Annotated in this window: 47 protein-coding genes (1 of these 47 only partly in view); 28 read left to right on the forward strand and 19 right to left on the reverse strand. The window is 62.5% G+C overall.

Going from position 1 to position 57,072, the window contains the following annotated elements; all coding sequences use genetic code 11:
* Nucleotides 1–29: 29 nt before the first annotated feature.
* A complete protein-coding gene (locus ACFIQF_RS21870; RefSeq protein WP_393945768.1) occupies nucleotides 30–6,029 on the forward strand; it encodes a hypothetical protein in 6,000 nt (1,999 codons plus the stop codon).
* Between the two features lie 267 nt (nucleotides 6,030–6,296).
* Nucleotides 6,297–7,112: a hypothetical protein gene (locus ACFIQF_RS21875; RefSeq protein WP_393945769.1), complete on the forward strand. Its 816-nt coding sequence runs from the start codon at nucleotides 6,297–6,299 to the stop codon at nucleotides 7,110–7,112.
* A 107-nt stretch (nucleotides 7,113–7,219) separates the two neighbouring features.
* Here the strand turns inward: ACFIQF_RS21875 and trpB are convergent, their stop codons facing one another.
* On the reverse strand, nucleotides 7,220–8,425 hold the full coding sequence (trpB, locus tag ACFIQF_RS21880) for a tryptophan synthase subunit beta (RefSeq protein WP_393945770.1): 1,206 nt from the start codon (nucleotides 8,423–8,425) through the stop codon (nucleotides 7,220–7,222).
* Nucleotides 8,426–8,521: 96 nt separating this feature from the next.
* On the opposite strand from trpB, the gene ACFIQF_RS21885 reads away from it, so the two are divergent.
* The 3 genes from ACFIQF_RS21885 (at nucleotide 8,522) to ACFIQF_RS21895 (ending at nucleotide 12,081) form a co-directional block, all read left to right on the forward strand.
* Nucleotides 8,522–10,006 (forward strand): DUF2868 domain-containing protein, encoded by a 1,485-nt coding sequence (locus tag ACFIQF_RS21885; protein ID WP_393945771.1) that lies wholly within the window; start codon nucleotides 8,522–8,524, stop codon nucleotides 10,004–10,006.
* Nucleotides 10,007–10,022: 16 nt separating this feature from the next.
* Entirely contained in the window at nucleotides 10,023–11,618 is a 1,596-nt protein-coding gene (locus ACFIQF_RS21890; RefSeq protein ID WP_393945772.1) for a DUF3482 domain-containing protein, read from the forward strand.
* A 121-nt stretch (nucleotides 11,619–11,739) separates the two neighbouring features.
* A complete protein-coding gene (locus ACFIQF_RS21895) occupies nucleotides 11,740–12,081 on the forward strand; it encodes a sunset domain-containing protein (protein WP_393945773.1) in 342 nt (113 codons plus the stop codon).
* A gap of 110 nt (nucleotides 12,082–12,191) precedes the next feature.
* On the opposite strand, the gene ACFIQF_RS21900 is transcribed toward ACFIQF_RS21895, so the two are convergent.
* The 3 genes from ACFIQF_RS21900 to ACFIQF_RS21910 are packed head-to-tail and all read right to left on the reverse strand — an operon-like array spanning nucleotide 12,192 to nucleotide 15,848.
* Nucleotides 12,192–12,809, reverse strand: a complete 618-nt coding sequence (locus ACFIQF_RS21900; protein ID WP_393945774.1) for a glutathione S-transferase family protein — start codon at nucleotides 12,807–12,809, stop codon at nucleotides 12,192–12,194.
* Between the two features lie 26 nt (nucleotides 12,810–12,835).
* A complete protein-coding gene (locus tag ACFIQF_RS21905; protein WP_393945775.1) occupies nucleotides 12,836–14,308 on the reverse strand; it encodes a gamma-glutamyltransferase family protein in 1,473 nt (490 codons plus the stop codon).
* A 4-nt stretch (nucleotides 14,309–14,312) separates the two neighbouring features.
* Nucleotides 14,313–15,848, reverse strand: coding sequence for a hypothetical protein (locus tag ACFIQF_RS21910; protein ID WP_393945776.1), 1,536 nt, complete (start codon nucleotides 15,846–15,848; stop codon nucleotides 14,313–14,315).
* Between the two features lie 391 nt (nucleotides 15,849–16,239).
* Between ACFIQF_RS21910 and ACFIQF_RS21915 the strand changes: the two genes are divergently transcribed.
* Together ACFIQF_RS21915 and ACFIQF_RS21920 are read left to right on the forward strand one after the other, a co-directional pair.
* Entirely contained in the window at nucleotides 16,240–16,467 is a 228-nt protein-coding gene (locus ACFIQF_RS21915) for a hypothetical protein (RefSeq protein ID WP_393945777.1), read from the forward strand.
* A gap of 303 nt (nucleotides 16,468–16,770) precedes the next feature.
* Entirely contained in the window at nucleotides 16,771–17,424 is a 654-nt protein-coding gene (locus ACFIQF_RS21920) for a GntR family transcriptional regulator (protein ID WP_393945778.1), read from the forward strand.
* Nucleotides 17,425–17,570: 146 nt separating this feature from the next.
* On the opposite strand, the gene ACFIQF_RS21925 is transcribed toward ACFIQF_RS21920, so the two are convergent.
* The 5 genes from ACFIQF_RS21925 to ACFIQF_RS21945 form a co-directional block, all read right to left on the reverse strand.
* Nucleotides 17,571–18,503 (reverse strand): ornithine cyclodeaminase family protein, encoded by a 933-nt coding sequence (locus tag ACFIQF_RS21925; protein WP_393945779.1) that lies wholly within the window; start codon nucleotides 18,501–18,503, stop codon nucleotides 17,571–17,573.
* Nucleotides 18,504–18,773: 270 nt separating this feature from the next.
* A complete protein-coding gene (locus ACFIQF_RS21930; protein WP_393945780.1) occupies nucleotides 18,774–19,523 on the reverse strand; it encodes a sulfite exporter TauE/SafE family protein in 750 nt (249 codons plus the stop codon).
* Nucleotides 19,520–19,810, reverse strand: a complete 291-nt coding sequence (locus ACFIQF_RS21935) for a 2Fe-2S iron-sulfur cluster-binding protein (RefSeq protein WP_393945781.1) — start codon at nucleotides 19,808–19,810, stop codon at nucleotides 19,520–19,522. The genes ACFIQF_RS21930 and ACFIQF_RS21935 overlap by 4 nt, the downstream gene beginning before the upstream one ends.
* A gap of 18 nt (nucleotides 19,811–19,828) precedes the next feature.
* Complete coding sequence (locus ACFIQF_RS21940) at nucleotides 19,829–20,149, reverse strand: ferredoxin (RefSeq protein WP_393945782.1); 321 nt, start codon at nucleotides 20,147–20,149, stop codon at nucleotides 19,829–19,831.
* A 32-nt stretch (nucleotides 20,150–20,181) separates the two neighbouring features.
* Nucleotides 20,182–20,523 carry a 2Fe-2S iron-sulfur cluster-binding protein gene (locus ACFIQF_RS21945; RefSeq protein WP_393945784.1) on the reverse strand — a complete coding sequence of 114 codons (342 nt, stop codon included), beginning with the start codon at nucleotides 20,521–20,523 and terminating at the stop codon, nucleotides 20,182–20,184.
* A 324-nt stretch (nucleotides 20,524–20,847) separates the two neighbouring features.
* Between ACFIQF_RS21945 and ACFIQF_RS21950 the strand changes: the two genes are divergently transcribed.
* The 6 genes from ACFIQF_RS21950 to ACFIQF_RS21975 all read left to right on the forward strand — a co-directional run bounded on the left by ACFIQF_RS21950 (nucleotide 20,848) and on the right by ACFIQF_RS21975 (nucleotide 26,854).
* Nucleotides 20,848–21,585, forward strand: coding sequence for an iron-containing redox enzyme family protein (locus ACFIQF_RS21950; RefSeq protein WP_393945785.1), 738 nt, complete (start codon nucleotides 20,848–20,850; stop codon nucleotides 21,583–21,585).
* Between the two features lie 101 nt (nucleotides 21,586–21,686).
* Complete coding sequence (locus ACFIQF_RS21955) at nucleotides 21,687–23,144, forward strand: aldehyde dehydrogenase family protein (RefSeq protein WP_393945786.1); 1,458 nt, start codon at nucleotides 21,687–21,689, stop codon at nucleotides 23,142–23,144.
* A 26-nt stretch (nucleotides 23,145–23,170) separates the two neighbouring features.
* Nucleotides 23,171–23,647, forward strand: coding sequence for a GlcG/HbpS family heme-binding protein (locus tag ACFIQF_RS21960; protein ID WP_393945787.1), 477 nt, complete (start codon nucleotides 23,171–23,173; stop codon nucleotides 23,645–23,647).
* Nucleotides 23,648–23,714: 67 nt separating this feature from the next.
* Nucleotides 23,715–24,746: a 2Fe-2S iron-sulfur cluster-binding protein gene (locus ACFIQF_RS21965; protein ID WP_393945788.1), complete on the forward strand. Its 1,032-nt coding sequence runs from the start codon at nucleotides 23,715–23,717 to the stop codon at nucleotides 24,744–24,746.
* A gap of 5 nt (nucleotides 24,747–24,751) precedes the next feature.
* Nucleotides 24,752–25,531, forward strand: coding sequence for an SDR family oxidoreductase (locus ACFIQF_RS21970; RefSeq protein WP_393945789.1), 780 nt, complete (start codon nucleotides 24,752–24,754; stop codon nucleotides 25,529–25,531).
* 210 nt (nucleotides 25,532–25,741) lie between these two features.
* On the forward strand, nucleotides 25,742–26,854 hold the full coding sequence (locus ACFIQF_RS21975) for a ProQ/FINO family protein (RefSeq protein ID WP_393945790.1): 1,113 nt from the start codon (nucleotides 25,742–25,744) through the stop codon (nucleotides 26,852–26,854).
* Nucleotides 26,855–27,154: 300 nt separating this feature from the next.
* Here the strand turns inward: ACFIQF_RS21975 and ACFIQF_RS21980 are convergent, their stop codons facing one another.
* The 3 genes from ACFIQF_RS21980 to lplT form a co-directional block, all read right to left on the reverse strand.
* A complete protein-coding gene (locus tag ACFIQF_RS21980) occupies nucleotides 27,155–27,652 on the reverse strand; it encodes a glutathione peroxidase (protein ID WP_393945791.1) in 498 nt (165 codons plus the stop codon).
* Between the two features lie 9 nt (nucleotides 27,653–27,661).
* Nucleotides 27,662–28,543 carry a DMT family transporter gene (locus ACFIQF_RS21985; RefSeq protein ID WP_393945792.1) on the reverse strand — a complete coding sequence of 294 codons (882 nt, stop codon included), beginning with the start codon at nucleotides 28,541–28,543 and terminating at the stop codon, nucleotides 27,662–27,664.
* Between the two features lie 76 nt (nucleotides 28,544–28,619).
* Entirely contained in the window at nucleotides 28,620–29,924 is a 1,305-nt protein-coding gene (gene lplT / locus ACFIQF_RS21990; RefSeq protein ID WP_393945793.1) for a lysophospholipid transporter LplT, read from the reverse strand.
* Nucleotides 29,925–30,062: 138 nt separating this feature from the next.
* On the opposite strand from lplT, the gene alr reads away from it, so the two are divergent.
* Nucleotides 30,063–31,166 (forward strand): alanine racemase, encoded by a 1,104-nt coding sequence (gene alr / locus ACFIQF_RS21995; RefSeq protein ID WP_393945794.1) that lies wholly within the window; start codon nucleotides 30,063–30,065, stop codon nucleotides 31,164–31,166.
* A gap of 339 nt (nucleotides 31,167–31,505) precedes the next feature.
* Complete coding sequence (locus tag ACFIQF_RS22000; RefSeq protein WP_393945795.1) at nucleotides 31,506–32,465, forward strand: bifunctional helix-turn-helix transcriptional regulator/GNAT family N-acetyltransferase; 960 nt, start codon at nucleotides 31,506–31,508, stop codon at nucleotides 32,463–32,465.
* Between the two features lie 199 nt (nucleotides 32,466–32,664).
* On the opposite strand, the gene ACFIQF_RS22005 is transcribed toward ACFIQF_RS22000, so the two are convergent.
* Nucleotides 32,665–33,507, reverse strand: a complete 843-nt coding sequence (locus ACFIQF_RS22005) for an ROK family protein (RefSeq protein ID WP_393945796.1) — start codon at nucleotides 33,505–33,507, stop codon at nucleotides 32,665–32,667.
* Between the two features lie 348 nt (nucleotides 33,508–33,855).
* Between ACFIQF_RS22005 and ACFIQF_RS22010 the strand changes: the two genes are divergently transcribed.
* From ACFIQF_RS22010 to ACFIQF_RS22020, 3 genes are all read left to right on the forward strand, one after another.
* Nucleotides 33,856–35,433, forward strand: a complete 1,578-nt coding sequence (locus ACFIQF_RS22010) for a hypothetical protein (protein ID WP_393945797.1) — start codon at nucleotides 33,856–33,858, stop codon at nucleotides 35,431–35,433.
* Between the two features lie 139 nt (nucleotides 35,434–35,572).
* Nucleotides 35,573–35,980: a hypothetical protein gene (locus ACFIQF_RS22015; RefSeq protein ID WP_393945798.1), complete on the forward strand. Its 408-nt coding sequence runs from the start codon at nucleotides 35,573–35,575 to the stop codon at nucleotides 35,978–35,980.
* A 115-nt stretch (nucleotides 35,981–36,095) separates the two neighbouring features.
* On the forward strand, nucleotides 36,096–36,641 hold the full coding sequence (locus ACFIQF_RS22020) for a hypothetical protein (protein ID WP_393945799.1): 546 nt from the start codon (nucleotides 36,096–36,098) through the stop codon (nucleotides 36,639–36,641).
* A gap of 550 nt (nucleotides 36,642–37,191) precedes the next feature.
* Here the strand turns inward: ACFIQF_RS22020 and ACFIQF_RS22025 are convergent.
* The gene (locus ACFIQF_RS22025) at nucleotides 37,192–37,578 is read right to left on the reverse strand and encodes a hypothetical protein (protein ID WP_393945800.1); all 387 of its coding nucleotides are present in this window, start codon (nucleotides 37,576–37,578) and stop codon (nucleotides 37,192–37,194) included.
* A gap of 391 nt (nucleotides 37,579–37,969) precedes the next feature.
* Between ACFIQF_RS22025 and ACFIQF_RS22030 the strand changes: the two genes are divergently transcribed.
* From ACFIQF_RS22030 to ACFIQF_RS22045, 4 genes are read left to right on the forward strand one after another with little or no spacing between them, the layout of a single operon-like run.
* Nucleotides 37,970–38,566, forward strand: a complete 597-nt coding sequence (locus ACFIQF_RS22030; RefSeq protein WP_393945802.1) for a TetR/AcrR family transcriptional regulator — start codon at nucleotides 37,970–37,972, stop codon at nucleotides 38,564–38,566.
* Nucleotides 38,567–38,568: 2 nt separating this feature from the next.
* Nucleotides 38,569–40,257 carry an efflux MFS transporter permease gene (locus ACFIQF_RS22035; RefSeq protein WP_393945803.1) on the forward strand — a complete coding sequence of 563 codons (1,689 nt, stop codon included), beginning with the start codon at nucleotides 38,569–38,571 and terminating at the stop codon, nucleotides 40,255–40,257.
* Nucleotides 40,258–40,284: 27 nt separating this feature from the next.
* A complete protein-coding gene (locus ACFIQF_RS22040) occupies nucleotides 40,285–41,559 on the forward strand; it encodes an HlyD family secretion protein (RefSeq protein WP_393945804.1) in 1,275 nt (424 codons plus the stop codon).
* Nucleotides 41,556–43,016 carry an efflux transporter outer membrane subunit gene (locus ACFIQF_RS22045; protein WP_393945805.1) on the forward strand — a complete coding sequence of 487 codons (1,461 nt, stop codon included), beginning with the start codon at nucleotides 41,556–41,558 and terminating at the stop codon, nucleotides 43,014–43,016. The genes ACFIQF_RS22040 and ACFIQF_RS22045 overlap by 4 nt, the downstream gene beginning before the upstream one ends.
* On the opposite strand, the gene ACFIQF_RS22050 is transcribed toward ACFIQF_RS22045, so the two are convergent.
* Nucleotides 43,003–44,646 carry a VWA domain-containing protein gene (locus ACFIQF_RS22050; protein ID WP_393945806.1) on the reverse strand — a complete coding sequence of 548 codons (1,644 nt, stop codon included), beginning with the start codon at nucleotides 44,644–44,646 and terminating at the stop codon, nucleotides 43,003–43,005. The genes ACFIQF_RS22045 and ACFIQF_RS22050 overlap by 14 nt on opposite strands.
* Before the next feature lie 6 nt (nucleotides 44,647–44,652).
* The gene (locus ACFIQF_RS22055) at nucleotides 44,653–46,002 is read right to left on the reverse strand and encodes an AAA family ATPase (RefSeq protein ID WP_393945807.1); all 1,350 of its coding nucleotides are present in this window, start codon (nucleotides 46,000–46,002) and stop codon (nucleotides 44,653–44,655) included.
* 320 nt (nucleotides 46,003–46,322) lie between these two features.
* On the opposite strand from ACFIQF_RS22055, the gene ACFIQF_RS22060 reads away from it, so the two are divergent.
* The 4 genes from ACFIQF_RS22060 (at nucleotide 46,323) to ACFIQF_RS22075 (ending at nucleotide 53,666) form a co-directional block, all read left to right on the forward strand.
* A complete protein-coding gene (locus tag ACFIQF_RS22060) occupies nucleotides 46,323–50,387 on the forward strand; it encodes a Pls/PosA family non-ribosomal peptide synthetase (RefSeq protein WP_393945808.1) in 4,065 nt (1,354 codons plus the stop codon).
* On the forward strand, nucleotides 50,375–50,983 hold the full coding sequence (locus ACFIQF_RS22065; protein WP_393945809.1) for a hypothetical protein: 609 nt from the start codon (nucleotides 50,375–50,377) through the stop codon (nucleotides 50,981–50,983). Before ACFIQF_RS22060 ends, ACFIQF_RS22065 begins: the two co-directional genes overlap by 13 nt.
* 93 nt (nucleotides 50,984–51,076) lie before the next feature.
* Entirely contained in the window at nucleotides 51,077–51,952 is an 876-nt protein-coding gene (locus tag ACFIQF_RS22070) for a hypothetical protein (protein ID WP_393945810.1), read from the forward strand.
* A gap of 97 nt (nucleotides 51,953–52,049) precedes the next feature.
* Nucleotides 52,050–53,666, forward strand: coding sequence for an ABC transporter substrate-binding protein (locus ACFIQF_RS22075; RefSeq protein ID WP_393945811.1), 1,617 nt, complete (start codon nucleotides 52,050–52,052; stop codon nucleotides 53,664–53,666).
* Between the two features lie 26 nt (nucleotides 53,667–53,692).
* Here ACFIQF_RS22075 and ACFIQF_RS22080 read toward each other — a convergent pair whose 3' ends face one another.
* Together ACFIQF_RS22080 and ACFIQF_RS22085 are read right to left on the reverse strand one after the other, a co-directional pair.
* A complete protein-coding gene (locus tag ACFIQF_RS22080) occupies nucleotides 53,693–54,670 on the reverse strand; it encodes an ADP-ribosylglycohydrolase family protein (RefSeq protein ID WP_393945812.1) in 978 nt (325 codons plus the stop codon).
* 115 nt (nucleotides 54,671–54,785) lie between these two features.
* The gene (locus ACFIQF_RS22085) at nucleotides 54,786–55,157 is read right to left on the reverse strand and encodes a DsrE family protein (RefSeq protein ID WP_393945813.1); all 372 of its coding nucleotides are present in this window, start codon (nucleotides 55,155–55,157) and stop codon (nucleotides 54,786–54,788) included.
* A 292-nt stretch (nucleotides 55,158–55,449) separates the two neighbouring features.
* Here ACFIQF_RS22085 and ACFIQF_RS22090 point away from each other — a divergent pair, with 292 nt between their 5' ends.
* Nucleotides 55,450–56,292, forward strand: a complete 843-nt coding sequence (locus ACFIQF_RS22090) for a substrate-binding domain-containing protein (RefSeq protein ID WP_393945814.1) — start codon at nucleotides 55,450–55,452, stop codon at nucleotides 56,290–56,292.
* 242 nt (nucleotides 56,293–56,534) lie between these two features.
* Nucleotides 56,535–57,035 carry a globin family protein gene (locus tag ACFIQF_RS22095; protein WP_393945815.1) on the forward strand — a complete coding sequence of 167 codons (501 nt, stop codon included), beginning with the start codon at nucleotides 56,535–56,537 and terminating at the stop codon, nucleotides 57,033–57,035.
* Between the two features lie 25 nt (nucleotides 57,036–57,060).
* Here the strand turns inward: ACFIQF_RS22095 and ACFIQF_RS22100 are convergent, their stop codons facing one another.
* A protein-coding gene (locus ACFIQF_RS22100) for a glutathione S-transferase family protein (RefSeq protein WP_393945817.1) crosses the window boundary here: on the reverse strand, nucleotides 57,061–57,072 show its end. 615 nt of this gene lie beyond the right edge of the window; only the last 12 of its 627 coding nucleotides appear in the window; its start codon lies off the right edge, out of view; the stop codon is at nucleotides 57,061–57,063.

Genomic DNA, 57,072 nt, shown 5'->3' on the forward strand with positions numbered 1-57,072 from the left:
AGCGCCGCTTGCCCCAGCTCGAATCACTCATGCGCCGAGGCTACCTCGACTTTGGCAGCACTTTATGCAACAACGCCGATGTGGTGCCCAATGGGTTGTTGGCCAGCCCTTTTACTTGGCAGTGCCAAATAAAAACACCTAAACAAGCTGCTTGTACAGGCTTCTCTGCTTCCACCGACGGCACCTCGGTTACCTTACCGACCATCCCGGCCAACGGCAAGGTCATGCTGGTGCTCGCCACCCAAGCCCAGCCCAGCGGGTTGCCGCCCATCATTACCAATACCGTCAAGCTGAATCCGCCAGCGGCCAGCGCCGGCCTGTGCAAAGACGGCGATGGGGTAGACCACTGCAGCTCCAGTGCCAGCCTGCCCACCACGGGTGCGTACCTGGGCATCAGCAAAACAGCAGTCTCGCCCGGCCCCTTCTTGGCTGGCGATACGGTCACCTACAAGCTGACGGTGAGCAACGACGGTGCAAGTGCCAACAACAACGTGGTGCTGAGCGACCCGCTGCCCAGCCCACTGTCGGGCGGCCAATGGAGCTGTGCTGTACTGAGCGGAACAGCCACTTGCCCGACTGCCGCCAATAACCAGATCGATGCCAGCGGCAATTTTGTCGGCTTGCCCAGCGGCTTCACTATCGCAGGCAGCTCCAAGCTGGTGTTCACCGTGACAGGCGTCGTCGGCACCGTACCTACCAATGCGCCGCAGACCACGGTGACCAATACAGCATCTATCACTGGCAGCAGCACCGCCGGCACCATGTGCTGGAACGGCAGCACTGTGTCTGCCTTGCCTTGCAATGCATCGGCGGATGTGACTCTGCTGCCCCAAATGGCGGTGACTCTGAGCAAAACGGTGTTGCCAGCAGAAACTGCCAAGGTCTACCAGAACGACAGCTTGGCTTATACGGTCAGCATTACAAACAGCGGCCCTCGCGCTACCTCGGGCAAGCTCAGCGACGCATGGCCGACAACAGGCTTGGGCGCCGCAAGCAATCAGCTTTGCACCTTGAGCAACACGGCGGGCACTACCAACGTGACGCCATGCCTGCCCACTACCTCTATCACCTTGCAACCAGGCGATAAGCTCACCTACACCGCCAACGGCGTTGTAACGGGCGCAGCTGGCACCACCATCACCAACACGGCGACCTGGACGCCTGATGACCTGACGCATACCAGTTGCACCAACAAGACGGCAACAGTAACTGGCGCTTGCTCCGACTCTGTCACCAATACAGTGTCTGACACGATGGCGGTGACGCTCACCAAAACAGCTACGCCAATGGGCGGCACCACGGCCGCGCCAGGCTCGGTGTATGCCGGAGGCACGATTGCTTACGTTGTCACTGTTACCAACACCACGGGCAAACCAGCGACCTCGGGCCAACTGAGCGATGTCTGGCCCACCGGTCTGGGTGCTGCCAGCAGCGTCTCTTGCGTGCAAAGCAATGGAGGAACGGCGGTAGCAACGCAGCCCATGAGCTGCTTTGATCCGGTAACGCTGCAGCCCGGAGATGTGCTCACCTACAAGGCCACGGGCCTGGTGGCTACGACAGCGGCCATTGGCACTGTCTACACCAACAAGGCGACCTGGACGCCGGCGGACACAGCCCACACCACCTGCAACGGCGCCAACGCGGCGTGCTCGGCCGATGTGAGCCACAAGGTCTCGGACACCATGGCGGTGACGCTCACCAAGACAGCTACGCCAATGGGCGGCGCAACAGCGCCTGGCGGCACGGTCTATACCGGCAGCACGATTGACTATGTGGTCACCGTGACCAACGTCACCGGCAAGCCAGCGACTTCGGGCAAGCTCAGCGATCCCTGGCCAGCAGGTTTGGGCGCGGCCAGCAATGTCTCGTGCGAACTCAAGGACGCTGGCGGCACGGCGATCACGCCAGCGCCGGCCAACTGCCTCGACCCTGCCGCGTCGATCACCTTGCAGCCGGGCTATGTGCTCACCTACAAGGCCAGCGGTGTAGTGACCGCCGCCATGGGTACCAGCATCACCAACACGGCCACCTGGACGCCAGATGATCTGGTGCACACCGCTTGCAACGGCACGTTCAACGCCGCTTGCTCGGTGCCCGTGGTTCACACCGTCTCGGACACGATGGCGGTGACGCTCACCAAAACAGCTACGCCAGCGGGCGGCACCACGGCCGCGCCAGGCTCGGTGTACGCCGGAGGCACGATTGCTTACGTTGTCACTGTTACCAACACCACCGGCAAGCCTGCCACCTCGGGCCAACTGAGCGATGTCTGGCCCACCGGCCTGGGCGCTGCCAGCAGCATCTCTTGCGTGCAAAGCAATGGTGGAACGCCGGTAGCAACGCAGCCCGCGAGCTGCTTTGATCCGGTAACGCTGCAGCCCGGAGATGTGCTCACCTACAAGGCCACGGGCCTGGTGGCTACGACAGCGGCTGTTGGCACCATCTACACCAACACGGCGACTTGGACGCCGACGGATACTGTCCACACCACCTGCAATGGCGCCAACGCGGCGTGCTCGGCCGATGTGAGCCACAAGGTCTCGGACACCATGGCGGTGACGCTTACCAAGACAGCTACGCCCGTCAATGGCAGCACGGTCTATGCAGGCAGCACCATCGACTACGTGGTCACGGTCACCAACGTCACCGGCAAGCCAGCCACCTCGGGCAAGCTGAGCGACGTATGGCCGACTGCAGCGCTGGGCGCGCCCACGGGTGCTACCTGCGAACTCAAGGATGCGGGCGGCACGGCGATTACGCCAGCACCGGCTGACTGCCTGGACCCAACTGCGTCCATCAGCCTGCTGCCCGGCTACGTGCTCACCTACAAGGCACGTGGCACGGTGGTGAACCCTGCACCAGCGGGCGCCATCACCAACACGGCGACTTGGACGCCTGATGATCTGGTGCACACCGCTTGCAATGGCACGCTCAATGCCGCCTGCTCGGCAAGCGTGAACCACAACGGTTCGGCACCGATGGAAATGACGCTGACCAAAACCGCTGTGGTGGATACCGGCACGGTCTATACGGGCAGCGTCATCACCTACACCGTCAAGGTCAGCAATGCCACGGGCAAACCAGTGACCTCGGGCAAACTCGCTGACACTTGGCCGACGGCCGAAGTCGGCGCGCCCACTGCTGTCACCTGCGTGCAGACCAACGCCAGCAACGCCCCGGTGGCACCGCAGCCCGCAAGCTGCTTTGACCCGGTAACGCTGCAGCCAGGCGATGTACTCACCTACACCGCCAAAGGTACGGTCACGGCAGCAGCAGGCACCCCCATCACCAACACGGCGGCCTGGACGCCTGAGGATGCAGTCCACACCACCTGCACCAGCATCGGCGCCAACTGCACGGCAGCGGTAACGCACACCGTCTCGGACACCATGGCAGTGACGCTGACCAAGACCGCAACGCCAGCGGGCGGCACGGTCTACGCCGGCAACACCATCGACTACGTGGTCACGGTCACCAACGTCACCGGCAAGCCAGCCACCTCGGGCAAGCTGAGCGACGTATGGCCGACTGCAGCGCTGGGCGCGCCCACGGGTGCTACCTGCGAACTCAAGGATGCGGGCGGCACGGCGATTACGCCAGCACCGGCTGACTGCCTGGACCCAACTGCGTCCATCAGCCTGCTGCCCGGCTACGTGCTCACCTACAAGGCACGTGGCACGGTGGTGAACCCTGCACCAGCGGGCGCCATCACCAACACGGCGACTTGGACGCCTGATGATCTGGTGCACACCGCTTGCAATGGCACGCTCAATGCCGCCTGCTCGGCAAGCGTGAACCACAACGGTTCGGCACCGATGGAAATGACGCTGACCAAAACCGCTGTGGTGGATACCGGCACGGTCTATACGGGCAGCGTCATCACCTACACCGTCAAGGTCAGCAATGCCACGGGCAAACCAGTGACCTCGGGCAAACTCGCTGACACTTGGCCGACGGCCGAAGTCGGCGCGCCCACTGCTGTCACCTGCGTGCAGACCAACGCCAGCAACGCCCCGGTGGCACCGCAGCCCGCAAGCTGCTTTGACCCGGTAACGCTGCAGCCAGGCGATGTACTCACCTACACCGCCAAAGGTACGGTCACGGCAGCAGCAGGCACCCCCATCACCAACACGGCGGCCTGGACGCCTGAGGATGCAGTCCACACCACCTGCACCAGCATCGGCGCCAACTGCACGGCAGCGGTAACGCACACCGTCTCGGACACCATGGCAGTGACGCTGACCAAGACCGCAACGCCAGCGGGCGGCACGGTCTACGCCGGCAACACCATCGACTACGTGGTCACGGTCACCAACGTCACCGGCAAGCCAGCCACCTCGGGCAAGCTGAGCGACGTGTGGCCGACTGCAGCGCTGGGCGCGCCTTCGGGTGCTACTTGCGAGTTGAAGGATGGCAATGGCGTGGCGGTCACTCCCGCTCCCACCGACTGTCTGGACCCAACTACGTCGATCAGCTTGCTGCCCGGCCATGTGCTCACCTACAAGGCACGTGGCACGGTAGTGAGCCCGGCACCAGCGGGCGCCATCACCAACACCGCTACCTGGACGCCTGATGACACGGCGCATACCACCTGCACGAGCAATAACGTCACGGTGACGGGTGCTTGCTCGGCCACGGTCAGCCACAATGGCTCGGCACCAATGACGGTGACGATTGCCAAAACGGCAACGCCAGCCGATGGCAGCACGGTCTTGCCTGGTAGCACGATCGACTATGTGGTGACGGTGACCAATACCAGCGCGCAGGCAGCAACCTCGGGCAAGCTCAGCGACGTGTGGCCCACTGCTGCGCTGGGTGCGCCTATGGCCGCTACTTGCGAGTTGAAGGATGGCAATGGCGCGGCAGTCACGCCAGCGCCGGCCAACTGCCTCGATCAGACTGCATCCATCAGCCTGCTGCCCGGCCATGTTCTCACTTATAAGGCTCGTGGCACGGTGGTGAGCCCGGCACCGGCAACCATTGCCAATACGGCAACCTGGGTGCCCGATGACACGGCGCACACCACCTGCACCAGCACGGGCGCCAACTGCTCGGCCACTGTGAACCACAAGGGACTGACACCGATGACGGTGACGCTGACCAAATCGGCTACGCCCGCCGATGGCAGCGCGGTCTTGCCTGGCAGCACGATCGACTATGTGGTGACGGTGACCAACACCAGCGCTCAGGCGGCGACCTCGGGCAAGCTCAGCGATGCGTGGCCCACTGCTGCGCTGGGTGCACCTATGGGTGCTATTTGCGAGTTGAAGGATGGCAACGGTGCGGCAGTAACGCCTGCACCTGGCAACTGTCTGGACGCAGCGATCAGCCTGCAGCCTGGCTACGTGCTCACCTATAAGGCACGTGGCACGGTGGTGAGCCCGGCACCGGCAGCCATTGCCAACACGGCGACCTGGGTGCCCGATGATGCAACGCACACCACCTGCACCAGCACGGGCGCCAACTGCTCGGCCACCGTGAGCCACAAGGGCTCGGCCAAGCCACCAGTGCTGGCTGTCAGCAACCGCGCCGATCCGGACACCGTAGCCCCAGGCGGCACCACCACCTTCACGGTGGTGGCAACCAACAACTCGGGCTCGGCCATTACGGATGGCGTGCTGACCACCGACGGTCCGGCCAACATCACCTTGGGCACCTGGGCTTGCACGGCGGCCAGCGGCGGCGCGGTCTGCCCACGCTCGGCAGTCGTTGCCAAGGCCGGTGGTCCGCTCAACCTGACGGGTGTGAACCTGCCCGTAGGCGGCTCGCTCACCTACACGGCCACGGGCACGACGGCCAGCACGCTCAAGGACGGTGATTCGGTCACGCTGCTGGCCACGCTGACCTCGGCCACCGCAGGTGTCAACTGCACGGCGGCTACGCCTTGCACGGCACCGGCCACGGTCTATATCAAGGTAGGTGCAGTAGTGGCCGCAGTCACACCCGTGCCAGTGGATGCGCGCTGGATGCTGTTGGCCCTGAGCGTGCTGCTGGGCCTGGCCGCCATCCGCCAGCAGCGCAAGCGCTAAAGCTGCAAAGCCCAACGCCATAGCAAAGGGAGCCCTCGCGGCTCCCTTTGTATTTGCTGCGCCCGCGCCGCAGCATTGATGGGTTCTATGCCCTGTTTTGGAGCAGGCCTCCGCGCGTCAGAGAGCCAGGGAAATTGGTAACTATTTATGTTTAATACATTAAATATTTCAATCTGATTTTGTTTTTGCTTTGCAGGGAAAAAGCCTGTGGCTAAGCTGGCCAGTTCTAGCCCTGGAACCTGGCTTTTCACAGAAAGGAGTTGCTCGATGCCCAAGCATGACCATCCCCATTCGAACTGGCGCCGCCTGGCCTTGCTCGGCGCGGTTGGCAGTTTGCTAGCTGGCCAGGCCCTGGCAGCACCTGACGCCAGCCTGCCCACGCTCAGCTGCGGCGCCGCGCCCTATATTTTCAATACAGGTTCCAATGCGGCAGGCACTGCCAAGTTGGCCTACGGCAGCACCGACACCCGTTGGCAGCTGGCCTATGTGGCAGACACCACGCTCAGTGGCGCGGCCTTGCCTGCTGCGTTGAGCTGGCAGCCAGCCGTAGCCACATCGCCAGGCCCGCCCAATCCGCCCAACTGGCCTGCAGACTATGCCGATGCGGCCTGGATCAGCGCCGATGCCAATACCGATCCTTCTGGAGGCAATGCCAACGGGCATCTGGGCTCGCTGTTCTACCAAACGCGCTTCAATCTGCCCGCCGACGTACAGGCCGACCAGTTTGTCGCCAAGCTGCTGGTGAATGCGGACGATGCGATCCGCCAGGTCTACGTGAACGGCCAGCCGCTGAACCCGGCGCCCTACGATTTGATTGCCCCCTTCACCCAACCGGGGGTGCCGCTGTCGCTGACCCAACACTGGAAAGCCGGCGATGTGAACACCATCGTCATCCAGACCGTCAACACCATCACCTACCACGGCCTGTTGGCGCAGGCATCGGCCAGCGGCCCATGCACGGTCGTCCCGCCCGGACCTGGCGGCAAGGCTGCCAGCATTCCGGTGGACGCTGGCTGGATGCTGCTGGGCCTGACTTTGCTGCTGGCTTTGATGGCCGCTTGGTACCAGCGCAAACAAGGCTGATGCCGGGCACGCTGGCGGCGGGAACCTGCCAACCAGCAGATAGCAAAAAGGGAGCCCTCGCGGCTCCCTTGGTTTTGTTTGCGTTGGTAGCGGTAGCGGGGTGTAGCTTACAAACCCAGCTTCTTGGCCACATAGTCCGCGTCTTTGTCGCCGCGACCTGAGAGGTTGACGAGGATGTTCACCTCCTTGCCCAGCGTGGGCGCGGTGCGCATGGCCCAGGCCACCGCGTGCGAGCTTTCCAGCGCGGGGATGATGCCTTCCACGCGCGACAGCGTCATGAAGGCCTTGAGCGTTTCTGCGTCGTCCACCGCCTGGTAATCGACGCGGCCAATGTCTTTGAGGTAGCTGTGCTGCGGACCGACGCCGGGGTAATCGAGGCCCGAGGCAATGCTGTGCACGGCGGCGGGCGTGCCGTCGGCGTTCTCCAGCACATAGCACTTCATGCCGTGGATCTCGCCGGGCTTGCCGACGCTCAGCGTGGCCGCGTGCTTGCCTGGTTTGTCGATGCCTTCACCAGCGGGCTCTACGCCTACGAGCTTGACGCTGGCATCGCCCAGAAAAGCGGTGAAGATGCCCATGGCGTTGGAGCCGCCGCCCACGCAGGCGGCCACGTAATCGGGCAGCTTGCCGTGTTTTTGCTGGAACTGCTCACGCGCCTCGCGGCCGACGATGGACTGGAAATCGCGCACCATCTTGGGGAAGGGGTGCGGGCCGACAACCGAACCAATCGCGTAGAGGAAGTTGCTGGGGTCCTTCAAATACTCTTCAAAAGCGCTGTCCACCGCGTCTTTGAGCGTGGCCTGGCCGCGCGTCACCGGCACCAGCTTGCAGCCCAGAATGCGCATCTTGGTGACGTTGGGGTGCTCTTTTTCGATATCGACCTGGCCCATGTGGATCTCACAAGGAATGCCCACCAACGCGCAGGCCGTGGCCAGCGCCACGCCGTGCTGGCCGGCACCGGTTTCGGCGATCACCTTGGTTTTGCCCATGAACTTGGCCAGCAGCGCTTCGCCCAGGCAGTGGTTGATTTTGTGCGCGCCGGTGTGGTTGAGGTCTTCGCGCTTCAAGTGAATTTGCGCGCCGCCGAGTTGGGCCGACAGGCGCTTGGCGTGGAACACCGGGCTGGGCCGGCCTACGTAGTCTTGGAAGAGCTGCTGCAGCTCGTCCTGAAAATCCTGGCGCTGCACGATCTGGTCGTAGGCGGCCGAGATGTCGTCCATGGCTTTTTTCAGATGCGGGGGTACCAGCTGGCCGCCGTAAGGGCCAAAAAAGCCATCGGCGTCGGGCATGGCGGCGAATGGTGTTGTTGTCATTGCAAAGGTCTCCATCAGTCAAAGTTGCAGCCTGCGTTGATACCACACGCGCCTGTCCCACAGCTTGCAGGTTTTCCCGGTGCCACAATACGCGCCATGAAAGCCAGTGCCGCACGCGACATTCTTTTTGCCCACGCCATCGATACCGCCGCCCCCAACGAGGCGCTGCCCGACGCCGCCCGGCGCGAGGCCATCACGCAAGACGTGCTGCACAGCCTGGGCAAACCGGCTACCAGCGGCAAGGCCGGCCAGGCGGCGTTCGTGCAGTTCTTGCAGGCGCGGGCGGTGCGCATCATCCAGGCCAGCCAGTTGCCGGCCGATGTACGCCAGTTGTGGCAGCACGCGCCCGGCCTGGCGCGCTGGCTGCCGCTGGTCATCATGCTGGCAGCGCTGGTGGCGGGCTTTGTGAGCCACCGCATTACCGATCCGCACCGGGTCGATCTGCTGTCGCTGTCGCTGATCGGCATCGTGGTGTGGAACCTGTTGGTCTACGCCTGGTTGCTGCTGCATGGCGCGTGGCGTTTGGCCAAGCCGCAGCACCGCGCCATGGTGCCCTTGCAGCCGACGCAAGGCGAAGCCAATACGGCTGCTGCAGCTGCAGAGGGCTCGCCCGGTTTTCTGCAGCGTTTGCGCGGCAAAGCCATGCCGGCCTTGCGTGGCAGCGGCCTGCGCAAAATGGCGCTTACTTTTGAGCGCAACTGGTGGCAGGCCAGCCAGCCTGTGCGCCATGCGCAGTGGTTGCTGTGGCTGCATCTGGGCGCCGCGCTCATGGCGCTGGGCGCGTTGGCCTCGCTGTGGCTGACCGGGCTCACCAAGGAATACCAACTGGGTTGGGAGAGCACATTCCTCTCTGCGCCCCAGGTGCAGCAGTGGCTCAACAGCTTGTTTGCGCCGGTGCAGTGGCTGGGCCTGGTGCCGCGTTGGGAGCTGGGCGAGATTCAGTCGCTGCAAGGCTGGGTGACGCAAGCGCATTTGCGTGCAGCGCCTGCCGGTGGCGCATCGGCTGCTGAGCGCTGGGTGCTGGCTTATACGCTGTTGTTGGCTGTGCTGGTGATTGCGCCGCGCTTGCTGTTGGCGCTGTGGCAAGCCGTACGTTGGCGTTGGCAAGCGAGCCATGTGCAATTGCCGCTGAATCAGGCTTACTTTGCCCAGCTGCAACGCGATTTTGGTGGCCTTGCCACGCATCTGGTGGTGCAGCCTTACAGCATGGACATGACGCCTGAGCGCAAGGCTGCGATAGAGCAGTACAGCACCGCGCAATACGGCGCAGGCGCCAGCATTGAATGGCGCGCCACGCTGGCTTATGGTGCGGCGCTGCCAGAGTTTGAAGTAGCAGCGCCTGCGCAACCGGTAGCGCTGATTAACCTGGCCGCCACGCCCGAGGCCGAGATCCACGGCGAGCTGCTGGCCCAGCTGCGCCGCCGCTATGGTGCGCAAGCCCAGCTCTGGTTGTGGACCAGCGATTTTGCCCAGCGCAACGCCGGCGCGCCCCGCCGCACGCAAGAGCGCACTGCGCTGTGGCAAGAGTTTGCCCAGCAGTACGGCTTTAGCGTCCACCTGGTAGGCGCCGCCAGCGCCTGAAGGAACAGCCAACCCTATGACTGCAGAAACCTCTAAGCCCGTTGTCACCGCAGCCGATGCCGTCACCACCGTAGCAGCAGACGGCCCCAACGACCAGAGCATTCAATGGTGCTTGCTCTCGCACACCAACATCGGCAAAACCAGCCTGGCGCGCACCTTGCTGGCTGACGATATTGGCGAGATTCAGGATGCGGCCCACGTCACCGCGCAATCGCAGCGCTACCTGCTGCAGCGCACCGAGCAGGGCGACGAGCTGTGGCTGTGGGACACGCCGGGGTTTGGCGATTCGCTGCGGCTCTACAACCGGCTCAAGCAGCAGGGCAACCCGCTGGGCTGGTTTTTGTCGAACGTATGGGACCGCTGGCGTGACAAACCTTTCTACATGAGCCAGCGCGCCTTGCTGGCCGCGCGCGACCATGCCGATGTCATGCTCTACCTGGTGAACGCGGCCGAAGACCCGGCCGACGCCGGTTACTGGGCCAGCGAAATGCGCATTCTGCAGTGGATGGACAAGCCCGTGCTGGTGCTGCTCAACCAGATTGGCAGTGACACCAGCGCCGAGCAGACCGCTGCCGATCTGCAGCGTTGGCGCAAAGCCACCACAGAGTTTGCTGGCACCGTGCGCTCGGTACAGGTGCTCGATGCTTTTACCCGCAGCTGGTGGCACGAGAAGCAGGTTTTGCAATCCATAGCGCCGCTGTTGCCCACGGCCAAATTGCCCGCTTACCAGCGTCTGCTGCAAGCGCGCAGCACGCAACAACAGCAGCGCGAAAGTGCCAGCCTGCAAGCCCTGGCCGAGCAATTGCTGCAGGCCGCTACCGCGCAGGAAACCGTGGAAGCGGAAGACGGCAAGCTCTTGCAGCGCGCCTGGAGCAAGCTCAGCAGCAGCGTCAGCCAGGCGGTGCGCGGTGCGGGCAGCGCAGGCGAAGAGAAGATCAGTCCACAGCAAGCCGCCGCCATGCAGCGTTTGACCCAAGCCTTGCAACAGGCCGACGTAGCCAGCACGCAGCGCTTGCTGCAGCTGCACCAGCTCGACGGCCAGGCCGCCAGCCAGATCCAGCAGCAGCTCAAAGACCAGCTGAAAATCAGCACGCCGCTCGACACCAAAGCCGCCACCTTGTGGGGCGCCGTAACAGCTGGTGCAGCTACCGGTTTGGGTGCCGACATGGTGGCCGGCGGCATGACCTTGGGCGCCGGTGCACTGGTGGGCGCCTTGGTAGGCGCAGTCACCTTTGCCGGCGCTGCCTGGGGCGCCAACCAGGTGTTCGACCAAAAGGCGCAGCAGTTTCGCCTGTCGCCCGATTACCTGAGTGCACTGGCCAGCCAGCAGTTGCTCAAATACCTGGTGATCTCGCACTTTGGCCGGGGCCGAGGCCGCTACACCAGCCCCAGCGCGCCCGCCTTGTGGAACAGCGCGGTGCAAAGCGCCATCCAGGCCCGCACCGCCGATTGGCAAGCACTGTGGGCCACCTTGGCTGCAGCACCGTCCCCCTTGAGCGAAGCCAGCCACGACGCGCATCTGCAAAGCTTGCAATTGCTGCTCGCCGAATGCCTGCAAGCGGCCTTGCGCCAGCTCTACCCCGATTTAGCGCAAACAAGTGCCAACTGCTAGCCACCGTCTGTCGGCGTGCGCATCAATCTTCATTGAAATTTAAGCGCGCCCGGTGCAGCATGGCGATGCCTTGCGGCCCTGCAACCAGCGGCCCGGCACCTACCGACAACAGGAGCGAGTTATGAGCAAAAAATGGAAAGCTTGGCTGATCTCCGCCGCTTTGTGCGGCAGCACCGTGGCCTTTGCCCAAACCCCGGCAACCGCCACCTCCCCAGCCAGCAAAGCCGCCCCCGCTGCCGCTGCCAAGGCTGCGCCCGCTGCGGCACCAGCAGCCGCGCCGGCCAAAGCCGCTGCAGCTGGCGGTGGCGCTGGCAAAGTCTGGGCCAACGCCGATTCCAAGGTCTACCACTGCCAGGGCGACCGCTACTACGGCACCACCAAAAGCGGCGAGTACCTGACGGTAGCCGACGCCAAAGCCAAGGGCTTCAGCCCCGCCAAGAACAGCAAAAACTGCGCGAAATAAAGCACAGCGGGTGACGGGCCGTAACGGCTTTCGTCACTAAGCTCTGCCAGTTTTGTAATACGCCCTGGGCTTAGGCTTCAGGGCGTTTTTTATGGGTGGGAGCGCTCCAGTTACCCCTGGTTGCGCAGCGCCAAAGCGCGCTGCGCCGCCGGGCGCTCCATGCAGCGCTGGTGCCAGGCCAGTGCATGAGGCGCGGCGCCGTTGGCGATGGCGGGCAGGCGTTGCAGCACGGCGGCCACGTTCAGGTCGGCCACGCTGAACTGCTCGCCCAGCAGGCAAGGGCGTTGGGCCAGCAGTTGGTCGAGCAGCTGCACCTTGGCTTGCGCTTTGGCGAGGCCTGCGGCAGCCAGTGAGGGTTGGCGTTGCGCCTCGGGCAGAAACTGCGTGTGCTGGAACCATTGGCGTGCGGGTGGTTCGGCCTCGGTGGCGGCCCACAGCGTCCACTGCAAAGCTTGCGCTTGGCCAGCCACGTCGTTGGGCCAGAGCGTGCCTTGGCCGTAGCGCTGGGCCAGGTACAAGGTGATGGCCAGCGATTCGTAGAGCACCAGGCCGTTGTCGTCGATGATCGGCACCTGGCCGTTGGGGTTCATCGACACATATGGCTCTTTTTTGAGCTCGGGCGCCTGGTAGTGCAGCTGGATGTGCTCGTAAGGCAGGCCCAGTTCTTCGGCCGCCCACAGCGGGCGGATGGCTCGCGAGGCAGCAATGCCGTAGATTTTCAAAGTCATAGCAAACAATCTTTTTAAATAGCGCTTTAGCGGATGTTGACGGCCAAGGCCATGCCGTCCTTGCGCGGGTCGGAGGCGCCGCAGAGCCGGCCATCGGGCAAGCGCAGAATGCATTGCGCACCGCCAAAATCGCTGCGCCCGCCCAGCTCGCCTTCGCCGCTGGGTTCCAGGTAGCCGGCGGCGCGCAGGGCGGTGCTCACCTCGGCCGGCGTGCCGCTTTCGATGGCCAACACGCGCTTGCCTTCCAGCCGCCAGCGCGGTTGGTTGAGCGCAGCTTGCGGCGCTTCGCCATCGGCCAGCATGCGACTGAGCAGCTGCACCTGGCCTTGCGGTTGCATGGCGCCGCCCACCACGCCGATGACAGCCAGAAACTGGCCGTTTTTCGTGACCGCGCCTGGCACCACCGTGTGGTACGGGCGTTTGCCGGGCGTCGGCCCGTTGATGTGGCCGGGCTCGGCAAAGCCATGGCCACGGTTTTGCAGCACAAAGCCGCCTGCCGCCACGGCAAAGCCGGAGCCAAAGCGTTTGAAGACGCTGCTCATCAAGGTGATGGCAAATCCATCAGCGTCGACCACGGTGGTGCAGACGGTGTTGCCCGCCGGGTCGGCCACGGTTTTTTTGGCGTGCTCCATGGCCGCTTCCATGGCTTGCACCATGCGCACAGCTTGTTCGCCCGCGTTGTTGGGCACGGCCTGGTTTTCCAGTGCCTGCAAGGCGTGGAGCACGGCCACGCCGTGGGTGTTGGGCGGACATTCGTGCACTATGCAGCCGTGGAATTCAGTGCTCACCGGCGTGCAGAACTCGCCCCGGTGCGCTGCAAAATCGGCAGCAGCCAGCACACCGCCATGGCGTTGCATGGCTTGCTCGGCAGCTTGCGGAATACGGCCTTGGTAGAAGGCGCTGGGGCCTTGTGCGGCAATCTCGCCCAGCAGTTGCGCCAAAGCCGGGTTGCGAAAAATCTCGCCCGCCTTCGGTGGCTGGCTGGCCTGGTACAGAGTGGCGCTGTCCGGGTCTTTGGCAATCACTTTTTGGAACAGCGCCCATTCGCGGGCCGCCACCGGCGCTACGGCAAAGCCGGCGCTAGCAACGGCTATGGCATCGGCAAACAGGCTGGCCCAGGGGCGCTTGCCAAAGCGCTGATGCAGATCCCACCAGCCTTGCACGGCGCCCGGCGTGGTGACGGACAAAGGATGGCGCTCGGGGATTTTGTGCTGCGGCAGCGCCTGTACCATCTCGGCCGTCAAGGCCTGTGGTGCACGGCCGGTGCCGTTGTAGCTGATTGCTGCCAGGCCGGGCGGCACCAGCATGGCGAGCAGATCGCCGCCAATGCCAGTGGCCATGGGCTCGACCACGCCGAGCACGGCGTCGGCGGCAATGGCCGCATCGACCGCCGAGCCGCCGGCCAGCAACTGGGCCTGGGCGGCGCGGGCGGCCAGCGGGTGGCCAGTGGCCACCATGGCCTGGGTGCCGGTGACGCCGAGCAACTGGTCATCCACCATCGCATCAACCCCACAGAGCCACGGCGGTCAGCACCGCAGCAATCAAGCCCAGAATCACGGGAATCAGGAGGGCGCGCGCCACCTCCAGCACGTTGACCCGCGCAAAGCCGGCCACGGCGATCAGTGACGACCAGGCGATCAGCGTGCCACCGCCGGTCCAGACTGCGCCCATCTGGCCCAGGGCTGCCAGCGCGGACACATCCATGCCCGAGGCGGGGCCCAGCGCGCCGGCCAAGGTGCCTGTCAGAGGCAGGCCGGAGAAGCCGGAGCCGTCGATACCGGTGATCATGCCCATGATCAGCACGCCAAACGAGACCAGCAGCTTGCTGTCGGGGATCAGGTGCTGGCCGGCCTGCACCAGCTCGAACAACAGATTGGGTACGGCGGCGCCGGGAGCGATGCCCAGGATCGGGCCGGCGGTTTCGCCCGAGCCGATGAAGAAGAAGCCGGCAATCGGCAGCACTGAGCCCATGGCCTTGAAGGCGAAGACAAAGCCGTCGGTAACATGGTCGGCGGCGCCGTCGAGCATCTTGCGAAAGCCCTGGGCGGCCGTAGTGGCCCAGATCATCAGCAGTGCTGCCACGCCGCCGATCAACATGGCGGCGTCGCCGCCTTTCAGATCGGGGGCACCAGCGATGAACTTGGGGCCGAGCATGACCAGAATCACCAACAAGAACGCCAGCGGCGTCACGACGGCAAACAGCTTGGAGGCGCCTTCGAGGCTCTTGGTCTTTTTCAAGGCGGCTTCCAGCTCGGAGTTGGTGCCCAGGTCTTCGTCGTGCGCAGTGCCACGAGCGATCTCGGCCTTGTCATAGGTGGCGGCGCCTTCGATCTGTGCGTTGATGCCGACGGGGTTGAGCTCCCAGCGCTCCAGCAAAGCATTGTTACCCGGCACGATGAGCTTGCGAATCTTGAGGTACGACAGGAACAGCGCGATCATGCCGACCACCCAGGACAGCAGAAGTGCCTTGTCGCCCACCGCCACGGCGCTGATGCCGCCGGCGGCCTTGGCGCTGATGCCGGGCGCTACGCCAATCACGTAGTCGGACGACAGCGCCATGCCTTGGCCCGCAATCGCAATCGCCATGGCACCGGCAATGGGGGGCAGACCTGCGGCAATGGCTGCTGGCAGCAGCACGGCGGCCACCAGGGGTACGGCCGGCGTGGGCCAGAAGAACAGCGAGATCAGATAGGTGACCAGGGCCAGGATGAAGTAGGCGGCATGGCCGTTCTTCATCACCGCCCGAAAAGGCTTGACCATGCGGATGTCCGAGCCCAGGTCTTTGAGCGAATTGAGCAGCGCCGTCATTAGCGCAATGATCAGGAAGATATTGAACAACTCCTTGGCTGCCGCCATGCTGGCACTGAATATGCTTCCAATGCCGGTGATGACGCTGCCGCTATAGGCGAAGGCCACCACGATGGTGGCGATGAGTGATGGCACCACCACGTTCGCCCGGAACGCCATGGTGAGAATGATGACCAGCACCCCGGCCAGGTAGGCCCAGTGCGCGGGGCCTATAGAGATTGACGCATCCATCGTGGCTACTCCTTGGAATGATTTAACAGCCGCCTTGTATACTAAATACACAAATGCAAAAAATCATCAGGGAATACCAGAAATACTGCGCTGCAACATGCAATATACCCAGGTTAAATAGATGTCATTCGCATTTTTCGTATACAAAAATGGGGGGCTCAGAAAATGTTGCCTTTTCTCCGAAGGCGGAAAGGCGCACTTTGTGTCTTGTATCGATAGCTGAAATCTCTTGAAAATCCCTATGAATACGGGGTTTCGGCTGGAATGGAGGGCAGGTATGAATAGCGTAGGGTTATTGATTTGGCGTCAAGGTATGGATTGGTACATTGGATACACTAGGGTAACTACCAAGACAAGCGCATATGAGGTGCGTTCCCAAGACACTTGCCTTATGAAACCAGCTACTCTCTCCGCAACCTCCCCCGAAGCCGCCATGCAGGTGCTCACTGCCGTGGTCCAGCCTGTATTGCCCGCCTCGTTGGGCTGGCTCTCGCGACTGGAGAGCGCCGTTGTCGCCTGGCAGGCCAAGCGCCTGGCCGAGATGCCGGCCGAGCGCCTGTGGGCCCAAGCCATGCAAGACACCCGCTCGTTCGCCGAGATCCGCCGCGCAGGCCGTTGATCGCGCTTTTACAGGCTTATTTGTATACAAAACGGTGGTAATCGGGCTGCCGGTGATCTGACCACACCTCTGGGCGGAATGTCGCGCAAGCTGCTGAATCTTCGTCAAAGCGGGGCGACTGTTGTATCCAGAAGGTGTTGGGGCGTCGCCTAGGCATGTAAACTGGTGCGCGACTTCTGCCTACGTGTGCAGCCTGCGCGGCCGGTGTATCCTGCGGACCGCCCTGGCGCTAGTGCACTGGCCGGCCCTTACCGGGGCCTGCGACGGGCAGGGGAACACCCAGAATCGATCGGACCGACTTTCATGCCCATTGCCAACGGAGACAAAAAACCTGCACTCAACCACTCGCCGCTGACCCAGCAGCTGGTGGAGGCTTTGCGCGAGAAAATCATGTCGGGCGAGCTGGCCTCGGGCGAGCGCCTGGTGGAAGAACGACTGTCGGAAGAGTTTTCGGTATCGCGCATGCCCGTGCGCGAGGCGTTGCGCCAGCTGGCTGCCAGCGGGCTGGTGATCATCGAGCCGCGCCGCGGTGCCTCGGTGGCACAGTTTCACGGCGATCTGCTGCGCGAACTGGTCGAGGTGCGCGCCACGCTGGAAGCGCTCAATGCCCGCCTGGCCGCCAAGCGCCACGATCCGGTACAGATTGCCGCCTTGGAGGCCTTGCTGGCCGAGGGCGTGAAAAACGCGCATTCGGGCGATGCCGAAGTGCTGGCCGATCTGAACCAGAAGTTCCACGGTGCCCTGGGCAAGGTGGCCGCCAATTCGGTGCTGCAAGAGGTAATGCTCTCGCTGCGCGATCGTACTGCCGTGTTGTTTGCCCAACGCAGCCGTGAACGTGCGCCGCAAAATTGGGAAGAGCACGCTGCCATTTTGCGCGCCGTGATCAAGGGCGATCCAGAGCTGGCTGGTCTGCTGGCGGCGCGCCACATCTATAACGCCGCAGGCATTGAGCCCTGATGAAGCTGGGCGCTGGCCGGTTGAATAAGCTGGCCTCACCAAGCGCTCACGCAAACACCAACAGCCGCATGCCGCGGCTGTTTTGTTGTGTGCTGCGGCGGCGTGCCCAGTCCGCGCAATCTGCAGGTAATCCGCCCGCGCCCTTATCAGCTGCTTTGCTGCAGGTGGTTCTGGTAGGCCAAGCCGGCCAGTGCAATATCTTCCAAACCCACGCCGACGGCCTTGTACAGCGTGATGTTCTGCGCCGCTGCGGCTTGCGGGCGCTGGGCCGGCAGTTGGCCGCTGACCAGCTCGCCCAGCTCTACCACTTTTTGCGCCACATTCAGGCCCGGCGATGCCAACACCAGGTCGCCTGCTTCTTGCAAGGCTTGCTTTCTCCATTCCACGGCCACGACCGAAGCGCGTGCCAGCGCTGCGTCGTCCAGCTCGCGGGTGTGCGGCAGGCTGGAGCCGATGGCCGCCACAAATGCGCCTGGCTTGATGCGCTCGCCAGCAAACAAGGGCTCTTTGGAGCGCGAGGCGGTGACGATGATGTCGGCCTCGGCCACGCCGTCGGTGTTGTCCACGCGCTGCACGCTGGCGCCGGTCAGCTGCGTCAGGCGCTCTGCCAGATCGGCGCTGGCATACGGGTCGAACACCTGGATGCTCTCCAGGCCAAAGCGCCGCACCATTTGCTGTGCATGGGCCAGGCCTTGCACGCCTGCGCCGCACAAGAACAGGCGCTTGGCTTGCGCGGGCGCCAGGTATTCCGCTGCCAGCACTGTGGTGGCAGCCGTGCGCAAACGGGTGATGGCGTTGGCCTCCATGGTGGCCAGCGGCGCGCCGGTTTGGGTGGAGAACAGCAAGATCACAAAATTGAACTGGCCGTTGATGGTCGTGTAGACCTTGGCCCCGGTCACCCCCAGATCGGGGATGACGGCCCCCAGGGTGGAGAGTTTTACGCCTCCGGCGTCGGTGCGCTCGCGCGCCTGCATGGCCGCCTCGCCCCGGCCGAAAGCGGAGAAGGCGAGGCGCATGGAATGTAAAGCCTGGTCAGCGGACACCAAACGGTCCACCATCGAATCGGTGATATGCAGCATGGAAATGGAACCTCGAAGTGGTTTAGGGGAGCTTTAGCGGTGTGACGAAATGGTGGCCAGCGCTGGCGTGGAGAGTTTTCGTTTTGGGGTGGCGATATGACCGCGCAGGCTTTGTTGCGGGGGCTTGCCGTACAGGCGTACTGTCTGCGCCCCCGACGTCGCGCCTGCGCGGCCATCTCGCCATTGCGGTGGTTGGTTCATGGGCCCGCTACGCTGCTTAGGTGGTGTTGGGATACCAATACCGTATAGCGTCTTCTCGTGGTGGACTGTTTACAGCCATACCTTGAGCAAGATAATGCAGGCGCTGATGGCGGCGGTGCCCAGCAGCCATTGGCGGATGGCGGCTTTGGAGACGTGGCGCGCCAGGCGGTTGGAGGCGAAAAAGCCCACCAGCATCCAAGGCAGCAGCACTACAAAGTACAGCCACTCCTGCGCGCCCATCTTGCCGACCCAGGCCAGCGCGGCGATGGAGACGATGGTGCCGGCAAAGAACACCACGCCCAGCGTTGAGCGCATGGTGGGCGGTGCCAGGTGTTGCATGGCAATGGCAAAGGGCGGGCCGCCAGCGGCGGTGATGGTGCCCATGATGCCGCTGGCCACGCCGGCGATCGACAGATTGGCCGTGGTGGGCCGAACGCGCCAGCCCACGGTGCTGAGCGTGACGGCCAGCAAGATCAGCACGGCAAACAAGATGGAAAGCGCATTGGCGCTCACCAGCACGAGCAGGCCGGTGGCGGCGAAAGTGCCAATCACGCGGCCCACCAAGGTGGCTGCGGCGACCTTGCCGTTGAGTGCCTCACGTTCGCGCAAATAGGCCAGCAAGGCCAGTGGCGCGCCCACTGCCAGCAGCGGGCCGGGCACCAGCTCGGGGAAGAAGATGGCCGCCAGCGGCGCGCAGAACATGGCGTAACCCAGGCCGCCCACGCCTTGCATGGCGGCACCGGCCAGTACCATCAGCCCCATGGTCAGGTAGCGGCCGGCGCTCAGGTGTTCGGCAAAGCTGGCCCAGGCGCCCATCATGCGGGCACGGCCCAGCTGACGCTGATGTCGCCGTTGACAAAGGTCTGGCAGGCCAGGCGGTGGCCTTCGGCAAACTGCTCTTCCGTGAAGTGCTTGCGCTCCTTGGCCTTGATGGTGTCGGTGTTGGCCAGGCCTTCAACGATCTTGCATTTGCAGGTGCCGCACAGGCCGCCGCCGCATTTGAAGGGAATGCCGCCTTTTTCGCGCAGCGAGACGCGCAGCAGGTTGCTGTTGTCGGGCGCTTGTACGGCTTTGTTGTCGTTGGTGACGAAGGTAATCGTGGGCATGGGAATCGGCTCCAGAGTTCAGGCCGCAGCTGCAGCGGCAGGCAAGGCGACGGGCACCAGCTTGGCGTCCAGCGAGCCGAAATTGCACAGGTGCTGCAGCTCCTGGTGGGCTTGCGCCAGCGTGTCAAAGCGCTCCAGAAACTTGGAGGGCACGCGGTTGACCGTGCCCGAGGCGTCTTCTTCCACCACCTGCACCTTGGTTTCGCGCAGCAGCTTGCCGATCAGAAACTGGGCCTGCAGGCGGCCGTAGAACAGGTAATCCCAGGCTTCGAGCAGTTCGATGTCGGCGCTGGGCACGGTACGGTATTGGCCGGGTTTACTGGTGAGAATCACAAACATGGGTGGGCTTTCTGTATCGGGTAGGGCGGCGCTCAGGCGCCGGGTGTTGCTGGGGTGGCTGCGCTGGCGGTGTCGGTAGCAGTGGGCAGTTGCTCCAGCTCTAGGTCGTGCTCCAGCCACAGCTGGCAGGCCAGGCGGTAGCCCTGTTCCAGGCGGTCGCCGAGCTGCTTTTTCTCTTTCCAGTTGGGTGGTGGCAGGTTTTCGCCGCCGGCAATGATCTTGCAGGCGCAGGTGGCGCATTTGCCCATGCCGCACTGGTAGGCCAGGTGCGGGTACGGGTACTGCTTGATGCCGGCGCGCACCACCAGGTTGGAGCCAGCCTTGACCTCGTCTTGGTAGGTCTGGCCGTTCTTGTGAAACGTGATCAGGGGCATGTGGGGTCCTCGGTGGCTAGTTATGAATACTGTATACAAATAATCGTGTCAACCGGAATTAGGGATTACGCGAGGTGTTTGCGCGTTGCCTGAGATGGTCTGGCGGGTGTTGTTAATGCTGGAGGCATTCAGAAGGAGGAGCAGAGGGGAAAGCGTGAATCTCTCGGTGACTGGCCTCAGTGTGGAGCGATGGGTTTCAGGGAAACTACCGATTCAGAAAATGGCTGGATGCGTTGACGCAGTATGTTGTATACAGTATTCTAACTCTCGTCGCTTGGCTCTGCTTGCCTCAGCGACGTACCGATCACCTACTGAGGAAGCACCATGACCAACAAACTGATGAACCGCGACGAATTCCGCGCCGCATTGGAAAACGCCATCAAAGGCAAGAGCGCCAACAAGGCCCCGTTCAGCGTGGCCTGGGCCACCGGCCGCCTGAGCCGTGCCCACTTGGCTCGCTGGGCCGAGAACCACTACCACTACGTCGGCCCTTTTGCTGACTACCTGGGTTACTTGTATGCCCGCACGCCAGCGCACATGGTCGAAGCGAAGGACTTTTTGCTGGCCAACATGTACGAAGAGGAAATCGGCGGCGACCGCCACACCGATCTGCTGATCCGCTTTGCCGAGGCCTGCGGCACCACCAAGGAGCGCGTGATTGATCCTGACAACATGTCGCCCACGACGCGCGGCCTGCAAGCCTGGTGCTACAGCGTGGCCATGCGCGAAGACCCTGTGGTGGCCGTTGCCGGCCTGGTGGTGGGCCTGGAGTCGCAAGTGCCCTCCATCTACCGCAAGCAGACCCCGACGCTGCGCGAGAAGTACGGTTTCACCGACGAGGAAGTCGAGTTCTTCGATCTGCACATCGTCTCGGACGAAATCCACGGCGAGCGTGGCTACCAGATCGTGCTGGAGCACGCCAACACGCCCGAGCTGCAAGCCCAGTGCCTGAAGATTTGCGAAATCGGCGCGCAAATGCGTCTGCTGTACACGACCGCGCTCTACCACGACTACGTGGCGCAAGACCTGAACATTCCCATGGAAGAACTGCTGGCCGCTTAAAGCGCCAGCCACCCCAGGGCGGCAGCACCGCCGCCCGCCCCGCCGCTGGCCGCATCTCGCCAGCGGCAGCTCTCTCTCCCACACATCACACCGACACCACCATGGCCGACACAGCGCAAACGTTTCTGAATTACATCGACGGCGCCTGGGTGCCCTGCCTGCTAGGCAGCACCTTTGACAACCTCAACCCAGCCGATACCAGTGATGTGGTCGGCCGTTTCCAGGCGTCGGGCCCGGCCGATGCCGAAGCCGCTGTGCAGGCTGCACAAAAGGCGTTTGACGCCTGGCGCAAAACGCCGATTGGCAAGCGCGCCAAAATCTTGAACGACGCGGCCACTTATATCGAACAACACGCCGACCAGTTTGCGCAAGAGCTGACGCGCGAAGAAGGCAAGCAGCTGGCGCAGGCCAAGGACGAGTTCCTGCGCAGCGCACAAACCTTCCGCTTCTACGCCACCGAAGGCCAGACCTACGGCGGCGAAACCTATCCGCAAGACGACCCGAACATGCACGTGTTCAGCCACCGTGAGCCACTGGGCGTGGTGACGGTGATCTCGCCCTGGAACTTCCCCGCCTCTATCCCCGCCCGCAAGCTGGCGCCTGCGCTGATCACTGGCAACACCGTGGTGTTCAAGCCTTCGTCGGATGCGCCGCTGTCCGGCATCCGCCTGGTGGAAGCGCTGGAGAAAGCCGGCGTGCCCGCTGGCGTGGTGAACTGCGTTACCGGCCGGGCTGGCGAAGTGGGACCGGTCATCACCAACTCCAGCAATATCCGCGCTATCTCTTTCACCGGCTCCACCACTGCCGGCACGCAGATCCACCGCACCGTGCATCTGACCACGCGCCTGCAGATGGAGCTGGGCGGCAAGAACCCGCTGATCGTGATGGAAGATGCGGATCTGGACCTGGCCGTGGACCTGGCGATCAAGGGCGGCTTCTCGCTCACCGGCCAGGCCTGCACCGGCACCAGCCGCATTCTGGTGGTGCCGAGCGTCAAACAAGCCTTTACCGACAAGCTGCTGGCCCGCGTGGCCGCACTCAAGATCGGCAATGGCATGCAGCCCGGCCTGGATCTGGGCCCGCTGGCCACCGAAAAGCAGCTGCAGACCGTGCTCAAGTACATCGCCATCGGCAAAAGCGAAGCGCGCCTGCTGTGCGGCGGCGAACGCCTGACGGGCACCGAGTTTGACAAGGGCTACTACGTCTCGCCCGCGGTGTTTACCGACGTGAAGAACAGCATGCGCATTGCGCAGGAAGAGATTTTCGGCCCGGTGCTGGCGATCATTGAAGTGGCTGATTTCAACGACGCCATCGCCACTGCCAACGACACCGAATACGGCCTCTCGGCCTCCATCGTCACCAACAACCCGCGCTACATGCACGTGTTCACCAACGAGATCCAGTCGGGCACCGTCAAGATCAACCGCACGACCACCGGCAACCTGGTGAACGCGCCCTTTGGCGGCCTGAAAAACTCCAGCACCTCCACCTTCCGCGAATCGGGCCGGGCCGGGCTGGAATTTTTCACCCAACTCAAGACCGTGTACCGCGGCGTCTGAGCCCTCACAACCATCAGGAAAACACCATGAAAACCGCATTGAAACTCGAAGCCGCCGAAGCCCGTCTGATGGCCCGTGCCGCCCTGGCCAAGGCCCAGGAGATTGGCGTGCCAGAAACCGTCTGCATCACCGACGAAGGCGGCTTCCCGCTGGTGCTCGAGCGCATGGATGGCGCCCGCGTCACCGGCCCGCAAATCGCCTGGAACAAGGCCTTCACCGCCGCCGGCCACAAGCGCAGCACGCATTTGTTCAACACCGCGCCCAACGGCCCCGCGCTGCCCGGCAACGAAGCCTTTGGCATCCAGTGGAGCTTTGAGGGCAAGTTTGCGGTCTTCGTGGGCGGCTACCCCATCGTCGTCAATGGCGAGGTGATTGGCGGCGTGGGCCTCTCGGGCGGCAATGGCGAGCAAGACACCGCCTGCGGCGTGGCCGCGCTGCAAGCGCTGGCCGACCACCTGGGCGCCAGCGCCTCGGTGGTGGTGCAGGCAGATATCAAAAAGTGAGCGTTTGGCGCGCACCCCGTGCGCGCCAGCGCTGTCTTGATTAAAAATTGAGCACGAGAGGTTGGTGATGAACTACCGCGTACTGTGGCTGCAAACGCAGCAATCGTTTGAGGTGGGCGCCGACGAATCGGTGCTCGATGCCGCCACGCGCCAAGGCGTGGACCTGCCGCACGACTGCACTTTTGGCGGCTGCGGCACCTGCCGCATGAAGGTGGAAGAGGGCAGCTTTGCCTATGCCGACGGCGAGCTGCCGCTGGCCATGAGCGACGAAGAGCATGCCGAAGGCTATGCGCTGGCCTGCCAGGCGCGCGCGCAGTCTGATCTGGTGATCAGCGTGGAAAGCGGGCCGGCTTGCTCCGCGCCCACGCAGCTGCGTGCCACGGTGGCTGAAATCCGCCTGCACACGCCCGATATTTACCATCTGGCTCTGGATCTGCCGAGCGACCATGGCGTGCAATACGCGCCTGGCCAGTACCTCAACATCTGCCTGCCCGGTGGCGAGCACCGCAGTTTCTCCATGTCCAGCCCGCAGCAAGGCAACCGCGTCACGCTGCAAATCCGCAAGATTGCCGGTGGTCGTTTCACCGAGCAGATGCTGGCCCGCACCCAGCCCGGCGACGTGCTGGATGTGGAGCTGCCGCACGGCACGTTCTACTACCACGCCAAGGATTACCAGCCCATGGTGTTTGCGGCTACCGGCACGGGTTTTGCACCTATCAAGGCGATTCTCGAATCGCTGCTGGACGACGAGGACTGTCCGCCGATCCACTTTTACTGGGGCATGCGCAGCGAGGCCGATCTTTATTTGTTGGACGAAATCGCCGCCTGGGCCGGGCGCCTGTACGAGTTCACTTTTGTGCCCGTGCTCTCGCGCGCCTCGGACAGCTGGGCTGGCCGTCGCGGCTACGTGCAGCATGCCATCGCCGAAGACTTTGGCGATTTGTCCGAGCACTCGGTCTACCTGTGCGGATCGCCCTCTATGATCCAGGAAGCCAAGGCGCTGCTGGCCCTGTCGGGCGCGGCGCTGGACAAGATATACAGCGACAGCTTCGTCTTCCAGAACGAAGCGGCCGCAGTGGCAGAACTCAACGAGGAATAAAAACCATGGATTTGGGATTGAGCGGCAAATCCGCCCTGGTATGGGGCGGCAGCAAGGGCATGGGCTATGCGGCGGCGCGTCAGCTGGCGCTGGAAGGCGCCGATGTGGTGATTGCGGCCCGTACCGAGGCCACTTTGCAAAGCGCAGCGCAGGCGCTGTCGGCCGAATGTGGCCGCGCCGTGCGCTATGTGGTGGCCGACATCACCAAAAAAGCCGGGCGCGAAGCGGCCATGGCTGCCTGCCCGCAACCCGACATTCTGGTGAACAACTCCGACGGCTACCCGCCCGGCGACTTCCGCGAATGGACGGACGAGACCTGGCACGAAGCGCTGGACATGATGATGGTCGGCCCCATCGACATGATCCGCCGCGTGGTCGACGGCATGCAAGAGCGCGGTTACGGCCGCATCATCAACATCGTCTCGCGCAGCGTGAAGGTGGCGCATGCCGAGCTGGGCCTGTCGAACGGCGCACGCTCCGGCCTGGTGGGCTTTGTGGCCGGCCTGGCACGCCAGACGGTGCGCCACAACGTCACCATCAACAACGTGCTGCCCGGCGCTTTCGATACCGATGCGCAAACCCGCCACATCGACAAGCTGGCCAAGCAAAGCGGCAAGCCGGTGGCCGAGATCCGCAAGGCCCGCGAAGCCGGCAACCCCGCCGGCCGCTTTGGCAAGCCCGAAGAAGTGGGCGCGCTGATCGCCTATCTGGCATCGGCCCATACCGGCTATGTCACCGGCCAGAGCTGGCTGATCGACGGCGGCGAGTACCCGGGCACCTATTGATACCGGATACCGTGCGCAGCAAAGCGCGGCGTGCGGGCGGCGCGCAGCGAGCGAGGCTGAAACCCTTGCTTGCCGTCGGCCCCCGCCAACCGTGTTGCCGGGTGATTCGTTATACTTGCAGACCGGCCTTGGGTGTTCCAAGGCGTTTTGCTTTTTACCGGTGCAGCCGCTGTTGGCGGGTCTGCACTTTTTTCTGCGCAAGCCCTGTTTATGACCGAACCGACCACCAACACCTCTTCTGATGCTTCCGCGCCAGCGCCAGCTGCTGCAGCGCCCGCAGCCGGCGGCGGTGCGCGTCAGCACCAGGGACAACGCAAGCAGGAGCGCCGCGAGCCGCGAGCCGAGCGCCCGGCTGGCGCCAAGCCGCTGCTGAACTCGGCCATGGCCGACGCCCTGCGCGCCGCCACCAAGGGCCACGCGCTCGAAGTGCCCGAGGCACCGGCTGCAGCCGAAGCGGCAGAATCCGCTGAGCGCCCAGCCCGCGCCGAGCGTGCCGAACGCCCCGCTGGTGATCGCCCTGCACGCAATAACAACAACGGCCCCCGCCGCAGCAACAAGCCCGGCAACGGCGCACGCCGCGAAGGTGGCCAAGGCCCGCGTGGCCCCCGCCGCGAGGCCGCACCGGCTGCGCCCAAGGCACCTCCCCGCCCACGCCACCCGGTGGTGGAAAAGCTGGCCGGCATGTACCCCGCGCTGTTTGGTGATCAGCCGCTGCCGCTCAAGCGCGGCATCTTCCAAGATCTGATGGCTGCCCACCCCGAAGCTTTCGAGAAGAACGAGCTGAAGGTGGCTCTGGGCTTGCACACGCGCTCCACCCGCTACCTGAACGCGGTCGCCATGGGCGAGCCGCGCCACGATCTGCAAGGCAATGTGGTCGAAGCCATGGCGCCCGAGCACGTGTTCCACGCGCTGGTCGAGGCCTTCCGCCGCCGCAAGCCGCGTGAGGGCGAAGACCTGCAGGTCAAGCTGCGCCGCCGCATGGGCATGGCCTACATCGCCTCGAACCTGACGCGCGACGCCTTCCTGGAGCGCGTGCAGGTCAAGGACGAAGCCACGCAAGCCTTGTTGGCTGCCGCCATGCAAGAAGTGGCCGAGTTCGACGCCAAGGCTGAAGCCCTGGCCACCGCCCACGCCGCCAGCGGCAAGAGCGTGGCCGAGTTTGCCGAGATGTACGGCATGCACCCGGCCGCTGCCGAGCGCCACCTGCAACGCGCAGCCCAGCTGAAGGCGATTGCCGCAGCACCGGCTGCCGCAGCTCCCGCGCCTGCACCAGCCGCTGAAGCGGATGCGGCAGACGACAGCGCTGCTCCCGCCGCCGAGTAAAACCCTGAACGCAAAATTGATAGCTGCCAGCGCTGGTTGAACCAGCCCTGGCGGTTGTTTTTTATGGGCCAGCTTGCTGGCACCGGCCGGGCTGTTTACACTGGCAGCCTGCATCGGTGATGGGCCTATCCAAAGCCAGTATCACCAGCAAGAGGAGAGCCGCATGTCCACCCCACAAAAAACCCGCCGCTGGCTGCGCAAGTTCTGGGGCGCAGTGTGCGTGATCGCTGGCCTGGCCAGCATTGCAGCAGGGCTGGAATCGGCGCTGCTGGAGTAAGGCGGCGCATTTGCAGCGCGTAGTCAGCGGGCGGCCAGCGCCTGCTCAATAGCTTTTTGTAACTTGGCCGGCTTGGTCGTAGGCGCAAAGCGCTGTACCGTCTGGCCGTCGCGCCCTACCAGAAACTTGGTGAAGTTCCACAAAATGCGCCCGCCCAACAGGCCGGGCGCTTGTGCTTTGAGCCAGGCAAACAGCGCATCGGTGTGCGGGCCGTTCACATCGATCTTGGCCAGGCTGGGGAAACTGGTCTGGTAGCGCAGCTCGCAAAACTGCGCAATCTCGGCATTGCTGCCCGGTGCCTGCGCGCCAAACTGGTTGCAGGGCAAGCCCAGCACCTGCAAGCCTTGCGGGCCGTATTGCTGCTGCAACTGCTCCAGCCCCGCCAACTGCGGTGTAAAGCCGCAGGCCGTGGCGGTGTTGACGATCAGCAGCACCTGGCCGGCGTAGCGCGACAGCGGCACCGGTTGCGCGTTGGCGTCGTGGAGAACAAAGTCTTGGATGCGGTGGGTGTTGCTGGCCATGGGCGCATATTACGGCAGCTTGGATTCAATGGCTGCGATCAGCGATGCCGACAGCACCAGCGCGCCGCCCAGCAGCAAGCGGCCCGACAGCACCGTGCCTTCGATCAGCACGTTCGAGGCGCTAGCAAACACCACCTCGGACAGCATCACCACCGCCGCCGTGGTAGCGGCCAGGCGCGATGCGCCGTATTGCAGTGTCCAGTTGCTCAGCATGATCAGCACGGCCACCACCAGCACCATCAGCGGCCAGCCCCATTGCAGCGGCGGCAGCGCGCCGATGCTGCCTACGGCCATGCCCAGCGCTGTCATCAGCGTGCCAGCCACCAGGCCGCCAAAGAACATGGCGAGCATGCGCGCCTCGCCGGGCACGCGGTATTGGCTGCGCAGTACGACATTGGTGCCGGCAAAGGTAAAGCCGCCCACAATGGCCAGCGCATCGGGCAGCGAGAGGTTGGCGGTCAAGCTGGCCCAGCTGGCGCCGGGCGGAATCATCACGATCAACACGCCGCTGAAGGCCAGCACCAGGCGCAGGATGGAATATTTGTTCGGCTTTTCGCCCAGAAAATACCAGGCCAGCAGCACCGACCAGGCGGGCATCAGATAAAACAGCAGCACCACGCGTACCACATCTCCGGTGGTGGCGGCCCAGTTGAACAGCACATTGGTGGTGCCCGAGGTGAAGGCCAGCAGGGCCAGCATCGGGTGATGGCGCGCTATTTTGGCGGCGTGGGGTTTGAGCAGCAGCAGGCCGCCAAACAAAATCAGGTAAACCAGCGCCGTGCCCAGCACCGGGTGCACGCCCAGCGCCTGCAATTGGCGGAAAGGCCACCAGATCGTGCCCCAGATCAGGGCATTGCTCATGAGGGCGAGAAAAGGCAGCGCAGCTTGCATGAAAACGGTGCTAGCGCCCGTCCATCAAGCGCAATCAGCTATCAATTTTGTAGATTTTGGAGGCCCGCCAGCGTCATCAGTGGCAGTTGTCGTTGCGGGCAATGTCCAGCAAGCGCTCCACCTCGGCACTGTGGTGCTTGCAATTATGCCGGTGCCACAAGCCGATGCACCACATGATGCCGGCCACCAGCAGGCCAAAGCAGGTGATGGCGCCATAGGCCGACAGGCCGAGCTTGGTGAACAGGCTGTAGAGCACGCCTAGCGCCAGAATGCAGGCTTGCTCGTTGAAGTTCTGCACTGCAATGCTGCGGCCGGCGCCCATCAGGTTGTGGCCGCGGTGTTGCAGCAAGGCGTTCATGGGCACCACCAAAAAACCGCCCAGGCCGCCGAGCACAATCAAAAACGGAACGGCCAGCCAGATGCTGTCGATAAAGTTCATGCACACCACCAGCAGGCCCATGGCAATGCCCAGCGGAATGACCTTGGTGGCGCCGTCCAGCTTCATGCGTACCGAGGCCAAAATGGCGCCCACGGCCGTGCCAATGGCCACCACGCCCACCAGGGCAGAAGCCTTGGTGGTGCTGTAACCCAGCGCCACCGCGCTCCAAGCCAGCACGATGTAGCGCAAGTTACCCGACACGCCCCAGAACAAGGTGGTGGTGGCCAGCGAGATCTGGCCCAGCTTGTCTTGCCACAGGCGGCGGTTGCAGCGCCAGAAATCGGGCAGCAGATCGAGCACATTGGCGAACATGCTGCGCGACGGGTCTTGGCGCAGCGGCACCAGCTCGGTATTGGTGCGCGGAATGCGGGTGTTGAACCAGGCGGCCACCGCGTACAGCACGCCAATCACGCAGATGGCCGCTTCAGACGGGGTGTCGATAGGCGTGTCGATGAGCGGCAGATCAAACGACAACAGCCAGCCCGAGACATTGGCGCCCACCAGTTGGCCGCCCAGCAGCACACCCAGGATGATGGAGGTGATCGTCAGCCCCTCGATCCAGCCATTGGCGCGCACCAGCTGGCTCGGCGGCAGCAACTCGGTCAGGATGCCGTACTTGGCTGGCGAGTAAGCGGCAGCTCCCAGGCCCACCACCGCATAGGCCAGCAGCGGGTGGTGGCCAAACAGCATCAGCAGGCAGCCAATCACCTTGATGGCGTTACTGATGAACATGACCTGGCCCTTGGGGTAGGCGTCGGCAAAAGCGCCCACAAAGGGCGCCAACACCACATAAAACAGGGCAAACATGGGCACCAGGGCTGCCCGTTGCCATTCGGCCGCGCCGGAGTTGATCAGCAGATCAACCGCCGCCACGAACAGGGCATTGTCGGCCAGCGAGCTGAAAAACTGCGCCGACATGATGGTGTAGAAACCGCGCTTCATTCGATAGATGTATCAGTAGCGCTAATGGCGCAAGAAATAGGTAACCTGCGGGTAGGGAGTCGAGGTTATAGCACGCAGGCTGGGCGGGAGAGTGCCAGAATGCCAGGGGTTTTCATCATCTTGTTGTGAGTATCTGCCATGCCGCGTCCCATTCTAGCCACCATTCATACCGCTGCCGTGCAACAAAACCTGGCACGCGCCCGGCAGGCGGCACACGACGCAAAATTATGGTGCGTGGTGAAAGCAAACGCTTACGGCCATGGTATTGAACATGTGTTTGAAGGCATGCGCGCCGCCGACGGCTTTGCGCTGCTGGAGCTGTCTGAGGCCGAGCGTATTCGCAACCTGGGCTGGCGCGGCCCGATCCTGCTGCTCGAAGGCGTGTTTGACGCCCGCGATCTGGAGCTGTGCTCGCGCCTGAACATCTGGCACGCCGTGCACTGCGATCAGCAGATTGATTGGCTGGCAGCGCACAAAACCCAGCAGCCGCACCGCGTCTTCCTCAAAATGAACTCGGGCATGAACCGCCTGGGCTTCACGCCTGACCGCTACCGCTCGGCCTGGGCACGCCTGAACGCGCTCACCCAAGTGGACGAAATCTCGTTCATGACCCACTTCAGCGACGCCGACACCGCCAAAGGCATTGGCGCCCAACTGGCCGTGTTTGACGAAACTACGCGCGACCTGCCCGGCGAGCGCTGCATCTGCAACAGCGCCGCCATGCTGCGCAACCCCGACATGCCCGCCAACGAGCGCGGCGACTGGGTACGCGGCGGCATTCTGCTCTACGGCAGCGCCCCCGATTACCCCGAGAAAACCGCCGACGACTGGGGCCTGCAGCCCACCATGACCTTGTCCACCAAGGTCATCGGCACGCAAACCCTGAAGCCGGGCGACACCGTGGGCTACGGCTCCAAATTCACCGCCGACAAACCCATGCGCATTGGCGTGGTGGCCTGCGGCTACGCCGACGGCTACCCGCGCCACTGCGGCACCGGCACGCCCGTGCTGGTCAACGGCCAGCGCTCGCGCCTGATTGGCCGCGTCAGCATGGACATGATCACGGTCGACCTTACCGACATTCCCGAAGCTGGTTTTGGCAGCGAAGTCACCATGTGGGGGCGAGCCTCGAACGGTGCCGTGCTGTCCATTGACGAAGTGGCGCAGGCGGCGGGCACGGTTGGGTATGAGCTGATGTGTGCGGTGGCGCCGCGGGTGCCGGTAGTGACGGATAGCCACTGACGTGAGGGCGGTGTTGCCAGCTCTGAGCGGGCTGGTGGCGCCTTCATTCAGGCCGGTTTTGTTCACTGGCGTTGTGCTGTTTGCTGGTACCGCTCCACCGCTGGGTTTAGGGCGGAGGCTGAGGCTGGTACGGCCTTTGCGTGAGCATGTGGTTCGCATTAGGGCGCTTCACTTAGCAGCCCCTCACTCTTGAGCGGGCATCAGAGCGCCGGCCTGCGTTGGTCGCGCTCCTCTCCATCCCGTCTGTTGCTGGCATCGCGCCATGTACACGATAAAAAATTGTTGTATGTTGCAACCTATTGGTTGTAATATGCAACCTTTATCGCCCTGGAGCCCCACATGACCTCCTCCCATTCCGAAGTGGAATCTATCCGAGCAGCTTCTCGCATGATGGTGAGGGAGCTGGGTTTCATGCAGCCCACCTTGGCTGCTACCAACTATTCGGCCTCTGCGGTGCATGCGCTGCTGGAGATTGATGCCCACGAAAACATCGCTTCGGCACAGCTGGTGCAACTGCTGGGGCTGGAGAAGTCCAGCGTGAGCCGAATGCTGGCAAAACTGATTGCAGCGGGCGAGCTCACCGAAGAAGCCCACAGCACAGATGCTCGTATCAAACAGCTGCGGCTGACGGACCAAGGGCGCAAAACGGTGGCGCACATCCATGCATATGGCCAAATGCAGGTGAAAAGCGCGTTTGAGCACTTGAACCGCTCGCAGCAACAAGCGGTTGCACAAGGGCTCAGCGCTTATGCCGAGGCGCTCAAGGCCCATCGTCTACAAGCCGACGGCTCGCGGCCAGCAAGCGCTGTCACCGTGGTCACGGGTTACCGGCCAGGCATGGTGGGCCGTATTGCCGAAATGCACGCGGCTTTCTATTCAGCACATTCAGGCTTTGGGCAGTACTTTGAGAGCCGGGTAGCTAGCGGGGTGGCAGAGTTTGCCGGGCGGCTCCATGAACCCTGCAACCGGGTGTGGTTGGCCACGCTCAATGATCGAATCGTTGGCTCGCTCGCCATCGATGGGCAAGACCTGGGTGACAACAAGGCCCACCTGCGCTGGTTCATTTTGGATGACGGCTGCAGAGGCAGTGGCGTGGGCAGGCACATCATGGCCGAAGCCATGGCCTTTTGCGATATTCGCGGGTTCGCAGAAATCCATCTCTGGACTTTCAAGGGCCTGCATGCGGCGCGCAAACTCTACGAATCCTTTGGTTTTGTGCTGACGCATGAAGAACCGGGAAAGCAGTGGGGCAGCACGGTCACCGAGCAGCAGTTTGTGCGCTTGTGCAAGCCTGCTTGACAATGGCTCACAGCGCAATGGCAGAGGTGTAGGCTTTGTGGATGCCTGCAGCGGCCAGCCGTTCCTCGCCGTTGCAAGCGCAGCTGTTCTCAGGTTTGAGCTTGGCTGGGTTGAGCCTCTGGATTCGGCTCACGAAGCTGCAGCTTTTTGAGTGGCTGCTTTCGCAACCCGGAGCGGACATGGTGGGCGGAACACAGGCTTAGCGAAGAGGCGTCAGCGCAATTTGAGCGGCGCCCATGGCAACGAGATCTTCCAACTCGTGAACCGTCCGTATTTCGCACTCCGCCAGCATGCTTGGGATCGCCGAGGCTTTGATTTGGGTTTGCGCCTCTTCCCAATACCCAACAAGCTTGAGGGTGCCACCGCCGACCGAGAGACGATGGGGGTTCAGTAGATTGATGACTCCCCCAAGTGCACGCCCAAGCGCGCGTCCACCTTCTGCAATCACCTCCAAGGCCGCCCGATGGCCCTGCTGGCTTAACAGCGCCAGCTGGCTTCCGTCAACGTCAAGTCGATTAGCCATGTAGCGTCCTCCGGCAACATCGTCGAGCCTGCTCCACTGCGAGCCAGAGGTCTGCACCGGCCAATAGCCAAGTTCGCCAGCCCAGCCACCTGCGCCGCGCAACACTTTGCCGTCGATCATGAGACCACAACCAATGGCCGTACCCACCATGACAGTGACGGCTGTCTTGTCACCCGCCAGGTCAATAACAGTCGCGTGCAGTGCTGCATTCGCATCGTTTGCCAAGGAAACTTTGCTGACTTTGGGGCTGAGCAGAGTATCGGCTTTCCACCCAAGCAATTTTGGCAAGACATCACAGGCGACCACAGAACCATTTTCGACAACGCCAGGTACAGCTATGCCAATCACACCATCTGCCTTGACGTACCGCCCAATAAAATTCTTCAAAATATCCGTTAAATCAGCAGCGCCGAAATCGGGCCCGGTTTCGAATCGCTGGGTGTGATCTCGATACCTCAGCAGCAGCTTGGTCCCACCAAGATCAACCCCTACGGCGGACTGAAAGACCTCATTCACCATGTTTTACCTCCGTAGCGCAGTGTGCGCTTCTGGCCGATAACAGCCCTTGCGTACATGAGCCCAGTAAAAACTTGGCTCCGTGTATACCTGGCGCCAAGCACAAAGTCACACGCTGAGACCGTTGAAGGATCTAGCGTAATGCCGTCAAGTTTGAGCTGCCACTGCCATGTGTTGTTTGCAATGACACGATAGAAATCTTCGGGGCGTTTAGCTCGCAATGCAGCCCGGAATTCGAAATTTTGCTGCACGGTATCGAGGTCTGCCATTGACCCAAAACAGCCCATCACGTGATCGCGCGGCCTACAGTCAAAAGCTGCACTTGATCCTGTCTCAACCAATGGGGAAACCATGGCAAGCATCACCGTCAGCCGGCATCTCTTCACATTCACCACTGCCTTGGGAATCAGCCTGTTCTCGTCGGCGGGTTGGGCGGCGCGCGACTTTACGCCGCAATCAGGCACCTGGGTTATCAGTGCAGAGCTCAATGGCCAACCGGGGCGAGGCCTGGGCATCGACGTGCAAGGCAATACTTTTGCCATGCAGATGTTTGGCTACGAGAAAAATGGCGATGCCACTTTCTACACCGCAGTGGGCCAAATGCAAGGCAACACAGTCTCCGCGCCGCTGGTGCGCTACACAGGCGGGCGCAGTTTTGGCAGCGAGCCGCGCGATGCCCAGGAAGACAAGGTGCTGGGCGATGTGAAGCTCAGCTTTAGCAACGGGCTTCAAGGCACGCTGCAACTGCCTGGCGAGCCAGAGGTGGCGATTGAGCGCTATGTTTTTACCGGCCGTGATTCGCCGTACTACCAGTCTGAACGGTGGATGCGAGCCAAGCGATACGCTGTTTGGCTTGCGTTGAACGAACAAGGCCAGGTGGTAGCAGACTGGAAAGCAGAGCTGCAATGGGGTTTGCAAGACCCCATGCCTCTGATACTGCGCAAAGGCGCACTTACCAATACATTGGAGTGCACACGCCCGGCGCACAAAGAGACTATCCGCTGCGAAGCGGTTGATGCAACGCAGGCCCCTTCGGTGCAGGCGGCAGAGTTCCGTATGGTGGGCTCGCAAACTGCCGGGAGCATCAGTTTGCGAGAGGGCGCTGTTGCGCCGTTGCTTTTGCAGGGGGTGAATACACGGACGGATTTTCCCTACCGCGGTGCGATCCAGACCGGATGTTGCATTAACGGGCTGGAGTCTTTCAGTTCCAATTTTCCGGGGGTCTACTATGGCAGCTCGCCGGTGTACATGCCGAGCAATGGCGTATGGATCGTGCAAGACGAACTGACTGGCAAACCCGGCCGAGGTATCAGCCTGGACGCCCAGGGAGATCTGTTGACCATGCAGGTGTTTGCCTACCAAGCCAATGGGCAGCCCACGTTTTTTATGGGTGTCGGGGGCTATCAGCAGGAGAGTGAAAGGAGTTACACCAGTACAGCGACCTTGGTATTGAACCAATATAAGGGCGGCCGAAGTGTAGGTGGTGCTCCGGCTATCGCCGAACTGGCTCAAAGTGCGGGCGAGGTGCGCGTCAGCGTACTGGGGGGATTTGACCGCTCTTTAGCCTTGGCGCAGGTCCAGTTTCCAGGCGAAGCGCTTAAAACCATGCAGCGTTTGCCAATGGAGCTGCCGCAAAGCACCGCGGAAAAGCTTTTCGGCGAATGGTATTTCTCGTGGTTTCAGGCCAATGGAATGCCCATCACGACCACCCTCAACCGCATGGACGGCGATATGGCGGCCAATGAAGACGGTTCGGTGAAGTGCCGCTACTCCGCAGAGGCAGGGGAGTTTAATTGTTTGCGGAGTACATCTCCATCCAACACATCCCGCTTTAAATCTCCGGACGATTTTTTCTTGTCATCCGACTATTTTCGAGTACGAGACCGCCATGGCAATTGGATGGGCCTGGGAAATATTCCACTCGACTGACATGCAAGCGGGATTCTGACCACTTGCTGGTGTTGCTGTTTTTTCCACTGCAGGCCTAACGCAAGCACTTAAAAAAGCTGCTCAGGCAAAGAGCAACACGTACACAAACTGTTCTTAATTCAACCCGGTTTACAAGAAAATGCCAGTACGAGTATATGGATTCATTGAAGGTTACACTGACTACATTCAAGATGATCACAACCTTGAGCAAATTAGGCAACTTCCTTCAACAGGCGTTTACCTTCCCAATTACCTCTTTTCTCTTGTTCCTTACTGCAGGCATGCGTACTACGGCAGCCACATCCATTTTGCAGCAGGTTACAAAGAATTCTATACCTTGGAACGAGAATGGATTGAAGAGTTTGAGCTCCTACTTTCCAAGCTCTATTGGAGCAGCGCGGAGGCGATGCTGACATGGTCTCAAGAGCGCTATATCTGGGATTCCGATTACTCCTCAAGTATGCCTACGAACGTAACAAACCAAATTGTTAAGCGCAGAAAACTTGAAAGCGCATGGGAGTTGAAAGAGGTTCCATGGAATTCATGAGGTTTTGCCTCGGCGGCTTTACTGTGGCCTCGCTGCGGCTTGTCCGTTCCTGGTCGATAACAGTCCTCGCTCTATCGTCGGAGTCAAGGCGCTGTCCGAAGGGCGGCCAGACCGCGTGCTGCCGATGTTGTCGATGGCGATTCTTCAAGCCCGGGTGGCAGCCGAGCAGTTTGACGACGCCGTTCCACTTGCGATCATCGTGGTGCCGGAAGCATCGTTGTCTCTGACAAATCACGTCGATCAGTTTGCCCAGCAGTTTGCGAAAGATGTTCCCGTGGGCGTCGTCTCGGGGCGTGGCGAGAAGTATTTCAGTGATGCCGCACTCCAGCAGTTGAACCAATTGCCTGAAGAGGCCAGCCGCGTGACGGCCAGCCGCCCGCCGCAGGCCATCAATCTTTTCTCGGACCTCAACCAGTGCATGCTGAAGCTCCTCTTGGCATGCGAACTGCCCGAAGCTCTGTTGAACGCCCCAAGGAGAGAGTTCAAAAGCGACTCAGAGCTGGCGGAGTGCGCGCAGGCTTCCGCCATGAGCGCATCCCAATTTCTGCAACAACCGCGCAGTGAGGGGTTCCTGAGCGAGTCTTGTGCGGACCTGAAGCTGGTGCGTCGCGAAGAGCTGTTCCGCCGCTGGAGTGCTGCCGCAATGCGCCCCTGTCCATAGATCCCGTGCCGCTTTCTGCTGCGGATTCCTGCCACTCAACAAATTCAAGCCCTGCTGGGCAAGCACCCTCAAGATGCCTGCCTCGGGCTGTTTGCAGCTGCGGATGCGCTGGACATTGGAAACGTCAGTGGCGTCCCGCCCCATGTCTATGTGCCCAGGCTGCCCAAGCCAGGCTCCAGAGACTGGCCGGGGCTGATGGCATCGCCCGCAGAGCAGCCAGACTTCATACTCCGGCAAGCACCTTTTCCACTGTCCACTTTCCGGGGCGCGGTCAACCGCAACAGGCTCCTGGTGGCAGACATTCTCCAGGTGCGGCTGGACGTCATGCACCACCCGACAAGGGGCGCAGAACAAGCTGACTTGATTTACAAAAAGTACCTCCAGCCACTCGTTGGCCACTGAAGCTGATGCATGACTGGGAGCATTTTGCAAAACTGGTCCAGGCCATTGCCCGCCGGCGTCAACGACTGGTTTTCATTGGCGGTTGGAGCCATCGCCTCCATCGGCTGCACCCCAGCAGATCGCTACCTGTCACCCGAGCCGATCCGATTTAGGAGTCTGCTTGTATCTCGTGCAATATCTTGAGAGCCAGAGCCCCATAGCCTGCACCGATACCAGGATTTCTCGTGCTCATATTTTGTTGGCCCGTTATGTCTCGCCATCTCAGGACAGAGTGAATCAATACGTGGTCACGGTCAGTTTCAATTTCAAATTGAATGAATCGCCCCTCGCTTGTCAGCAGGGTCCCAACAAGCTCTGGCGAGCCTGGCTCGTCAATTCCGAGGTCCAAGATGATGGCATTCTTGCAGTCAACATTCCTGCTTGTGGCGCAACTGACGAGCGCTGCAGGCAAGGGGTTCAATCTCCAGTAGCTGACGGAAAGACGAATCATGTCTTCAGTGGCTTGGTTTTGCTGTTGGACATTTTTCTGCTTCATGTCGTGCTCGCTTAGAACCGAACAGTGTGTACATGCTGGACATCATGCAGATGTAGCGGTTGAGGCGGTCGCTACTGGCCGACTCCAGTCCTTGCTCAGGTGATCCAAGTCAAGGCTTGGCCCTCTGTTTCATAGCACCTGCCAAGTGTCGACAAAGGCCTCCCGCAGCGCCGCTGCGATGGCAAACGTTCCTGGCGGCTCCCGTCCCTACAACCCCAACCCTCCTAAAGCGTTAAAAAAACCAGCCGCCCAACCCACAGGCCAGCCGGCAGCCCATGCTCGGCCATACCCATCGGCACAACGCAGGTTTTCCATGCGGCAGTGCAACATAAAAAACATTACCGTACATTTGTGTACGTTTAGTGTTTTCAATCTTTCTGCCTCAACTTCTATGACCACCCGCGAACGCCAACCTCGCAGCGATGCGCTGGCCCACCGCAGCCAGCTGCTCGAAGCGGCTCTGCATGTGTTTACCGAGCAGGGCGTAACGGTGGCGCTGGATGTGGTGGCCGAGCGCGCTGGCGTCAGCCGCACCACGCTCTACCGCAACTTTGCCGACCGCTCCGAGCTGCTGCGGGCCTTGCTTTGGCACATTCTTGATCGGCTCGACGCCAAGGCCCAGCGCTTGCAAGCGAGCGAGGGCGATGGTGCGCTGTTCGAGTTTTTGCGCCTGTGGGCGCGCGAATCGGTGTTGACCGTGCCGCTGACCGATTACTGGCGCTCGCTGCCGCAAGACGATCCGCTGGTGCTCGATCTGCGTAAACGCCTGCTCGGCGTGGTGGAGCCGCTGCTGCAGCGGGCCATGCAAGCCGGCTTATGCCGTACCGATTTGCAGGTGATGGATTTGCTGCTGATCGTGGGCATGTTCAGCGCTGCCCGCCGGGGCCGCAGCACCGAAGAGCGCCTGGCGCTGAGTGAGCGCGCCTGGCGCCTGATCACCGAAGGGCTGCGGCCGCAAGCCGCTGCCGGGGCTGGTGCCGGAGTGTGAGCATGCAGCTGCGTTACGTAGAAACACCGCCCGATTGGGAAGAGCACGAACGCCCCAAAATGCCGGGCTCGCCAGCGCGGCTGGAGCACACCCTGCTGCGCCGCTGGGCCTACGTGCTGGTGGGCATTTTTGTGGGCCTGGTGGGCGGCTTGGGCAATGGCCTGGTGACCGCCAACCTCACGGCCATCCAGGGCCAGCTGGGGCTCACGCAGGTCGAGGCCGCCTGGCTGCCCGCAGCCTATGTGATGGTGAACGTGACCGCCAACCTGCTGGTCTTCAAAAGCCGCCAGCAACTGGGCATGCGCGTGTTTGCCGAGTGGGGCCTGGGCATTTATGCCGTGCTGGCGCTGGCGCACGTGTTTGTTGAGGGCTACACCATGTCGCTGCTGGTGCGCGGCGTCAGCGGTTTTGCCGGTGCTACCACCACATCGCTGGCCGTCATGTATGTGATGCAGGGCTTTCCGGCTGCGCGCATTCCCTCGGCGCTGATTGTGGCCATGAACATGTCGCAGGTGGCCTTGCCGCTGGCCTGGGTGTTGTCGCCCGCGCTGGTCACCATCAACCCCTGGCCGCATCTTTATGCCTTTGAGGCCGGGCTGGCGCTGATCGCCTTTGCCTCGGTGGTGGTGCTCAAGCTGCCCCGGGGCATGCAGATCCATGTGTTTGAATCGCTCGATCTGCTCACCTTTGCGCTGGTGGCACCTGCGGTGGCACTGCTGTGCGCGGTGCTGGCACAGGGCGTGAACGGCTGGTGGCTCAACACGCCGTGGCTGGCCTATGCGCTGATTGCCTCCATCGTGCTTTTTACTTTGGCCGGCATTTTGGAGTACAGCCGCAGCCGGCCACTGATCCAGCTGCGCTGGCTTGCCAACCGCTGGACGCTGATGTTCATGCTGGGCGCGCTGCTGATGCGTTTGCTGATCTCCGAGCAGAACTACGGCGCCGTCGGCCTGCTGCGCGCCATGGGCATGAACCCCGAGCAGTTGCAGCCCTTGTACGGCGTGATCCTGTGCGGCATGGTGCTCGGCATAGTGGTAGGCGCTTGTACGTTCACCGAAAAAACCATTTTTCCGCAGATTCTGCTGTCGGTGGCGCTGATCTGCATTGGCGGCTACCTTGATCTGCATTCCACCAGCCAGAGCCGGCCGCACGACTTTTTCTTCAGCCAGTTTCTGGTCTCCTGCGCGGCGGCGCTGTTCATGGGGCCGCTGATGATGCTGGGCTTCAAGCAGGCCATGATGCAAGGCATGGACCACATGGTGACCTTCATCGTGGTGTTTTCTATGACGCAAAGCGTGGGCGGCCTGGTGGGCACGGCCTTGCTGGGCAGTATTCAGCAACAACGTGCGCAGGTTTATACCCAGGCCATTGCGCGCGAGCTGCCCCGCACCGACGCGCAGCTGAACCAGCGCCTGGCGCAAACCCAGAGCAGCTACAACCGCTACCTGACCGACCCGATGCTGCGCCAGGCCCAAAGCAGCGCTCAGCTGGTGCAGGTGGTCAAGCGCGAAGCGGCGGTGATGGCTTTCAACGACGTGTTCCGCGCCATTGGCGCCATGGCGCTGAGCTTTCTGGCCTGGGCTTTTTACAACTGGCTGCGCCTGCGCTTTCTGGCCTGGCGAGCGCGCCGCGCCAGCGCTAACACCAGCCCCAGCCCCAGTAGCCCGCCGGCCAGCCCGGCGGCCCGTTGAATATTCGTGTCCAAAGCAAATACAACAATGACCCAAGCATCGTCTACCCCTACTCCTTCTGCCAGTCCGGCCGCCGCCGCTGCTGCCGCGCCTGTCCAGCCGGCAGCAACGCCAGCGCCAGCGCCCGCGCCCGCGCCCGCTGCCAAGCCTGCAGCAGCAGCGCCAACGCCAACGCCAGCGCCTGCACCGGCTGCGCCCACGCCGTCGTCCACGCCCAAGCTCATCCGCCCCAGCCTCAGTACGGTGTTGCGCATGGTCGTGGTGGCGCTGATCGGCATTGGCCTGGTGCTCTGGGCCTGGAAACTGCCGCCGTTTGCCAGCACCACGCAGCGCACCGACAACGCTTACGTACGCGGCCAAATCACCGTGCTGGCGCCCCAGGTGAGCGGCTATGTGACCGAGGTGAACGTGGCCGATTTTGGCTACGTCAAACAAGGCGATGTGTTGCTGCGCATTGACGACCGCATCTACCAGGAGAAGGTAGCCCAGGCGCAAGCGCAGCTCGACAACGCCCGCGCCCAGCTGGCCAACTCTGACCAGACGCAGGCGCAAAACCGCGCCAACCTGGGCGCGCGCAAAGCCAGCTTGTCGGCTGTCACGGCCGAAGCGCGCCGCGCTGGCGCTGATTTGCAGCGCGTGGAAGAGCTGGCCGCCAAAGGCTCGGTCTCGCTGCGCGAGCGCGACCAGTCGCGTGCCACCGAGCAACTGGCCAAGGCCAATGTGGACAAGGCGCAGGCCGACATCCATATTGGCGAGCAAAGCATCAAATCCACCCAGGTGGCGCGCGCCAGCCTGGAAGCCCAGGTCAAAGCCGCCGAAGCGCAGCTGGGCCTGGCCAAGATCGATCTGGAAAACACCGTGGTGCGCGCCCCGCGTGACGGCCAGGTGAGCGAGGCTTCGGTGCGCGCCGGCCAGTATGTGGCGGCAGGCTCGCAACTGCTGTTTCTGGTGCCGGACAAACTCTGGGTGGTGGCCAACTTCAAGGAAACCCAAACCGCGCACATGCATGTGGGCCAGCGCGCCAGCTTTACCGTCGACGGCTTGGAAGGCCGTGCCTTCAGCGGCCAGATCGAGCAGATTGCGCCGGCCACCGGCTCGGAGTTCAGCGTGATCAAGGCCGACAACGCCTCGGGCAACTTCATCAAAATCGTGCAGCGCCTGCCGATCCGTATCGCCATCGACCCCGGCCAACCCATGGCCGAGCGCCTGCGGCCCGGCATGTCGGTAGAAGCGGCTGTCGATACCGGTGCTGCCCAGCAAGCCGCCAAAGAGCGTGCCGCCGCCAACGGAGCGCAGCAATGAAGCGGCTGCCATTGCTCTCTGCCTCAGCCTTGCCGCGTAGCCTGAGCGCGCTGGCCGTTGCAGCTGTCTTGGCTGGTTGCGCACCGGCCTTGCGCCAGGCACCGGCCGAGAGCCAAACCGAGCTACCCGCCACCTGGGCTTACCAGGCCGACGGCGCTGCCGCCACCATTGCCGCGCAGTGGTGGCAAAGCCTGGGCGATGCCGAGCTGAACCGCTACGTGGCCGCCGCTTTGGCCCGCAATGCCAACCTGCAAGTGGCGGGCACCCGCGTGGCCGCTGCGCGTGCGCAATTGCTGGCCGCCGATGCGGCCTTGCAACCCAACCTGGGCTTGGGTGCCAATGTGGCTACCACGCACACGCTCACGCCAGCTGGCATTACCACCTCGCGCACCGCGCAGCCGCAACTGCAAGCCAGTTGGGAGCCCGATTTGTGGGGCCGCCTGGGCGACAAAAGCCAGGCTGCCGATCTGCAATACCGCGCCAGCCAGGCCGATCGCGACGCGGTAGCGCTGACGGTGGCCGCCACCACGGCGCAAACCTATGTGGATTTGCTGGCCCGCGAGGCGCAGCTGGCGCAATCGCGCCAAACCCTCAAAACCCGTGCCGAGGCTTTGCAGCTGGCGCAAGACCAAGAGTCCGTTGGCTACATCTCCAAACTGCAGGTCACGCAAGCGCAGGCCGAGCTGGAGGCCGTGCAGCAACAGATTCCCGCGCTGGAGCTGGCCATTGAGCGCCAGTTCAACGCCTTGCAACTGCTGGCGGGTTCTGCACCAGCACGCCGCGACACCAGCGCTGCCAATGGCGCGGCTTTTGCGGCTTTGCAATTGCCTGCCGTGCCCGCCAGCTTGCCGTCTGAGTTGCTGCGCCGCCGGTCTGACCTGGTGCAGGCCGAGCTGCAACTGGCCGCCAGCGACGCCAACCTGCGCGCCAGCCGCGCCGCCTACCTGCCGCAGGTGAACCTCAGCGTCAGCGCTGGGCGCCTGTTTGCCAACGCGCTAGGCTACAACCCCATCAACGTCTGGAGCCTGGGCTCCAGCGTGCTGGCGCCTTTGTTTGACGGCGGCCGGCTTGACGCGCAGTACGACGCCGCCACCGCCCAGCGAGACCAGGCCGCCTACGCCTACCGCGGCGCCGTGTTGTCTGCCCTGAGCGATGTCGAAAACGCCTTGGTGGGCGTGGAGCGGCTGGACACGCAACTGCAAACCGCCGAACGCCGCCGCGCCGTACTCGCCAAAACCCTGGGCTACGCCAAGGACCGCTACGAGGCTGGCTACGCCTCGTACCTGGAACAGATCGACGCGCAGCGCAACCTGTTCCAGGCCGAGATCGAAGTCATCAACCTGCGCCAAAGCCAGCTGGACAACCGCATCGCGCTGTACCGGGCGCTGGGCGGCGGCTGGCAGTCTGGCGAGCTGCTGCCAGCGGTGGAAAAGCCGTCAGCGGCTAAAGCACGATAACTTCGTCGCTGAAATTGTCCGAGACCCGCTGGCCGTCGCAAAGCACCGAGTTAACCATCGCATCAAGTGCTTTTTTGCGTGCTGCCATGGTTTGGGCAAACTCGGCAGACAAGCGGCAGTCGCCATCGGAAATCATCAACACATCGGCCTTCTGGTAAGCGGGATGCGAAGCTATCAGGTCGAAAGCGCGGCTCAGCGGTGTTTCATAGTCGGTGCCGCCTTCATAGCCTTGCTGCAAAAAGCGCAGCAAACCGGCGGCATTCTTGCTGTCTTCCAACGAGAACTCACGTATCTGGCCGCGCTCCCCGAACAGCAGCACATGCAGAGAGCGCTTCTCCGTTTCCAAGATATTGGCGATAGCCAGTAGTAGTGCTTTGGCTTTGAGAAGAGGGGCGCCTTTCATGCTGCGCGATGTATCTAAACACGCGACGATGGGACCGGTGCGGAAGCGCTTGTCTTCGTGGATATCCCACGGAGCCATTGTGGTGCCATGCAGCTCATAGGTCTGCAATTGCTTCTCCAGCAAGCGCGCATAAAACAGGTTTTCCAGCGTTTCGTCTTCCAAGTTCAGAAGCTCGCTGGGCAACAGGCGCATCACATCATCACTGCGGTGCGTGCCATGCACTTCGCTGCGGCTGGCTTGTGGCACGCGGCCTTGTTTTTTTCGTTGCTCTGAGATGTAGGCACGGCCCATTTTGTGCACCAGATCTTTGATCTTGGCGTTGCCTTGCATGGCGCGTGCAAGCGCACTGAAATCCTCGGCGCTGGATTTCAGGTCGTTGTAGGAGACGTGGGCATCAGGCATCTGGGCCAGAAAACCTTTGGCCTGCTCGTACTGTTTGGAGATGCCTTGCAGCAGTTGCTGATGGCTTTTCAGCCTGCCGCGCACCGATGCGGGAATGGACTCATCCGCTATCTCTTCGATATAGCTTTGTGTCTCCGCCAACTCGTCTCGAATTTGCTGAATGCTTTGCGGGTTCAAGGGTTGGTTGGCGAGCTGGTTGGCCAGATCTTGCCAGTCCGGCTCCTCGGGCGGAGATTTGGCAATACTGCCGTCCCAATCCCAGAGGCGCCATTTGGTAGCGCCTAGTTTTTTGCGGGCATTGGTTTTTAACGCTGAGATTGTGAGCTCCCAAGTCTCTTCCAATTCCAGCGGGCTCTTGCTTTCAATCCATGTCTCGATGCCGAAATCCCCCTCAGCATGGTCCACACAATTGCTCGAAAACTGGTGGCAGTTTTTGATGACCAAACCATAAAAAGATTGCTTGCCAATTTGAGTCTCTGCCTCATTGGCTACAAACGTATCGCCGACAGCGCCATGTTTGTTGCTTGAGACATAAATCTTGTTGCCGAGATAGCTCCCAGAGGTGAAGCTTGCAGGACCGCTGCGGCGCACAGTACTGTTTGCGGTCAGCAGACTGTCTACAACGATATTGGAAATTTCGCCATTGCCGATGTAGATCCCAGAGTGCTGAGCCACTACATACAAATCACAGTAAAGCACGCTTCCAGTGGCTGGTACAACCTGCTCACGAAATACGCTGTCGATAAAGTACTTGATAGGTTTTATGCCGAGCCGTGCAGCCAAGTAGCCCGAAGGCGCAGCAAGAGGTATGAGAGAAGGCAGCATGCAGCATCACAGCCAGATATTGGCTTGTATTAGACGATCAATCTGGATTGCCTTTGTTTTTTCTTGGAAGATGGCATCTTCTGTCTTGACGATGACAATGGTCTCATCTAGACGGATGCGGTTGGTTGGCCTAACCGTCAGTGTTTCTATGGTCCCAGATATGGGGGATCGGATGATGTGCTTGAAATCTGGAACGGTGACATATCGCTGAGAAAGCCAGTCTGGTACACGCACTTCGTACGTGATCTCGATGATAGGGTCGCCAGTTTTTATTTGGCCGCCTGCTTTCACAAAGCACTCGTGGACGCTAACAACTTCTGGCAAAGAACTTACTTGTAACTTGGTGGCGGTGCCGCGTAACCTGTTAATAGTTTCCAACTCTTTCAAACACCATGTGATCGTGAGTTTTTCTGGCGCAGTTGTACTAACTTCTGCTTTGACATTACTCTGTGAGGACGAGATCACGTTTTTGATCAAATCGAGGACAGCTGTCGCATTGTCCGGATGGTTCCACAAACAATCCTTTAGCAAAAGCAGATCGAACACATCCACTTCTTCGCGTCCATTGCTGGCCGCAGAGATGCGTAGCAACTGCAGGCATTTCATCAAGCGTCGGTCCGAGAGTTGCTCGCGCCGGTCTTCTTTGAAAGTTTGGCGATGCAGCAGCCAGATTTGTTGCAGCGCCTTGGCAATATCCGCTGGCAGAGTGACGGCTTTTGCGGCTTCGCGTAACTGGTTCAGCTCTTCAACGGTAATGGGCTCAAAACTGGCTTCATTTGCTTCCTGGCCCACACTGCCCAACAGCTGTGCCAGGCCGTCTTCACTCACATAGTCCACAAAACACCGCACCAGAAAACGGTCGTACAGGGCGCTTAGCTCTTCTTGGTCGGTGGGCAATTCGTTCGATGCCGCAATCATGGCGCGTAAGGGCACTTTTTGGGCTTCAACGCCATTGTGAAAAATGCGCTCATTCATGATGGTGAGCAGGGCGTTGAGGATGGACGAACTGGCTTTGAAAACCTCGTCCAGAAATGCCAGCTCTACGCTGGGCAGATAGCCGTCCGTGTTGCGGTGAAATTGGTCGTTTTTGAGCGCAGTGATTGAGAGCGGGCCAAACAGCTCTTCGGGGGTACTGAATTTGGTCAGCAGGTATTCAAAATAGCTCAGGCCCTGAGACCCTTCTCCCAGACCTTGTGCAATACGGCGTGCCAGCAAGCTTTTGCCAGTGCCGGGCGGGCCGACGAGCACCACGTTTTCGCCAGCCAGCACGGCGAGCAGAGCGGTTTTGAGGACGGCATCGCGTTCGACGAGACCGTGGTTCAGGTGGCTGAGCAGGCTTTGAATTTTCTGGCGCATGGCAAAGAGGAGACAAACGGGTGACGTTACGCACTGTAACGGCATGGGCTGACAGGGCTTGTCATTCACTGTCGCACCGGATCTGGCTTATGCGTGCCGCCGTGGATTTGTTGCGTCTTAAAGACAGCTTAAGCCAGGCGCGGGCTGTCAACCGTTGCCACCGCAGCGTTGCGCCAAACCCTCAGCTTTGCAAGCAATCTCTTGTCTGACGCGGACGGCGCTTTGCGCGGTTCCATAATGCGCAATGCCCCATTTTTGGGCGCGTGGCAGGCCACGAGGGCGCGCGGTTGCGCCTCTGCCCGCGCCTGGCATTGCCATCCATGTCCGAGACCGTTGTTTTGCGTGGCCCTGAGCGGCCTGATCTGCTGCGCCACGAGGTGCTGGCCGATATTTTTGAAGCCACCGCCTATGCCCGCCCCGAGCAGATTGCGCTGATGGCCGGCGAGCGCCAGCTCAGTTACGAGCAGTTGGATGCCGAGGCCAACCGCGCTGCGCACCGCCTGATCGAAGCCGGCATTGGCCCGGGCGATATGGTGGGCCTGTGGTTGCCGCGCGGCATTGCCTTGCTCAGCCTGCAGCTGGCCATTGCCAAGACGGGCGCAGCCTGGCTGCCGTTTGACAGCGAAACCCCGCCCGAGCGCATTGCCACTTGCCTGGAAGACGCCAGCGCCAAGGCTTTGCTGGTGGCAGAGCGGGCTCCGCTCGATGCGCTGGCGCAAGCCGGCATTACGGCGCAAATCTTCAACGACCAGCAGTTGCTGGCGCCGTTGCCGGCGGGCACTACGCTGCGCCGCCGCACGAATGCGCAGCCCAGCGACCCGGCTTACGTCATCTACACCAGCGGCTCTACCGGCAAACCCAAGGGCATTGCCATCACGCAAGGCAGCATTTGCCACTTTTTGCGCAGCGAGAATGCCCGCCTGGGTGTGCGCCTGGGCGACAAGGTGTACCAGGGCTTCTCGGTGGCTTTCGACATGTCGTTCGAGGAGATCTGGATCAGCTACCTCGTGGGCGCTACCTTGTGGATTGCGCCGCGCGAGATTGCGGGTGACCCCGAGGCGCTGCCGCAGGCGCTGATCGAGCAGCAGGTGACGGTGCTGCATGCCGTGCCCACTTTGCTGGCGCTGTTTGCGCAAGATGTGCCGAACCTGCGCATCATCAACCTGGGCGGCGAGATGTGCCCCGAGGCGCTGGTCCAGCGCTGGGCGCAGTCGAGCACGGGCTCGCCGCGCCAGATGTTCAACACCTACGGGCCCACCGAGGCCTCGGTCTCGGCCAGCCTGGCCGAGCTGAAGGCGGGCGAGCCGGTGACCATTGGCACGCCGCTGCCCAATTACAGCCTGGTGGTGGTGCAGGTGATCGACGCGGACAGCTTCCCCGCTGGCACTGCGCCCACCTTGGTAGGCCTGCCCGCTGGCGAGACGGGCGAGCTGTGCATTACCGGCCCCGGCGTGGCGGCGGGCTACCTGGGCCGCCCGGAGCTGACGGCTGAGAAGTTTTTGACCAACCCCTGGCCCGCCGGCCCGCACGACACGCGCCTGTACCGCACGGGTGACTTGGCGCGCATCGACGAGCACGGGCAGATGCAGTGCCTGGGCCGTGCGGACGACCAGGTGAAGATTCGCGGCTTCCGCGTGGAGCTGGGTGAGATCGAGGCGGTGCTGGCGCAGCAGCCGGGCGTGGGCACCACGGCGGTGTTGCTGCGCAAAGACGACGGCATGGACCAGCTGGTGGCCTTTTACGTGCCCACCGAAACGCCGCCCACGCACACCGCTTTGCGCAATGCGCTGGCCGAGCGCCTGCCGCCGTACATGGTGCCGGCGCGTTTTGAAGCGCTGGAGAGCATGCCGCGCCTGACCTCGGGCAAGATCGACCGCAAGGCGCTCAAAGCCCTGGAGCTGGCTGCTACACAAGACAGCAGCGATTCGGACACCGCGCAAACGCCAGCCGAGGAAGTGCTGTTTGCCGCCTTGGCCAAGCTCTTTCCCGGCCAGCCGATCCGCCGGGGGCTGGATTTTTTCAGCGACTTGGGTGGCCATTCGCTGTTTGCGGCGCGGCTGACCTCGCAGCTGCGCGCCGACCCGCGCTTTGCCCAAGCCACCGTCAGCACCATTTACCAGCAGCGCAAGATCGGCCTGATCGCCGAGGCACTGCAAGCGACCATGGCCGACGAGCAGGCGCCTGCAGCGGAACGGCCTTTCCGCACGCATTCGGCGCTGCGCCGCTGGCGCTGCGGTGCGGCGCAGGCGGTGGCGATTCCGCTGCTGGTGCTGATCAAGATGGCGCAATGGCTGGCGCCGTTTTTTACCTACCACTTCTTCACTGGCGATGACAACGATTCGGTGCCGTTCGCCATTGCTGTGTCGGTGCTGGCCTTTGTGCTGGCCACGGTGCTGGAGTTTGTGGTGGCCTGGGCCGGCAAGTGGCTGGTGGCCGGGCGCCTGAAGGCCGGGCGTTACCCGCTGTGGGGGCTGACCTATTTCCGCTGGTGGCTGGCCGACCGTTTGGTGGAAGCCGTGCCCGTGGGCATGATCACCGGCTCCTCACTCTTTCCGCTGTGGCTGCGTGCCCTGGGCGCGAAGATGGGCAGCGAGGTGGTGCTGGGCTCGGTGACGGTGCGCGCGCCCGATTTGCTGCGCATTGGCGATGGCGCCAGCATCGGCAACGCCGTCAATTTGGAGAACGCTCGCGTGGAAGGCGGCTGGTTGCTGCTGGGCCAGATCGACATTGGCGCCAACGCCTGCATTGGCTCTTATGTGGTGCTGGAAGGCAATACCGGCCTGGGCGACTGGGCGCACCTGGAAGGCCAATCGACCCTGACCGATGGCACGCGCCAGCCCGAACGCACCATGTGGGCGGGCTCGCCTGCCGGCCATGTCTCGGCCTTTGACCCGGCCAGCCTGCCCGAGCGCGTATCGCCCAGCGCGGCCTGGAAGTTCTGGGAAATGCTGGTGTTTGCGGTGGGCGGCCTGTTCATTGCCACCTTGTTCTTCATGCCGGTGTTCCCGACCTTTTTGCTGATCGACTGGCTGGACGTGGAGTCGATCTCGGTGCGGCCTTTGCTGGAAAACGGCACGGTCGATGCGCTGGGTGCCTTCTTGCTGCGCCTGTTCAAGTTCTTTGTGCTGGCCGTCCCTGCCAGCCTGGTGCTGGTGGTTTGCACCATGCTGGTGGCGGCCGCCATCCGCTACCTGTTCCTGCCCAAACTGATGCCGGGCACCTGGTCGATCCACAGCAAGCGCTACCTGGGCAAGTGGCTCACCAACCAGATTCAGGAGGCGAGCCTGGCCACCTTGCACGGCATTTATGCCACCGTGTACTCGGCCACCTGGTACCGCATGCTGGGCGCCAAAGTGGGCAAGCGCACCGAGCTGTCCACCGCGCTGGGCGTGGTGCCCGACATGCTGACCCTGGGCGACGAATGCTTTGTGGCCGATGCGGTGATGCTGGGCGACGAGCGCATCGACGGCGGCTTCATGACGGTGCAGGCCACCGAGGTGTCGCGCCGCAGCTTTATCGGCAACGGCGCCTATGTGCCCGATGGCTCGACCATCCCCGAAGGTGTGCTGATTGGCGTGATGTCGGCCGTGCCGCGCAACGCCGACATGCAAGCCGGCCAGACCTGGATCGGCTCACCCGCAATCAACCTGCCCGCGCGCGAAGTGGTGCAAGGCTACCCCGACCACCTGACCTTTGCGCCCTCGCGCAAGCGCATTGTGGGCCGGGGTTTGGTAGAGGCTTTCCGCATTGCTGCGCCGCATGCGCTGGTGATTGCCGCAGGCTACGCCATTGTGCTGGACGCCATGCCGCTGGCCGCGCAAGGCCGCTGGGGCGCGCTGGTGCTGGATCTGGCCATATCGGGCATGGTGTTCGGGCTGATCGCCTTCCTGGCCGTGGCCTTGTTCAAGTGGCTGCTGGTGGGGCGTTACCGCACCAAGGCGGTACCGATGTGGACGCCGTTTGTCTGGCTGTCCGAAGCCACGACCAGCATGTACGAAGGCATTGCCATCCCCAACTTCCTGCGCTATTTGCGCGGCACGCCTTGGCTCAACCTCGCCATGAACGTGATGGGCAGCAAGATCGCCAGCAGCGCTTACCTGGACACCACCGATATCACCGAACACGATTGCGTAACCGTGGGTGCGCACAGCGAGCTGAATGCGCTGTCTTGCCCGCAGACGCATTTGTTCGAAGACCGGGTGATGAAGATCGACCACGTCATCATCGGCGAGAAGGTGACCATTGGCGCGCGCTGCACGGTGCTGTACAGCGCCGAGGTGGGCGACGGCGCACAGCTCGGTCCGATGACCTTGGTGATGAAGGGCGAGAACCTGCCCGCCGGCACGCGCTGGCATGGCGCGCCCGCCACACCATGGAAAGCCTGAGCGCGCAACAGCGCCTGTGTTTGCCTGCGGCTTGGCAAGACAAGCTGCAAGCTTATGCCTTGTCGCTGCCCGCGTTGCTTGGCTCGCCCCAAGCGCAGCGCGATGCGGCACGGCGTGTTTTGCATGAGGCAATTGCCAACACCTTGGCCGCTGAATTGCATTGCGATGCAGCCTGCTTGAGCGTGCAGCGCACCGCTGGCCAAGCGCCGGTATTGCTTCGTAATGGCCAAGCGTTGCCGGGGCTGCATTTGTCGCTGGCTTATGGTGATGCGCTGGCGGTGTGGGCCTGGTCGCCGCAACACGTGCTGGGCGTAGATGTGCAGGCTGTTCCTGTTGATGGCGACGACGCCGAATGGATAGCTTTGGCACAGCTTTATCTGGCGCCAGATGTTTGGCAAACGCTGGCCACTTTGCAAGGCAGTGCTTTGCGCTTGGCATTTGCCGAACAGTGGGCGCAGCTGGAGGCACAGCTCAAATGCGCAGGCTTGCCCTTGGCCGAAGCGCATGTGCGAGCAGCTGATTGGAACGCTGGCATACAGTGTGCTTTGTTGCCCGGCGCCATGCCAGGCGCAGCGGTAGCGCTGGCCTGGCGCTGACTTGGCGGCGCTCTGAGCGCATACGATTTAGCGCAACAAGCCGCTTCGGGCTGCTTGCTACACTGGCCTTGTCCTGGCTTTTTACTGACCGCCTTGAAACCTGCTTCTCGACGCCCCGGCCAGCGTGCCAAACGCTATTCCAACTGGTGGGCTCTGCGCATGCAACCGCAGCGCTTGGCCAGCACTTTGCAAACCAAGCACTGGCTGCGCCTGCACGGCTTTTGCATGGGGCTTCTGGTGTTGCTGGTGATGTGGAGCGTGACGGCGGTTCTGCTGCATTCGGGCGTGCAGTCAATGGCGTTGCGCTACTCCATCAGCCTGGGCGTGGGCTATATCATCTATTTGCTGGTGCTGCGCCTGTGGGCCGCGTATCTGGTGCGCCACGCGCATGAGCGCGAACGGGATAGCTCGAACCTGGATGCCTCCTTCGACGTGCCGATGGGCAGTGGTGACGGCAGTAGCAGTGGCAGCGGTGGTGGCAACAGCGGCGGCCCAGGCCACGCCGGTGGGGACGGCTTGTCCTCCGGCCAAGGCGGCGATTTTGGCGGCGGCGGTGCCTCGGGCGACTGGGGCAGCACGGCCGATGCCGGTGGCTCCTGGGCCGACAACATCAGCTTGGATGGGGTGGATGTGGGTGGCGATGAAGGCGCGCTGGTGGTGGTGCCGATCCTCGCCGTATTCGCCGGCTTGGTGGCTGCGTTCTTTGGCTTTGGTGCATTGCTATGGCTGTACTTTGGCATTGACGTACTGTTGAGCGTGGCGGTGGAGCTGGCTTTCTCGATGATGGCGGCCCGCGCTGTAGTGCGGGTAGAGCGAGCCGGCTGGCTGGCCGCTGCGGTGCGCCTGACCTGGAAGCCGCTGCTCGGCGCGCTGGTTTGTGCGGTGGTGCTGGGCGCCCTGGCCGACTGGTGGGTGCCCGAGGCCAATACCTTGCGCGAAGTGCTGGCGCATGTGCGCGGCAAGGCTTGACGGGCGTAGCCCCGCATATCGATACAACGAATACTTGGTTGGCGCAACCGGCAATTGCTGCGATAGTGCCGGGTTGAAATTTTGAAAGGAATCTGTGATGAACCCCACTACGAGCTTGTGGCGCGCTGGCGCTGTCCGTACGGCATCGGCCTTGGCGGTGGCTGGCGCTTTGGCGGCGCTGAGCGTATCGGCCCAGGCCAGTACTTTCCGCTGGACGCGCTCGGCCGATCTCTCGTCCTGGGATATCCATGCGCAGAACGTCGGCGTCAACAACTCGGTGCACCGCGCGGTGTACGAGGCGCTGGTCGAGTACAACAGCCAGACGCTCAAGGCCGAGCCTTCGCTGGCCGCCAAGTGGGAGCAGCTGGGCCCCAAGCAATTGCGCATCACGCTGCGCGAGGGCGTGAAGTTCAGCGACGGCTCGCCGCTGACCGCTGACGACGTGAAGTTTTCGCTGGAGCGCGCCAAGGCCAAGACCTCGGGTTTTGTGGTCTACACACAGGGCATTGACCGCGTGGAGGTGCTGAACGCCAAGACGCTGGACATCTTCTCCAACGTGCCCAACCCGGTGCTGGTGAACCAGCTGACTGAACTGCGCATCATGAGCAAGCCCTGGGCCGAGAAAAACAACTCCGTCGAGCCCAAAGACATCAAGGCCAAGGACGAGAACTACGCCCACCGCCATGCGCTGGGTACCGGCCCGATGGTGCTCGACAGCTGGTCGCAAGACTCGCGCCTGGTGCTCAAGGCCAACCCGTTGTGGTGGGGCAAAGGCAAGTACCCGACGAACCTGACCGAGGCCGTGTACACACCGATCAAATCGGACGCCACGCGCACCGCCGCGCTGCTCTCGGGCGAGGTGGATTTCATTTACGACCCGAGCATCAACGATCTGCAGCGCATCCAGCAAGCGCCTAATTTGCAAGTGCTCGAATCGGCGGCCGACCGCACCATGTTCCTGGGCATGGACCAGTTCCGCGACGAGCTGCCGCAATCGAGCGTGAAGGGCAAGAACCCGTTCAAAGATGTGCGCGTGCGCCAGGCGCTGTACCAGGCCATCGACATGGGCACGATCCAGCGCGTGGTGATGCGCGGGCTGGCGCAGCCCACCGGCACCTTGATTGCGCACCACGTCAATGGCTGGACCAAGCAGGTCGACCAGCGCTTGCCTTTCGATGCTGCCGCTTCGAAAAAGCTGCTCACGGAGGCCGGCTACCCGGATGGCTTTGAGGTGGAGTTTTCTTGCCCGACGGGCCGCTACCCGAGCGACGAGCAGCTGTGCCAAGCGATCAGCGCGCAATGGGCGAAAGTGGGGGTCAAGGCCAAGCTGCGCACCTACCCGTTTGCCACTTACTTCCCGATGATCCAGCGCTATGAAGCCAGCGTCTATCTGCTGGGCTGGTCGGTGCCTACCTTTGATGCTTACTACAGCCTGCAGGCGCTGCTGCGCTCGCCCGGCGGTGGCGGCGACGGCAACTTCAACCTGGGGCGCTACTCCGATCCGCAGCAGGATGCGCTGATCGAGCGCGTGAAGACCGAGACCGATCCCAAGCTGCGCAACCAGCTGATCGAGAAGGCGCTGCTCAACGAGCACAAGGTGATCTCGCACATTCCGCTGTTCAACCTGATCACGCCTTGGGCCACCACCAAGAAAGTGCAGATTCCGACGCGCGCCGACAACTACATCGACTGGCGCGCGCTGCAGGTGAAGTAAGCCACGCTCAGAAAACCCAAACGCTTTCAGGCTGCGCCCGCCAGCCACGCGGGTGCGGGCGCCAGCTCGCGGGCCAGCTGGCGCAGCTCGGCGCAATCTTCCAGTGCGGCCAGCCAGCGCGGCGGCAGTGCTTGCTCGCCCTGCGCGGCGCCGTAAATGCTGCCTGCCATGGCGGCGATGGTGTCGGTATCGCCACCCATGCGCTGCACAAAATCGACCAGACTGGCAAAGTCTTGGCGCAGAAAACGCGCCGCCACATAAAGCGCAGTCACACAAGAATCCAGCGCACTGATGCCATGCCCCAGCGCAGCTGCCACCTCGGCCGGCGTGGGCGTGGGGTGCGTACATTGCAACCAGGCCAGCGCCTGGTCGATGCGGGGCTGCCAGGTATCGGTTTGCACCAGCGCCGCATCACGCACCACCTGGCGCAGCCAGGCCGCAGGCTGCAGCGCAGGCAAATGCAAATCCCAGGCGGAATGCACGGCGGCAGCAATCAGCGCTGCGCCGTCTTGCGCCAGCGGGTGCGCATGGGTGATGGCCGCTTGCTCGCGCGCCAAAGCCACGCTGAGCGCACAGTCGCCTGGCAATTGCGATTGCACCCACAGCGCCACCACCGGCGCCCGCATGGCACCACCATTGCCCCAAGAGCCTTGCGCATACACCTGCAAGCGCGCTTGCTGCCACGGCATGCCAGCTGCAATGTGTTTGAGCACCTTGGCCGCTCCCGGGCCATAGCCGCGGTGCCAGCGGTAGCTGCGGGCAAAGCGCTGCGCCGCATCGTCAGCCTGCAAGCCCTGGCAGGCCAGCAGTGACTGCGCCAGATCGCGGCTCATCTGCGTGTCGTCGGTGGTGCGGCGCAGGCCATCGCGCGTAGTGCCCAGCAAGCGCCACAAGGCCCGCTCGGCCCAGCCGCCTTCATAAGGCGCACCCATGGCATCGCCCAAGGCCAGTGCGAGCAGGCTGCCTGCGGTGCGCTGGCTGGCGGTAGGGGCGAAGGGGTTCATGGAGGCAGAGGCCGAAGAAAGAAACGAAGGCGCGAGCTTACAGGGACAAATGGCAGAGATTAGGGAGGCAAAAGCGCCAGAGCCTGGCGCTTGCTGGTGGACTGAGCGCTGTGGCTTACGCCACTTGCAGGGTACCCTTGGCACCCATCAACAAATCGATCACCTGCGGCGCAGTGATGATCTCAAAACGCGGATCCATTTGCTCGGCTGTCATGCCGTTGTGGATCATGCACGAGGCGCAAATGGCGATGCGGCCACCTTGCTCGATATAGGTTTTGAGCAGCTCGGGCACGGGCTGGAAAGGCTGGCCAATGTCGAGCCCGTCGGTCGCATTGGGCTTGCCCAGTTCGACGGCTTCGACCATCAGGATGATGCAGCTGCTGTGGCCCTTGGCCAGGGCGTTGACGCCCATGGTGAAAGCGACGGTCACCTTGTTGGGGTTGCTGCGGCCGTCGTAAAGCGTGCTGACGAAATCTGCGGTTTGCATGGGGTTTCCTTTCAAGGGGGGGTGACGGGAGATATGGCTGACCAGGACGGTGCTTGCCAGAGCCAGAGCACGCCAAGCGGGCCCTTGGCAGAAAGCGGCAAGCATGGCGAGATGCATGCCAATCAAAATATATTTTTAAATAATATATTTTTGTATATTGTGTTGCAGCTCCGGCCCGACCGGTGTTGATAAAGCGCAAGGCTTGGGCGCTGCTGGCCGTTCAGCGCATGCGTTGGCCTGGTTCTGCATGGGGCTTGCGCACTGCCGGGGCTGGCACCGCGATAATGCGGCCATGCCTTTTTCGCCTTCCCGCCGCCTGTGCTTGAGCGCTGGTGCCGCCAGCCTGCTGAGCGCCTGTGCTTCCAGCGGGCCCGATCCCTTGCCCGAGCCGCCGCCCGATGCCGAGCTGGCCAGCTTGCCGCTGCGCGTGCTGATGACGCAGGATTTCGCCGAGGCGCACCGCGCCCTGAAAGGCCGGCTGCTGCTACCCATACAGGCGCGCACGGTCTCGGGCAACGGCACGGTGCCGGTGGTCACGCAGCAGTTGGCCGAGCATTTGCAAGAAGGCGCCGCAGCCGATGTGGTGGTGGCCCCGCGCGCGGTGGTGGAGCAACTGCTGGCAAACAGGTTGGTACGGCGCGGCAGCCTGGTGGATCTGCTGCGCACGCCGCTGGTGGCGCTGGTGCAAGCCGGGCGCAGCCTGCCGCCGATGCAGACCGAGGCCGAGCTGCGCGAGCTCTTGCTGCGCACGCCGTCGCTGGCGTACCCCTCGTCTGATGGCAGTGATTTCATCGAGAAAAAGCTGCTGCCGCAATTGGGCATTCAGGCGCAGCTTTTGCCCAAGAGCATCAAGGTGTTCGGCCCGCAGGTATCGCAACTGGTGGCTGCCGGCGAGGCCGAGCTGGGCTTGCAAGCGCTCAGCACTTTGGCGGCCAGCAAAGGCGTGAGCGTGCTGGGCCCTTTGCCCGCGCCCTGGCGTTACGACACCGTGTACACAGCCGCTGCCACCATGCACGGCAACAGCCTGGCCGGTGCCCAGGCGCTGCTGCGCTTTTACCAGCGCGAAACAGCGCAGCACAACTGGGCCGGCAGCGGCTGGGAAGCGGTGGCGCAGCCCGCCCCAAGCGGGCGCTGAGCAGAGCACCTGGCCCAAGCGCGCGCTCCATCGCCAAGTTCGCGCCCACTTGTACAGAGTTGCGCCATTCTGGCAAGCGGATTATTTCAAGATGCGTTGCATTTTTGTTATTGAGTGCGCCAGGGTGTTTCGAAATACTTATCGCACTCGCAGTCGTCATATCTAGGGACTAATGACTTGCGGGTACAAAAGCTATAACAACAGCCGCCATTGACTGTCCCTGTTCACTTGGAACTTGCCACATGACGCCAGAAGCCATTGACTTGGTGCAGAGCAGCTTTGCCAAAGTCAAACCCGTTGCGCCCCAGGCCGGAGCGCTGTTTTACAAAAACCTGTTCAACTTGGCGCCCGAGCTGCGCCCGCTGTTCAAGGCCGACGTCTCCGACCAGGGCCGCAAGCTGATGGACATGCTGGCCATCGCGGTAGGCATGCTGCGCCAGCCCCAGCGTTTGAACGATGCCGTTATGCAGCTGGGGCGCAGGCATGCGGCCTATGGCGTCAAGCAAGAGCATTTCCGCCCGGTGGGCGAAGCCCTGCTGATGACGTTGGAGCAAGGCCTGGGCGATGCCTTCACGCCGCAGGTGCGCTTGGCCTGGCAATCGCTCTACAAGGAGCTGACCGAGGTGATGGGCGAGAGCCTGCGCGAGGAGAACGAGCGCAAGCAAGTGGCCCAGTTGCGCGCGCAGATGGAGCGCAAAAAGCGCGCACTGCCTTGGTGGAAAAGACTGTTCCGCTGGGGTTGAGCGGGCTGATGCGCCCGCCTCGTGTTCAGGCCTGGTT

Origin of the sequence: Comamonas trifloxystrobinivorans (genome assembly GCF_043359985.1) — a bacterium.
Lineage (GTDB): Bacteria > Pseudomonadota > Gammaproteobacteria > Burkholderiales > Burkholderiaceae_C > Comamonas > Comamonas trifloxystrobinivorans.

Coding starts and splice junctions, on each gene's coding strand:
- ACFIQF_RS21870 (WP_393945768.1), top strand. CDS start 30: ATGCGCCGAGGCTACCTCGACTTTGGCAGCACTTTATGCAACAACGCC.
- ACFIQF_RS21875 (WP_393945769.1), top strand. CDS start 6,297: ATGCCCAAGCATGACCATCCCCATTCGAACTGGCGCCGCCTGGCCTTG.
- trpB (WP_393945770.1), bottom strand. CDS start 8,425: ATGACAACAACACCATTCGCCGCCATGCCCGACGCCGATGGCTTTTTT.
- ACFIQF_RS21885 (WP_393945771.1), top strand. CDS start 8,522: ATGAAAGCCAGTGCCGCACGCGACATTCTTTTTGCCCACGCCATCGAT.
- ACFIQF_RS21890 (WP_393945772.1), top strand. CDS start 10,023: ATGACTGCAGAAACCTCTAAGCCCGTTGTCACCGCAGCCGATGCCGTC.
- ACFIQF_RS21895 (WP_393945773.1), top strand. CDS start 11,740: ATGAGCAAAAAATGGAAAGCTTGGCTGATCTCCGCCGCTTTGTGCGGC.
- ACFIQF_RS21900 (WP_393945774.1), bottom strand. CDS start 12,809: ATGACTTTGAAAATCTACGGCATTGCTGCCTCGCGAGCCATCCGCCCG.
- ACFIQF_RS21905 (WP_393945775.1), bottom strand. CDS start 14,308: ATGGTGGATGACCAGTTGCTCGGCGTCACCGGCACCCAGGCCATGGTG.
- ACFIQF_RS21910 (WP_393945776.1), bottom strand. CDS start 15,848: ATGGATGCGTCAATCTCTATAGGCCCCGCGCACTGGGCCTACCTGGCC.
- ACFIQF_RS21915 (WP_393945777.1), top strand. CDS start 16,240: ATGAAACCAGCTACTCTCTCCGCAACCTCCCCCGAAGCCGCCATGCAG.
- ACFIQF_RS21920 (WP_393945778.1), top strand. CDS start 16,771: ATGCCCATTGCCAACGGAGACAAAAAACCTGCACTCAACCACTCGCCG.
- ACFIQF_RS21925 (WP_393945779.1), bottom strand. CDS start 18,503: ATGCTGCATATCACCGATTCGATGGTGGACCGTTTGGTGTCCGCTGAC.
- ACFIQF_RS21930 (WP_393945780.1), bottom strand. CDS start 19,523: ATGATGGGCGCCTGGGCCAGCTTTGCCGAACACCTGAGCGCCGGCCGC.
- ACFIQF_RS21935 (WP_393945781.1), bottom strand. CDS start 19,810: ATGCCCACGATTACCTTCGTCACCAACGACAACAAAGCCGTACAAGCG.
- ACFIQF_RS21940 (WP_393945782.1), bottom strand. CDS start 20,149: ATGTTTGTGATTCTCACCAGTAAACCCGGCCAATACCGTACCGTGCCC.
- ACFIQF_RS21945 (WP_393945784.1), bottom strand. CDS start 20,523: ATGCCCCTGATCACGTTTCACAAGAACGGCCAGACCTACCAAGACGAG.
- ACFIQF_RS21950 (WP_393945785.1), top strand. CDS start 20,848: ATGACCAACAAACTGATGAACCGCGACGAATTCCGCGCCGCATTGGAA.
- ACFIQF_RS21955 (WP_393945786.1), top strand. CDS start 21,687: ATGGCCGACACAGCGCAAACGTTTCTGAATTACATCGACGGCGCCTGG.
- ACFIQF_RS21960 (WP_393945787.1), top strand. CDS start 23,171: ATGAAAACCGCATTGAAACTCGAAGCCGCCGAAGCCCGTCTGATGGCC.
- ACFIQF_RS21965 (WP_393945788.1), top strand. CDS start 23,715: ATGAACTACCGCGTACTGTGGCTGCAAACGCAGCAATCGTTTGAGGTG.
- ACFIQF_RS21970 (WP_393945789.1), top strand. CDS start 24,752: ATGGATTTGGGATTGAGCGGCAAATCCGCCCTGGTATGGGGCGGCAGC.
- ACFIQF_RS21975 (WP_393945790.1), top strand. CDS start 25,742: ATGACCGAACCGACCACCAACACCTCTTCTGATGCTTCCGCGCCAGCG.
- ACFIQF_RS21980 (WP_393945791.1), bottom strand. CDS start 27,652: ATGGCCAGCAACACCCACCGCATCCAAGACTTTGTTCTCCACGACGCC.
- ACFIQF_RS21985 (WP_393945792.1), bottom strand. CDS start 28,543: ATGCAAGCTGCGCTGCCTTTTCTCGCCCTCATGAGCAATGCCCTGATC.
- lplT (WP_393945793.1), bottom strand. CDS start 29,924: ATGAAGCGCGGTTTCTACACCATCATGTCGGCGCAGTTTTTCAGCTCG.
- alr (WP_393945794.1), top strand. CDS start 30,063: ATGCCGCGTCCCATTCTAGCCACCATTCATACCGCTGCCGTGCAACAA.
- ACFIQF_RS22000 (WP_393945795.1), top strand. CDS start 31,506: ATGACCTCCTCCCATTCCGAAGTGGAATCTATCCGAGCAGCTTCTCGC.
- ACFIQF_RS22005 (WP_393945796.1), bottom strand. CDS start 33,507: ATGGTGAATGAGGTCTTTCAGTCCGCCGTAGGGGTTGATCTTGGTGGG.
- ACFIQF_RS22010 (WP_393945797.1), top strand. CDS start 33,856: ATGGCAAGCATCACCGTCAGCCGGCATCTCTTCACATTCACCACTGCC.
- ACFIQF_RS22015 (WP_393945798.1), top strand. CDS start 35,573: ATGCCAGTACGAGTATATGGATTCATTGAAGGTTACACTGACTACATT.
- ACFIQF_RS22025 (WP_393945800.1), bottom strand. CDS start 37,578: ATGAAGCAGAAAAATGTCCAACAGCAAAACCAAGCCACTGAAGACATG.
- ACFIQF_RS22030 (WP_393945802.1), top strand. CDS start 37,970: ATGACCACCCGCGAACGCCAACCTCGCAGCGATGCGCTGGCCCACCGC.
- ACFIQF_RS22035 (WP_393945803.1), top strand. CDS start 38,569: ATGCAGCTGCGTTACGTAGAAACACCGCCCGATTGGGAAGAGCACGAA.
- ACFIQF_RS22040 (WP_393945804.1), top strand. CDS start 40,285: ATGACCCAAGCATCGTCTACCCCTACTCCTTCTGCCAGTCCGGCCGCC.
- ACFIQF_RS22045 (WP_393945805.1), top strand. CDS start 41,556: ATGAAGCGGCTGCCATTGCTCTCTGCCTCAGCCTTGCCGCGTAGCCTG.
- ACFIQF_RS22050 (WP_393945806.1), bottom strand. CDS start 44,646: ATGCTGCCTTCTCTCATACCTCTTGCTGCGCCTTCGGGCTACTTGGCT.
- ACFIQF_RS22055 (WP_393945807.1), bottom strand. CDS start 46,002: ATGCGCCAGAAAATTCAAAGCCTGCTCAGCCACCTGAACCACGGTCTC.
- ACFIQF_RS22060 (WP_393945808.1), top strand. CDS start 46,323: ATGTCCGAGACCGTTGTTTTGCGTGGCCCTGAGCGGCCTGATCTGCTG.
- ACFIQF_RS22065 (WP_393945809.1), top strand. CDS start 50,375: ATGGAAAGCCTGAGCGCGCAACAGCGCCTGTGTTTGCCTGCGGCTTGG.
- ACFIQF_RS22075 (WP_393945811.1), top strand. CDS start 52,050: ATGAACCCCACTACGAGCTTGTGGCGCGCTGGCGCTGTCCGTACGGCA.
- ACFIQF_RS22080 (WP_393945812.1), bottom strand. CDS start 54,670: ATGAACCCCTTCGCCCCTACCGCCAGCCAGCGCACCGCAGGCAGCCTG.
- ACFIQF_RS22085 (WP_393945813.1), bottom strand. CDS start 55,157: ATGCAAACCGCAGATTTCGTCAGCACGCTTTACGACGGCCGCAGCAAC.
- ACFIQF_RS22090 (WP_393945814.1), top strand. CDS start 55,450: ATGCCTTTTTCGCCTTCCCGCCGCCTGTGCTTGAGCGCTGGTGCCGCC.
- ACFIQF_RS22095 (WP_393945815.1), top strand. CDS start 56,535: ATGACGCCAGAAGCCATTGACTTGGTGCAGAGCAGCTTTGCCAAAGTC.